Raw genomic sequence first — 57,671 nt, 5'->3', positions numbered from 1 at the left:
CGCCCTACGGTTGCTACTAGAGGATCTCCATATTCTACTGCCTTATCAATTATAGATCTAATCATTTTACTAGAACCATATAAGGCATCCTTCCTGTATCCCATAGGTGTAGTTCCTGCATGGTTTGCCTCTCCCTTTACCTTGATTGTAAATCTTCTCTGTCCTACAATATGGTGAACCACTCCTATTGATTTTTTCTCTATTTCTAAAACGCCACCTTGTTCAATATGGAGTTCAACAAAAGCTTTCAAATCCTCCCTTCCCTTATAGTCATCGTCATTAAAGTCGAAACCTAATCTATACATTTCTTCAACGAAACTTAAACCATTAGCATCTTTTAAGTTCTCAACCATTTCTTTAGTAGCACCGCCAATTATATTCTTAGAACCCCAAAATGCAAATGGAAATCGACTTCCTTCTTCCTCTGCCATGGATACAACTTCTATATTTCTTAGTGGTTGTCCAAAGTTGTCTTTTAAATATTTTAGAGCAATTATACCTCCGATTATACCAAGTTGCCCATCCAATTTCCCACCATTAACCACTGTATCTATATGGGAGCCAGTTAATATAGTTTCATCGATATAATGACTACCTTTTAATCTTCCAAATAGGTTTCCTACCTTGTCATAATATGTATCGAAACCTAGCTCTTCCATCAAATTCTTTAAACCATCTTGAGCTTCTTTCCATTCATCTGTGTATAATAATCTTGTAATTCCACCATTTCCATTTTTACCAAAACTGCTTAACCAATCTATATAATGTACTATTTCTTTTTCTAGATTTATATCCTCTATTGAAATCATTTTCCCACCTCTTAAATTTATAATATTGAATAAATCATTAGATCTTCGTTAAATTAATTATAGAGTATAAGCATGATATATTCTAAATCTTCATCGCCAATAGATTCTATTGAATGGGATTCTCCATCTTTACATATGGCAAGATCCCCAGGTTCTAATATCATCTCTTCCCCATTATCATTGTATAAAGCTTTTCCCTTTAGAATATAATATGCCTCCTGATCTCCTACATGGGTGTGATAGCCTATGGAATAACCAGGTTTTATAATCGATTTTCCATATAACCTTCCTTTGCCTAGAAAATCCTCCTCTTCAAAGAAGTTGACTACAGTTACATATCCCTTTCCACCTTTTAGTCCTTCAATTATTTCTACTTTATAATCTTTGTTTCTCCTTATCAATTCTCCTCCTCCTTTTCTTTATGAAACTTCATGAAGTTTGTTAATTATTTAACTTTATTGTACATCATTCTAAACATCATTTATGGATAAAACCAAATATTATTTTTATCCATATTGGATAAAGTTTTAACATGTTTTATATTGATATAATATAGTCAAAGTTATGTTGTGGAATACAATAGGAAAGGAGAATATATAATGAGTTACCCCAAAGATTTATTAAGTACTAGAGCCATTATTGAACACGGCAGATATGCCATTATTCCCCCTGAAGGCTTAGTTAATAATAAATTGCCTTATTTTGAAAAATGTACTACAAGTATAATTGCTTCCCCAAAACTAGGGGCTAGTTTCGTTCAGTACCTAATGAACATGGAACCGGAAGGAAAAACCACCAAGCCCTTTGGTGGAAATGGTATAGAAACCTTCGTATTCGTAAGAGAAGGTGCTTTAGATGTAATAGTTGATGGAACAAAATACGAATTGAGTAAAGGTGGTTATGTTTACTGCCCACCCCAATTAAGCATGTTATTAGAAAACAATTCGAGTTCCAGTGCAAAGCTTATTTTATATAAACAAAGATATATTCCTGTGGAAGGAATTCCAGAGCCATGGGTTGTATGTAATAATATAAATAATTTAGAAGCAAATATTTATGAGGGGATGGAAGATGTAACCCTAATAGATTTGCTTCCAACGAATATGGCCTTCGATATGAATATGCATATATTGACATTTCAACCAGGAGGTTCTCATCCATTTATTGAAACGCACGTTCAAGAACATGGAGCTTATTTGCTTTCCGGAGAAGGAATTTATAACCTTGATAATAAATGGATTCCCGTTAAGAAGGGAGATTTCATTTGGATGGGACCCTTTATCCAGCAAGCTACATATGCAGTGGGCCATGAGCCCCTTTCTTATATCTATTCTAAAGATTGCAATAGAGACCCAGAAATATAAATTAAGGTAAGGATCTTTCTTACCTTAATTTATTATCCTTAAAATCTTCAAGCCTACTTCTATTTCTAACATTTTATTCCTGTCTTCTAAGTCTAAATTGGTTATCTCCTTAATTCTATTTAGCCTATATAATACAGTTTTATAATGGACAAATAATTCCTCAGCAGTTTTAACGGCATTTAAATTGCACTTTAAATACACTTCTAAAGTGCTTATTAGTTCATTATTCTTATCCTTATCATATTCATAGAGTCTTAATAGATTAGGATGGACAAACTCTTTTAGTTTATCCTTGTTATCAAAGCTGCAAAGTAGCTTATATATGCCTAGCTCATCATAAGCAATAACTGAACCTTCACCTTGTATTTTTCTACCATACTCTATTGCGTCTAAAGCCTCTCCATAGCTTCTTTGTATTTCCATCGGATCTTCAGCCAATCCACCAATACCTACGGTAATAGATATTTGCCCTATATCAACATTTACTATTTCTTGAATTTCCTGAGTAAATCTTTTAATCCTCTTATATGTTAAGTTTAAATCTTCCGATTCATTTTTAGGCCATAGAATAGCGATACTATCTCCCCTATTATAGAATATTTGATCCTTAGTATAGTAATACGATACTCTGTCGACTATTTTCATGATTTTTTCCCTAATTAAATGGGGACCCTTGGTAATATCATTTTCATTGTCTATATATTCTTCATACTGGCTAATATAAAGTAATATAACTATAAATTGTCTTTCCAAATTCCATCCAAATATTGCACTTCTACTATAAATATTATCAATGGAGTCAAACCTACCATTTAATATATCATCCATTAAATCCCCTTTATATTTCAATCCTACCTCTGTAATAGCAATTTCCTTCAACATTTCAAATCTTAAAGCTGTAGCAGCACTTTCTAAAGCTATAAAACACATGTCTTCTATTTTATCATTCAATTCTATAATACCTATATAAGCCTTTATCTGGTCTAATACTTCAATGGGTTCTGTAATCATAAGGTATTTCGAATCTGTGTTATTAGCCATTTTTACCTCTGTATGGTAAATTGGATAGTTGTCCCTTACCAGTTGTTTTAGATTATCTACTTGAATTTCTATATCTTTATACTTTTCATCATTACAAACTATGGGATTAAATTTATTATCGAATATTATGACAGGGTTTTTAACTAATTCTTCTAATGTTTGAGCAATACTGGGTATTCCTTTCATTCGTAGGGTTATATCGGTGAATCTTTCATGACAGGCTTTATAATAATTTAATCTATTTACTTGGTCGTTGAAAATTTCAGCCATTACCGGATACATAATATCTATGTATTTTACATGACCAGGCATTTCTATTATTGGAAAATCTAATTGGTTTCCCAATTCAATTATTTCTTTCGGTATTTCTGATAGAAATCTAGATGTTTTAATAATTAAAGTAGCTGCACCCTTTTGACTTAATTTACTGACTATCTCTTTTTGTATTTCTAAATCCTTATCTATGGAATAGAAACTAGTTAATAGTAGTTCTCCCCCTCTTATCCAATTGGCTATATCTGGAGCTTCAATTATTGTAATACCTTCTACATAAATCTCTTTGTTATGGATTCTACCTGCAACAACCCTTGTGTTTTGGAAGCAAGGCATTTTATACAGATTTTCAAGTAACACACCCATATCGGGATTTCCTCCTTTTTCAGCTAACCCATTATATTTAAAATATACAACTTAACCTAATAGCAATATCCCAAACTAAATAATATCTATTAAAACATTATCACATGGTGAATTTATTATCAAATTATTTTATTATTAAATTGTATTCAAAATTTTGAAATTAAAAAGGATTCCTTTCTAAATTAGAAAGGAATCCTTTTTAATTTCCCATTATTAACTTAACTTAGCCAATGCCTCTATAAAGCCTCCTACATCTTCTTCGAACACATATCCCATGACCCCAACTCTAAATACATCCTCTTCTATTGGAGATAGTCCAGTATTTACTATTACTCCTTGTTCTTTTAGTCCCTTAACTATCGCTTTAGCTTTTCCAGGAGCATAGACAGCAGTCAAGGTTTTAGAAGCATATCTATCATCTTTAGGAAATATGTCATATCCTAATTTTCTTACTCCTTCAATAATTCGATTAGTATTATTGATATGCCTCTTATATACATTTTCTAATCCCTCCTCGAATATCATATTTAAGGCTTCTTCTACGGCGAATACATTATAAACTGCTGGAGTATTAGGAGTTTGATTTATCTTTTGAAATTCTCTTGCTTTATTTAAGTCGAAATAATACTTTGGTAATTTTGAACTTTTCGTGGCCTTCCAAGCCTTTTGGCTCAATGATATAAATGATAAGCCTGCAGGTACCATTAAAGCTTTTTGGGAACCACACAATACTACATCAATTTTCCATTCGTCCATCTTCATTTTTAAACCACCTGCTCCACTTACAGAGTCAGTTATTAATAAAGTATTCTTTGCTTCCAAGGCTTTTCCAAAGGATTCTAAATCGTTTGTTACTCCAGTCGAACTCTCATTATGTATTACGAATACCCCTTTGGTTTCTTCAGTTACATATTCCATAACTCTGTCTACATCTGCTGCCTCTCCCAGTTCGAATTCCACCCTAACAACTTTTAACTGATGAGATTCAGCCATCTTTGCAAACTGTTCACTAAAAGTTCCAATCACAGGTACTACTACCTGATCTCCTGGGGAAAAACAATTTTGAATTGCTGCTTCCATAGCTCCTGTTCCAGATGATGTAAGTATTAAAACCTCATTTTCCGTTCCAAATATTCTTTTTAAACCTTCTACCACTTTTCCATGTATCTTACAGTATTCCTCTGATCGATGAGATATACTCTTTCTATTCATTGCTTTAAGAACTTTTTCTGGAACAAAGGTTGGACCTACCATCATCACTATTTCCTTTTTCATTCTTACCCCTCCGATCTTTTACCATTGTTAAATTTCTTTTAATTTTGTTAAATATATCATATTATTATTTTACCTCAATGTCAAGTAAATGTCGAAAATTTAGCTCTAAATACTAAAAAGCTATTTCAAATTAGCTATAAGCTAATTTGAAATAGCTTTTTATAAAGATCATTTGTGGTTAATTAATAGTTTTCAGATGATTAGTAGCTTCTTCAGCTATTTGTAATACAATATTGACCCATTTCCTTTTATTTTCATCAGTAAATCTAGCTGTTGGACCAGATATGGTAATGCAGGCAATAGCATGGTCATTTAAATCGAATATTGGTGCACCTATACAACTAACACCTATTTCCCTCTCTTGATTATCAAAAGCAAATCCTTGCTTCCTTACCTCTTCTAATTCCTTAAGGAATTCCTCCTTATTGACTATCGTATTTTCGGTATATTTAATCAATTCTATTTCATCTAATATGGAATTTCTAATATCTTTTGGTTTAAAGGCCAATAATACTTTGCCTCCAGCTGTACAATGTAAAGGTGCTGTAGCTCCTATAGTTGTAAACATTTTAACCAATCTATTGCTTTCCGCTTGGGCTATATAAACTATTTGTTTATTATCCATCACCGTTAAGTTAGCTGTCTCACCTGTAAGAGCCTTTAGTTTTTCCAAATAGGGTTTTAAGACTACGGATATATGATTCTGTCCATACGCTAACATGCCAATCTGCCATAATTTTAAACTTAAACTATATTTTTTAGTAATTTCATTTTGAATTACTATATTACATTCCTTAAGGGTGTTTAATAAATGGTAGGTAGCACTTACTCCATAATTTAGTCCATTACTGATTTCGGTAACTCCTACTTCATTTTCTGAGCCAGCAATAAACTCAATTACTTCTATCGCTTTAATAACAGAAGCGATAGTTTTTTTCTCCTTTGTACTTCTATTCCTTTCCATTAACATTCCTCCAAAACTTTATAGATGTATGAACTTAAACGTTTTTTACTATAAGTAACTAAATTTTATACTTGTTAAATAATTTTAACCTTTTTAATTTGGAAAGTCAATCTATTGTTCAATAAATATAACCTTGACTAGAAAAGATTTCTAATCAAGGTTATAATCGGCCCATTATATATGTTTTTTATATAATCTATTATATCTAAGAGCATTTTCTCTTATGGCTTCTATTTCTTCTTCTGTAACCTGCCTTATTATTTTACCTGGTACCCCCATTACCAAGGAGTTTGGTGGAATAACCTTACCTTCTGGCACCAAAGCTCCAGCTCCAATAATACAATTATCTCCTATTTTAGCGTTGTTTAAAATAATTGCTCCCATTCCAATTAGGCAATTATCTCCAATTGTGCATCCATGTACGATTGCATTATGTCCCACTACAGTATAGTCCCCTATCTTAGTAGGTATATCTGTTTCTGTATGGACAGTTACATTATCTTGAATATTTGAATATTTGCCTATAGTAATATTTTCAATATCTCCTCTTAATACAGTTCCATACCATATACTTGTACCTTTACCTATGTTCACATCACCTATGACCATAGCTGTATCCGCCACAAAAGCATCTTCATGAACCTTTGGCTCTATGCCTTTAAGTTTCTTTAACATATGCTATTCTCCCTTTCACATATTTTTTCAACATGCTTGATATTATAACAAATAATTCAATATCCTTTTAACCCTTTATATTAATATAGGCCTTAATGGTTTTCATTAAGGCCCATTAGTATTTATCATAACTAATTATCTCATCTAATTCCTTTCGAGGTTTTGGGTCAGGTGATTCATCAGGATAACCTAGAGGGGTTATTGCTACTACCCTTATCTCTTTTGGAATCCCCAATACCTCTTTAACCTTATCCTCGTCATAACTACCTAACCAACAGGTACCTAATCCCTGTTCACAGGCTTCTAATATCATATAAGCTGTAGCAATAGATAGATCTACCGTATATCTGGGTTGACCACCCCTCATAATGGCTTCTGGATTGGTACCACAACTAACTATGATTATTGGAGCTTCTCCTACGAAGGGCTGTCCTATGGCTTCAGTAAGCTTCTTTCTAATTTCTAAATCTCTAACTACTATAAATTTCCAGTCCTGTCCATTTCTAGCTGAAGGAGAAAGTCTAGCAGCTTCTAAAACTCTTAACAATTTTTCCTCTTCCACAGGCTTATCCTTATATTTTCTAATACTTCTTCTGCCTTTTATTGCTGTTAAAACATTCATATATGTACCTCCTTGCCAAAATTTGTTTGTTTGATAATATTATATCAAAACCCTACTGTTTTACAAGAAGGCTCTAATTAGGAGATACATAATATATGAGGTCTTATGTTATTTATTAGTTTTATATAATTTCCCCAATTCAATAGCTAAATTTGCACCAACCAATGCATTATTATAAACCAATCTTATATTGGCTTCAAGACTTTTCCCTTCTGTAATATTCTTTACTTTATCTAACAAGAATGGAGTTACTTCCTTTCCTTTAATCCCTTTTTCTTCAGCTTCTTTCAAAGCATCTTCTATCGCTTTATTGATTAATTCATAATCCAATTCGTACTCTTCTGGTATTGGGTTTCCAATTACCACTCCTCCGTTTAATTCCAAATCCCATTTAGTCTTTATAATATTTGCCAATTCCTTTTCTTCATCTACTCTATAATCTACGCCAAAACCACTTTTTCTAGTAAAAAAGGCTGGGAATTCATCGGTTTTAAATCCTATAACTGGTACCCCAAAGGTTTCCAAATATTCAAGAGTAAGTCCTATGTCCAATATGGACTTGGCACCGGCACACACTACAGCCACATTGGTGCGGGCTAGTTCTTGTAAATCTGCAGATATGTCAAAGGTCTTTTCCGCTCCCCTATGAACTCCACCTATACCTCCTGTTACGAATACCTTAATGCCTGCTAAATTAGCTATTATCATGGTAGATGCTACTGTAGTGGCCCCATTAAGCCCTTTAGCTAAGATCAAGGGTAGATCCCTTCTACTTACCTTTATTACACCCTCTGCTTTACCCAAATACTCAATCTCTTCTTTTTCTAACCCAACTTTAATTATTCCATCTAATATGGCAATAGTAGCTGGAATAGCTCCCCTGTCCCTAATTATTCTCTCTACCTCTAGGGCAGTTTCCACATTTTTAGGATAAGGCATTCCATGAGAGATAATAGTTGATTCTAAAGCTACTACTGATCTTCCTTCCTCTAAGGCCTTCTTTACTTCTCCCTTAATATGCATAAAATTTTTAATCATAGTCTCAACTCCTTTATTCTTTTTTCAATATTTTCTATTGTTATATCTGGATTTATGGTATTTTCATTCTCCAATGTTACGATAGATGCCCCCATGGCGATTTTTATGGTTTCTTTCACTTCCAATTCATGGAAGTAGGAATAGGCTAACCCTGCCACAAAAGCATCCCCCGCTCCTGTGGCATTTACAACAGATATTTTTGGAGCTTTAATATAAATTTCATTCAATTTATCCAGATAATATACTCCCTGATCTCCTAAGGTGATGAATACCCTTTTAACTCCAATATCTATGAAGTGAGAAGCAGCTTTTTTTAAGCTCTTTTCATCATTAGTCTCGATTCCCGATAATATTTCAGCTTCTAATTTATTAGGCTTTATGGTATGGAAATAACCTAATATATCTTTCACCTTCTTGGCTTTTCTAGTGGATACCGTATCTAAAAAGAAATCCACTTTAAAATTCGATACCATATATTTTAAAACTTCCATCGGTATATTGGTGTCCACTATGCAAAGTTTGGAATTCTCTATCATATCCTTCTTGTCTTGAATAAAGGGGATATTCATTTCTTTTAGGATATCCATAGATGATAAGGCCAAGTTCATATCACCATTTTCGTCTAGTATGGCTAGATATGTAGAAGTTTGCTTATCTTTAAGGATTAGAGATTCTGACATATCTAATCCAATATCTCTACCTCTTTCCATTATCATTCTTCCAAACAAATCATCCCCTAGAACGGTTATAAGTTTAGTATCAATCCCCAATCTAGCCAAGTTTTCTCCTATATTTCTGCCAACTCCACCCAGAGTTATGGTGGCTTTTCCTGGATTGGAATCCTTAAACCTAAGCCTATCATAAGGAATACCAATAATATCTATATTGGCTCCTCCCACTATCGTAATATAAGATCTATTTCTCACAATAATCTCTCCTTAATATTTACTGCATTTCTATAGTTTTTACCCAATTATTTTTCCCATTACCAAAAATTTTAAAAAAAGAACAATTCTATATTGATTTTATTAAATTATAAAACTCTAGTGGCATTCACTAGAGTTTATGTATGGTGGAGGCGGTGGGAGTCGAACCCACGTCCGAAAATACTTCCACAGGAGTTTCTCCGAGCGCAGTCAGTATTTTGACATTCCCTCCGCTAGACTCCTACTGACAGGATTCTAGCTTCAGTAGCTTCTTACTTCCGTTCCTAGCCCGAAGCAAAGCTAGGCGCGGTTCCCCACTAAGTTGGCGCCCTATCCCAAGGCGTGGGATTCTTGGGTAGGACGAGCTGCTATAATTAAGCAGCTAATGCTAAATTATCGTCTGCGTTTATTTTTAGTGTCATTTTTTAACGTTGCTTGACCACAACGACTCGCTACTCCTGTTTCCATATCCCCGTCGAAACCTTTTCGCCCCCATATTCAATTTTGGCACATAATATTATAGCAAAGCTTATATTTTATGTCAACTCAAATAAAGTCTAGCTTGCATTTCGATCATATCTACTATCTATATTTTGCAGATGTATGCTGTTGCATTCTTCTTTCGGCATCCCTCTTAGCAATAGCTTCCCTCTTATCGTATAATTTTTTACCTTTGGCTATTGCCAATTCCACTTTAACCAGGCCTTTTTTAATATATACGGTAAGAGGTACTATGGTATAACCCTTTTGCATTATTGCTGCAGAAAGCCTTTTAATCTCCCTTTTGTGAAGTAATAGTTTTCTCTTCCTAATTGGATCTACATTATAAATATTACCTTGCTCATAAGGGCTAATATGCATATTGTAAATGAATACCTCTCCATCTTCTACAACTGCATAACTTTCCTTAACGTTAATTCTTCCTAATCTAATGGATTTTACCTCAGTTCCTTTTAAAACTATTCCAGCTTCTATGGTATCTTCAATAAAATATTCGTGCCTTGCTTTTCTATTAGTTGCTACAATTTTAACATCATCTTTTTTCATACAAATCACCACACTTATCAATCTAGACTATAGTTTATCAGCCCTCACTTGAGATGTCAATATAATTTCACAAGTACTAACATAATGCAAAATAGGTAGACACATTGGTCTACCCAATATTAGCTTAAGATACAAGCATAAAATCGACCGTCCTATTGACTAAGTCAGCTTTTATAACCTTAATCTTGACAACATCTCCCAATTTATATTTTTTCTTAGTGTTTTCACCAATAATATAGTAATTTTCATCATCAAAATAGTAATAATCATCCAACATGTTGCTAAAATGCACTAATCCTTCTACCGTATTTTCCAATTGCACATACATGCCAAAGTGGGTCAGGGATGATACTATCCCTTCGTAAACATTGCCTATTCTCTTTGACATATATTCAGCCACCTTTAAGTCCATTACTGCTCTTTCTGCTTCCTCAGCTGTCCTTTCCGTAATAGATGTATGGTCTGCTACTTTTGGTAGTACTGCTTCTAAGCGCTCCTGTTCCTTGGAAGTAAGCTTGCCTTTATAGAAGGCCTTTATAATTCTATGAATCTGTAAGTCTGGATACCTTCTAATAGGTGCTGTATAATGAGTATAATATTTGGCAGCTAAACCAAAATGAATATCAGGCTCACTGCTATATCTAGCTTTTTTAAGGGATCTAAGCAGTAGAGTATTTATTAGGGTTTCTTCTTTTTTTCCTTTGACCTCTTTAGTTATCCTTTGTAATTCCTTAGGATGAATATCCTGGCTGCCTTTTATGAAGTAGCCAAAATTATGGATAAGCCTATTGAAACTTTCGATTTTCTCCGTATCGGGCTCTTCATGGATCCTATATAAAAAAGGCATCTCTGACCAGTACATATATTCAGCAATAGTTTCATTACATACCAACATGAATTCCTCTATAATGCTATTTGCTATTCTCCTATCTTCTTTTACTATATCTACGGGAATGCCATTTTCGTCAAGTATCATCCTTGCCTCAGGAAAATCGAAGTCTATGCTACCACGCCTCTCCCTTTTTTGTCGTAATATATTAGCCAATTCTTCCATTAACCTTAAATCTCCAACTATATCATCTAAATTTTTAAAAGCCTCATCCTTACCATACTCCAGTAAATCAGAAACATCATCATATATGAGTCTTGCTTTACTCCTAATTACTCCTTCTACTACTTCGTGATTTACTACATTTCCGCTTTTATCTATTTCCATGAAAACTGATAGGGTTAACCTATCCTCATTTGGATTTAAACTACAAATGCCATTAGATAACTCCTTAGGTAACATTGGAATTACTCTATCTACAAGATAAACGCTATTTCCTCGTTTAAAGGCCTCCTTATCTAATGGCGACCTTTCTGGCACATAATGGGAAACATCTGCTATATGAACTCCTAAGTTATAGTTTTCGCCCTTTTTTTCTATAGATACTGCATCATCTAAATCCTTTGCATCTGCTCCATCTATTGTAAATGTATTTAAATCTCTTAAATCTACCCTGTTTTTTATCTCCTCTTCTGTTACCTTTTGATTAATCCTAGATGCCTGCTGTTGAACTTTTTCAGGAAACTCTTCGCATAATTTGTACTGTTTTATTATTGATAATATATCTACCCCTTTTTCACCTACATAGCCTAATACTTCAATTATCTTACCTTCTGGATTCCTCCTCTTTTCTGGCCATCTGGTAATCTCCACTACCACTTTTTGATTATCTTTCGCACCATTTATATGGTTCTTTGGAACAAACACATCATAAGCAATTCTTGAGTCATCAGGAATGACAAAACCAAAGTTCTTGCTGCTTTCAAAAGTCCCCACTATAGTTTCATTTACCCTTTCCAATATTCTAATTACTTCACCTTCATCTTTCCTATCCTGTAGGCCTTTTTTTACAATTCGTACTATTACCCTATCGCCATGTATTGCCCCATTCAATTCTTCTGCTGGAATAAATATATCTTCTCTCGTCTTATCTTCAGGAATTAAAAAGGCAAATCCTTTTTCATTACCTTCAATTCTACCCACTATTAAGTTCATCTTATGAACTAGGCCGTAGCGGTCATTCCTAGTTTTTATGATAATGCCTTCCTTCTCCATTTCATCCAATACTTTGTAAAAAGAATCCATTTCCCTCATATCTATTCCAAATTGGATGGCCAGTTCTTCTTTTAGCATTGGTTTATAAAGCTTTTCATCCATGAAGTCTATTATATTTTGTTTTATCCCCATGTTATCCTCCAATCTTTTACCTTTATAAGTAGTATTGCAGTTCTTTAGTCATTAAATACCTTTCAGGCTGTTCATTTTAGTGCCCCCTAAATGGACCTTTTTAAATAGATCTGCTTCATAAATATACATATTTTTATTTTTCTCCTCATGTACTTTAAAGGCAATATTAATCATCTCATCAATTAGCTTATTAAAAGGGTATCCTTTCTTTTCCCATAGGTAGAAAGCTATTGAGCCAGGTAATGTATTAATTTCATTTATATAAACTTCACTCTCATCCACTAAGAAATCTATCCTGGCATTTCCACTACAATCGATGGCTATAAAAGCATTTTTAGCCAATTCTTCAACTTTTTCCCTTAAAACATCTCCTATATCTGCAGGAATTATTCTCCTACTGCCTTCTTTACCCATGCCTTTCATATTGCTCCTTATATATTTGTCTTCGAAAGTTAATATCTCTTCCCAACCTAAGGGTTCCTCACAAAGGGATACTATAACATCATCATTATATCCCATTACAGCACAATTGATTTCCCTTGGATTATTAATAGCCCTTTCAATTATTATCTTTCTATCATATCTAATAGCAATTTCAATAGCATCAGTAAGCCCTTCTCTATCTTTAGCTTTAGAAATCCCTATACTTGAGCCTAAGTTAGCTGGTTTTACGAATAGGGGATAACTCAGTCTTTCTTCGATTTCATCTAAAATTTTTTCCTGATTCTCCAACCATCTAGTTCTGTAAAACCAAAGATAGTCTACTATGGGAAGACCTTGAGCTTTAAATACTTCCTTCATAAGTATTTTATCCATACCAACGGAAGACGCCAGAACTCCACCACCCACATAGGGGACATTCATTAATTCAAATACTCCTTGGATAGTCCCATCTTCACCATTGGTGCCATGAATGGTAGGAAAGATAATATCTATTTTATCCAGTACCTTTTTCCTAAACAATCCAATACTATTTGGATGAAGATATAGGTTATGGTCATCAGGGTTTAGTGAAAAGGTAACCTCTTGCAAATCCTTTAAATTGTCCTTTTTAAAATTCTCAAATTTCAATAAGCTATCGCCAGTAAACCACTTACCTTCTTTGTCAATATAGATGGGAACAACATCATATTTATCTTTATCTATATTCTCTATTACCTGCAATCCAGTAATTACTGAAACCTCATGCTCAACGCTTCTTCCACCAAAAATGATGGCTACTTTCTTTTTCACTAAATTCCCTCCTAACTACTCACTATAATTATCAGGCAAATCATTTTCGAATAATATGACATCCTTTGGCCTTGCAATTTTCTGTATTATCTTTGTAGCTTCATCTAAACTACTTACTACAAATACATTATCTTTATTATACCCAATTTCCATCAATCCCTCATATATGGGGATGGTTCTTTTTTCTCCTACTAAGATAGCAAAATCACATACCTTGCCGATATTAACCCCTAGTTCTCGATTTGCTTCTTCCTCCCTTGCACCTAGTTCCACCATACCTGGAGTTACTATTATTTTTCTCCCCTCTTTAAATTGGGAAAGCACTTCTAATGCTGCTTTAGCACCAATAGGATTAGAATTAAAGGCATCATCAATTATTGTTATTCCTGTTCCTGGATTTATTATGTTCAACCTGTGAGGAACAGGCTCTATCTTTTCTATTCCCCTCTTTATCTCCTCTAAGTTCATCCCCATAGCTATGGCTACAGAAACACCTGCCAATATATTGTATATATTGTGCTTACCCAACAATCTAGTTGTACACCTAATATTATTGCCTTTTTTGTCCTTTATGGTGAAAGTAGATCCCTTTTCAGATACTTCCACATCTTCTGCAAATATATCCAGCTTATCTACATCTTCCATCCCATATAGTATTTTTTCTTTAAAGGTTTTATCTGCCAACTTTTTAATATGTTCATCATCATAATTTAGTATTGCTATTCCATCTGTAGGTAATTCCTCTATTAATTCGAATTTAGTCTTCATTATATTTTCTAAATTTTTAAATGTTTCCAAATGAGTAGGACCTATGGAAGTAATAACTCCAATTCTTGGTTTAGTAAGTTTTGCTAATTCTTTAATATCCCCTATATTTCTAGCTCCCATTTCTGCAATAAATACTTGATGTTTTTCATTTAATTGATTATTTATTACCATACTTAAGCCCATCGGAGTATTATAGCTTTCAGGTGTATTCAATACCCTATATTTCTCCTTTAATATGGTTCCCGTTATAAACTTAGTGCTGGTTTTTCCAAAACTACCAGTTATTCCTATGACGTGAAGATTATTCATAGAGCTTATTTTTCGTTGTGCCTTACGATAAAAATGGAGATTTATCCTATCCTCCAATGGTTTGACTATTATATTTGAAAAATATAGGATCTCTGGCTGTAAATAGTAAAGAAAAGTTCCAAACAACAGCATAACGGGAAAGAATAACAATACTTCATCTATTAGCATCATATAAAGTATGTAGATCATTAATATAGCAATAATGTTTAATAGGAAATTGGTTACAAATAGTCGTTTAGCTCTATTGGTAAGTACCAAGGGCTTCTTTGCTTCTTTATCTTTTTCATTCAACGTTCTTGTCATCAAAATAATCCAAAGTACAATTTGACCAAGCCAAATTGTATTTAGTATTTTTTCATATTTAGCTAAAATTATGATTTCAATTATGAACAGTAAGGTTATAGTAGTAATTAATAGAGTATATTTTTTCAATCTTTTGCTATATACTTTTTCACTTTTTTGTAACCATCTTCTATACTGTTCTCCTTTATATCCTTCTAGTTGCATCATATGTAAAAAGAATTTAGACCTTTCAACTAAGAAGTACATCCAAATTAGCACCACAGAAATAGATATTAGCCTAACCATTCTTTCCACCCCCACAATTTCTGCTGCCCATAGTCAACGCTCTCCCTTAAACGTTAGGAACTAATTTAATAAAAAAGTCTTCAGTATAATAGCAAATCGGTTAAAATCATCTAAGTAAGAATAATGACCTGCACCCTCTAATATTACTAATCCGCTATCAGGAATCTGACTTTCCATTATCTTCCCCATATATAGTGGTGTAGCTGTATCCTTATCTCCCCATATCAATAATGTGGGTGATTTTATTTCTTTTAAAATCTCTTTAAAGTCTTCATTGACAACTCTAACTAGTATTTTTCTCATTATCCCATCTGCTTCCCTATAATCCGTTGAACCAAACCTTTTGTAGAATTTTTCTCTCTTTTCTTCCTTGTTTGCCCAGAAAAAAATGATATTATATAGAAATTTTAAAGTTTTAAAGCCATATACCTTAATATAATACTTAAGTCCTCTTTTGGGCACTAATCCAGCACTGTTTATTAACACAATCTTGTCTATAATTTCCGGATACTTGATTCCCAATAATATAGAGAGTTTTCCTCCAAAGGAATGGCCTATTAAAACTATCTTTTTAACTCCCATTTTATCTATAAATTCCTTCAAAATCCTAGCATAGTCTTCAGAACCAAAAACTTCCTTTGGTTTGTCACTTTCCCCAAAGCCAGGTAAGTCTACTGCATATACTCTAAAATAAGGTTTTAATAGGTTTATTATAGGCAAAACCGTGCTTATATTAGCACCCCAACCATGTAATACTAATATATCCTTTCCTTGTCCTTCACAAATATAATTGATTTTAATTCCATCAATTTCTACTATCATAACAATCTACCCTTTTCACACTCAATACTTCTCCTTTTATAAATATTATTAACTAACCTCATATGAATATAACAAATTCTATCATTATTTTATACCTACACATATGAGCTCTATAAGATTATACCATATCTCCCTATAGCTTTTGAATCAAAATAATACAGGACACTGTCTGTGTCCTGTAATTATAAAACTTTGTTTTTTATTCAGCCATACTTCCTGCGCCATATTTAGAAAATAGAAACATATGCTTGATAATTATAATAGAGGTGCAAATGTCAAAGCAACAACTGTCATTAGTTTTATTAATATATTCAATGAAGGTCCAGAAGTATCCTTGAATGGGTCCCCTACCGTATCTCCAACTACTGCTGCTTTATGAGCTTCACTGCCTTTACCACCATGATGTCCCTCTTCTATATATTTTTTAGCATTATCCCAAGCTCCTCCTGAGTTTGCCATGAATATAGCCATTAATACACCAGTTACTAAGGAGCCTGCTAACAGGCCACCTAAAGCTTCTGCCCCTAATAATAACCCAACTATTAGAGGCACTACCACAGCCATAACACCTGGAACAATCATTTCCCTTAAAGCTGCTTTTGTGCTTATATCAACACATGTTCCATATTCAGGGGTTGCTTTGCCTTCCATTATTCCTGGAATCTCTCTAAATTGTCTTCTAACTTCTTCGATCATGTCATTAGCAGCTTTTCCAACTGCGTCCATTGTCATAGCTGAGAATATAAATGGCAACACTCCTCCAATAAATAGACCTACTATTACAGTTGGTTTGGTTAATTCTATTCCACTTAAATTCACTGCTTGTGTATAAGATGAGAATAAGGATAAAGCAGTTAATGCTGCAGAACCTATAGCAAATCCTTTACCTACAGCTGCTGTAGTATTACCAACAGCATCCAATTTATCTGTAACTTCCCTTACTTCCTCTGGTAAATCACACATTTCAGCAATTCCGCCAGCATTATCCGATATCGGACCATAAGCATCTACTGCTATAGTCATTCCTGTTGTAGAAAGCATTCCTACTGCAGCCAAAGCAATACCATATAATCCTCCAGTAATATCTATATCACCATTTAATCCTCCACTTAAAGCCACAAAGGAAACTATAATTCCTATACATATGATTACTATAGGTATACCTGTTGACATCATACCTACAGATAATCCACCGATTATATTTGTACTTGAACCAGTTTCTGACTCCTTAGCAATCTTCTTAACTGGTTTGTAATCAGCAGAAGTATAGTATTCTGTAACTCTACCAATTATTAAACCTACAACTAGTCCGGATAAAATAGAAACAAAAGGTCTTAATGAACCTAATAATACTCTACTCAATACAAATGCTGCAATTATTGTTATTACAGAACTTACTAAGGTTCCGTTATTTAACGCTTTCTGCGGGTCTTTATCTCCTCTTACAAAATAAACTCCTATTATGGATGCTATTATACCTACTGCTGATAATGCAAACGCGTATTTTACTCCTGCTTCTCCAAAAGCTACTAATCCTAATGTAATAGCAGAAATTATAGCACCTACATAGGATTCAAACAAGTCAGCACCCATTCCTGCAACGTCTCCAACGTTATCTCCTACGTTATCAGCTATAACCGCAGGGTTTCTTGGGTCATCTTCAGGGATACCTGCTTCTACCTTACCAACTAAATCTGCTCCTACGTCAGCAGCTTTAGTATAAATACCTCCACCAACACGTGCAAATAACGCTACAGATGAAGCCCCTAAACTAAATCCAGTAACTATTGATGCATTTTCAAAAATTATGTATAATGCACCAATTCCTAATAATCCTAATCCTACTACGCTCATTCCCATTACAGAGCCACCAGAAAAGGCTATATTTAATGCTTTAGTCATGCCCTCTTCTTTCGCGGCATTTGCAGTCCTAACATTTGCTTTAGTAGCAACTTTCATTCCACTAAATCCAGCAGCTAATGAAAATATACCACCTATTACGAAGCAAACTGCCGTTTGCCAATCGATGGCAAAGGTTAATACTACAAAAAATACTGCCATAAATACGGCTACAGCCCTATATTCTCTTTTCAAAAAAGCCATTGCTCCCTCTTCTATATACGAAGCTATTTCCCTCATTCTATCGTTTCCTGGATTGGCACCTTCAACATATTTAGCTTTATACATTGCAAAAATAAGGGCTATTACACCTGTGATTGGAGCGGCTATTAGTACTAAATCCATTTAATCATACCTCCCATTATTATTAAATAATAGCTAATGCCAATGCTGATATCATAAACACAATTGCAGAAACTGTAGTTATCTTTTTAAGCATAGCTTCAAGGGTTCTAAATCTAGATTTTCCAAAAGCGTTCTGGCCTCCACCGGATAAAGTTCCCAATCCTTCAGATTTGCTTTCTTGCATTAATACGGACACGATTAACGTAATACTAGATATTAGAAATATTACTGAGAAAAAAATAGTCATCCATTGCACCTCCTACAAGATATTTAGGTATATATTATATCATTGCCATAAACAAGAATATTTTAACATAGAGACTATATAAAATCAATAGCTTTAATACTTACCACCATTAGCAAAAGAAATAGTAAGGTTAAACACCTTACTATTTCTTTATGTTATAGAATGCTTCCTTTCCTCTGTACTCACTAACTTCTCCAAGTACGTCTTCTATCCTTAATAATTGATTATATTTTGCTACCCTATCCGTTCTAGAAGGAGCTCCTGTCTTAATTTGACCTGCATTTGTAGCAACTACTAAATCTGCTATTGTAGTATCTTCTGTTTCTCCAGACCTATGGGATACTACAGCAGTATAACCATGAACTTTAGCCATTTCAATTGTGTTTAAAGTTTCAGTTAATGTACCTATTTGATTTAGCTTTATTAGTACTGAATTAGATACTCCCATTTCAATTCCTTTTTCTAGACGTTTTGTATTGGTTACAAATAAGTCGTCACCAACCAATTGGATTTTATTTCCTAATCTTTCAGTTAATTTTTTCCAACCTTCCCAATCGTCTTCAGCTAATCCATCTTCTATAGATATAATTGGATATTTTCTGACCAATTCTCCGTAATAGTCAATCATCTCATCAACATTTAGTTCTCTGCCTTCGCCTGCAAGTTTATAAATTTTCTTCTCTTCATCATATATCTCAGTAGCTGCTACATCTAGTGCTAAGTATACATCTTCTCCTGGTTTATATCCTGCTTTTTCGATAGCTTCTACTATAGTTTTTAAGGCTTCTTCATTGCTGGATAGGTTTGGAGCAAATCCTCCTTCATCGCCTACGGCAGTATTTAATCCCTTGCCCTTTAACACAGAACGTAGACTGTGGAATATTTCTGCTCCCATTCTTAATGCTTCTCTAAAGTTTACTGCTCCTACGGGCATAACCATAAATTCTTGAATATCTACATTATTGTCAGCGTGTTTTCCACCATTTAATATGTTCATCATAGGAACTGGAAGTACTTTAGCATTTACTCCACCAATATATTTATATAGTGGAATTCCTAACTCCTCAGCAGCAGCTCTTGCTACAGCAAGAGAAACTCCTAGTATAGCATTAGCTCCTAATTTACCTTTATTCTCTGTTCCATCTAATTCTATCAAAAGTTTGTCTATTCCCACTTGATCAAATACATCCATTCCAATTATTTCCTCGGCAATTATATTGTTAACATTATCAACAGCTTTCATAACACCTTTGCCTAAATATCTTTCTTTATCTCCATCTCTTAATTCCACAGCTTCAAAGGCACCAGTACTTGCACCTGATGGTACTAAAGCTCTACCATGAGCCCCAAACTCTGTCCAAACTTCCACTTCTACTGTAGGGTTTCCCCTTGAATCGAGTACTTCTCTTGCGTATACATCTGTAATCATGCTCATCTTATATACCTCCTTCTTTTATCGATGCACAATTCACGATTGATTGGGTCTAGCTCTTGGAATTTTGGTAAAAACTAAGTATCTTCTTAAAATCCCAGAAACTAGGCAATAGAAAATTGTGAACTGTGCAATATGAGTTGTAAATTGCTTAAGTTCATTGTCAATTGCTTAGTATGCAACCAACTGGTTATTTACTTTATCCATATTCATTACATTAAGTTAGGTTAAGTTATTAATTCTTAATTATAAGACTTTCGCCAGTCATTTCCTCTGGCTTTTCCAAGCCCATTAGGTCTAGTATGGTTGGTGCTATATCTGCTAATATTCCTTCTCTTAAGCTCATATTCTTATCCCCTACTAGAATCAACGGGACCATATTAGTAGTATGGGCAGTTATTGGTTTTCCATTACTCTTATCCTTCATCATTTCTGCGTTTCCATGGTCTGCGGTAATTATGGCCTTACCGCCTATTTCAAGCAACAAGTCTACTATTTCACCCAAGCAGGAATCAACAGTCTCTACCGCCTTAATTGCTGCTTCTACTACCCCTGTATGCCCAACCATATCAGGATTTGCAAAATTCAATATGATCAAATCGTACTTATCCATTTTCAACCTATTTAATACTTCATCTTTTACCTCGATAGCACTCATTTCTGGTTTTAAATCATAGGTGGCTACCTTTGGCGAAGGGATTAAAACCCTATCTTCATTCTTGTAGGGTTCCTCTCTGCCACCATTAAAGAAAAAGGTTACATGGGCATACTTTTCGGTTTCTGCTATTCTCAATTGATTAAGACTTAGGTTACTTACGTATTCACCTAATGTATTTTCTGGTTTTTCTGTTTTGAATACAACATTTACATTTTTTATAGTCTTATCATATTCTGTCATGGTCACAAAGAAAGTATCCACCCTTTTGTCCCTATTAAAACCATCAAAATCCTCATCAACTATGGCTCTTGTAATTTGACGAGCCCTGTCTGGCCTAAAGTTGAAAAATATTATTGAATCTCCATTATCTATAGTAGCCATAGGTTTCCCATTTTCTAGAATTACAGTAGGAATTACGAATTCATCATTTATACCCTCATTATAGGATTTTTCTACTGCTTCTATGGGGCAAGTATCATTCTTGCCTAATCCTAATACCATTGCATCATAGGCAAGCTTTGTCCTTTCCCATCTTTTATCCCTGTCCATTGCATAGTATCTTCCAGATACAGTTGCAATCTTTCCTACTCCAATTCTATCTATCTCTTCTTTTAATTCTGTTAAATGTTGCTTCCCAATAGTAGGAGGCACATCTCTACCATCTAAAAAGGCATGAATATATACGTCTCCAAAACCTTCTCGTTTACATAGTTCCAATAAAGCATATAGATGGGTATTATGGCTGTGGACACCTCCATCTGATACTAAGCCCATAATATGGAGCTTAGAACCGTTTTTCTTTGCATTGTCAATGGCCGATAAGAATTCTTCTTTTGCAAAGAAACTTCCATCTTCAATGGACTTGGTTATTTTGGTTAATTCTTGGTATATGATCCTACCAGAACCAATATTTAGGTGCCCCACTTCTGAATTTCCCATCTGACCTTCTGGCAATCCTACAGCTAAACCACTAGCACTTAATCTGGTATTTGGGTACTCTTTTAACAATCTATCGAAATTAGGTGTTTTAGCTAGATATATTGCATTGCCTTCATACTCATCTCCAAGCCCCCAGCCATCTAATACTATTAACATTACTGGCTTTTTATTCATATTTACATCCCCCATCTAGTAATTTACAATTTTAACAAAATCCTCTGCAATAAGACTAGCTCCTCCTACTAAAGCTCCATCTATTTCTTCCTTTGCCATAAGTTCTTTTATATTGCTGGGCTTTACACTTCCACCATATTGGATTCTGAGAACTTCCTTAATTTCTTCTTCATATTTCTCTCCTACAACTTTTCTAATAAATCCACACATATTATTAGCATCCTCGGATGAGGCAGTTTTGCCAGTGCCTATAGCCCATACAGGTTCATAGGCAATAACAACGTTTCCTATATCTTTCTTTGCAACATCTTCTAATGCCTTAAGGAGTTGCCTTTTAACTACCTCTTCTTCCTTACCTTCTTCTCTTTCTTCTAATGTTTCGCCCACACACAATATAGGTTTAATACCATGTTTTAACGCAGACTTTACTTTTTTGTTTACCGTTTCATCTGATTCACAAAAGTATTGCCTTCTCTCCGAATGCCCTATAATACAATAGTCTACTCCTATCTCCTTTAACATCAACGGAGACACTTCGCCAGTATAAGCTCCATTATCTTCCCAATGCATATTTTGAGCTGCCACTTTAATGTCCGTTCCTTTTAAAGCTTTTTTTACTTCCATTAAACTGGTAAAGGGAACTGCTACTACTTTTTCTACTTCTGCACTTAACTTACTATTTAATATAGCCTCTATCAATGCAAGGGATTCTGATATGGTATTGTTCATCTTCCAGTTCCCTGCAATTATAGGAACCCGCATTATTTTACCTCCTTATTTATCATCAATAGCATCAATTCCAGGTAATACTTTTCCTTCTAAAAATTCTAAAGAAGCTCCACCACCTGTTGAGATATGGGTAATCTTATCAGCATAACCTGCTTTTTCAACAGCTGAAGCACTATCTCCACCACCAACAATAGTTATAGCCTCTGTTTCTGCTAATGCCTTAGCTATTGCATCTGTTCCTTTCTTGAAGTTTTCCATTTCAAACACGCCCATTGGTCCATTCCAAACTACAGTCCTTGCTTCTTTAATCTCTTTTGAGAATAGTTTAACAGTCTCTTCTCCTATATCTAATCCCATCATGTTCTCTGGAATACTGTCTATTTTTACAGTCTTAAACACTGTATCATTTTTGAATTCTTCGGCTACAACTACATCCACAGGCAATAACAACTTCACTTTTTTCTCTTCTGCCTTTTTCAACAAATCTTTAGCCAAATCTACTTTATCTTCTTCTAAAATTGAAGTGCCTATTTCATAACCTTGAGCCTTTAAGAAGGTATAGGCCATTCCTCCTCCGATTAGAATGACATCTACCTTGTTCAATAAATTCTCTATAACTCCAATTTTATCAGATACTTTAGCTCCTCCCAATATAGCAACAAAAGGCCTTTCTGGATTTTCTAAAGCCTTACCCATTATGGATATTTCCTTTTCTACTAGATATCCTACTGCTGAAGGCAATTGACTCGATAAACCTACATTTGAAGTATGGGCCCTATGTGAAGTTCCAAAAGCATCATTTACATATATATCTCCAAGGGAAGCCAATTCCTTTGCGAAACTCTCCTCATTCTTTTCTTCTTCTTTTCTAAATCTGGTGTTTTCTAAAAGCACCACATCTCCATCCTTCATATTGGATACTATTTCCCCTACCTTATCGCTTACAACTTTATCTTCTTCAGCAAAAATTACTTCCTTGCCTAGTAGTTCCGATAGCCTTTTAGCAACAGGTTGCAAACTGTATTTAGGATTGGGCTCTCCTTTTGGTCGACCTAAATGGGACATCAATATTACCCTTGCTTTATTATCAATTAAATATTTTATAGTTGGTAAAGAACTTACTATCCTTCTATCATCAGTAATATTTCTATTTTCATCCATAGGAACGTTGAAATCACATCTTACCAATACCCTTTTGCCTTCTACTTGTAAATCTTCTATAGTCTTTTTATTTAACATAGTATCACTCCTTTAAGATCATTATTTAACATTTATATAAAAAGGAGTCTTCCCCATGATTAATGAATTTCTGTAATTTCACTAATCATGGGTGAAGATTTTCTACATTACTTATTTGCTACTAATTTTGCTAGGTCTACTACTCTTTTTGCATATCCCCATTCATTGTCATACCAAGCTACAACCTTAACCATATTCCCTATCACCATAGTGGATAGAGCATCTACTGTAGCTGAATGTGGATCGCCTTGATAATCTCTGGATACTAGAGGCTCTTCAGAATATGCCATTATGCCCTTTAATTCACCTTCTGCAGCCTTTTTCAATGCTGCATTAACTTCTTCTACTGTTGTTTCTCTTTCAACTTCAAATACTACATCTACTAAAGAAACTGTTGGTACAGGAACTCTAACAGCAAATCCATTTAATTTACCTTTAAGTTCTGGCAATACTAGAGCTACAGCTTTTGCTGCTCCAGTAGTAGTTGGTATCATGGATTCTGCAGCTGCTCTCGCTCTTCTTAAATCCTTATGTCTCTTATCTAGGATTCTTTGGTCATTAGTATAAGCATGTATAGTTGTCATTAAACCTTTCTTTATACCAAATTCATTTAGTATAACCTTTGCTACTGGTGCAAGGCAGTTTGTAGTACAAGATGCATTAGAAATGATATGATGGTTTTCTGGGTCATACTTATCTTCATTAACTCCCATCACTATGGTGATATCTTCATTTTTGCCAGGTGCAGTTAAAATTACCTTCTTAGCTCCTGCATCAATATGCTTTTGTAGTCCATCCCTATCTCTAAAAGCGCCTGTTGAATCAATAACTAAATCTACTCCTAATTCTTTCCAAGGAATTTCAGATGGGTCTCTGTGGGCTATTACCTTAATCTTCTTGCCATTGATAATTAATCCATCCTCCGCTACTTCCACTGTGCCATTGAATTTGCCATAAAGGGAATCGTATTTAAATAAATGGGCTATAATGTTTAAATCCCCTGATGCATTTAGTGCAACCAACTCAAAATCATTTATATTTTCTTCTGCATAAATCCTTAGGAAGTCTTTTCCCATTCTTCCAAATCCGCTTAAACCAACCTTCATTGTCATAAATATTCCTCCTTAATTATATTTATATTGTAAGCTACTAAGTAGCTTTTTTAACCAATTGAATTACCTTTCTTGCTGCCCCTTCATCGGTTACCAATGTAATATCCTTCCTTAATGAAGTAACAGCTATGATTGCCTCAGCTTTATTCTTGCCTCCAGCAACCCCTATTACCCTTTGAATTTTATAAAAATTGTCCAAAGAGATACCAACAGTTAATGATTCATATATATCATTACCTTCAATATCAAAATAATGGCCAAAGGCTTCTCCCACTGCCCCCTTTTCTATTATCTCAGAAATTAGAGTTTCAGGTAGTTGCCTTCTCCTTGCCATAACATCAGATCTGCCAATTCCAAAAATTAATATATTCATTTGGTTTATCAATTCTATTACTTCCTTAATATCTGTAACCTTTAATATGGCCTGAAAAGTCATTTCATCTAAATTATCAGGAGTATGGAGAAGTCTATAGTTTGCTTGTAATTTTTTTGCTAGCTTTGCAGCAATGCTATTTGATTGGGTCTCTACATCCTTGCCTAAGCCTCCTCTAGCTGGAATTACCAATACATTTTCTGCAACTTTTCCTTCCGGCATCTCTTCTGCTACCTGTGCCATAGTGGTTCCGCCTGTAATACCTATAATTGAATTATCTGCTATTAGTCTTCTAAGACATAAAGAAGCTGATTTTCCCATATCCTTTAACACCAAAGGATCTAAATCCGAATCTCCCGGAACTATAATTACATTGTCTAGGGCTAATAACTGTTTTAATTTTACTTCTAAATTTGTAATTCCTCTTAGTTCTCTCATTACAGCCTTTAAACTCTCTAAGGTTTTTATCCCATCTTCTGTTACATACATACCCATACTTTCTATATTCAATAATCCTAGTTCTTTTAAAATATTTACCTCAGTTCTTATAGCTCTTTCACCAATATTAAGTATCTGGGACAGCCCTCTTCTACCAATTGGCTGATTATAATAGACATGGCGCAAAATATTATATCTTATCTCTAGAATATCTGATATCTCTGGAGCTATTCCCTTTAGTAATCTAATCAAATCCATTTAAACACCTCTAAAAACAAATCACCCATAGTATATGATAAAAGGATTAAAATAATCTAGTGGGTCTTTTTTTGTCCCTAATATATGTTTTTTGTCCCGCTTGCTTCAAAAAAATAGAATATTTTTCTATACAATTATATTATAATCAAATGTTTATTAATTTTCAAGAAAAAATCAAAAAAGCCCAATAATTAGCTCTATTCAGAATGACAGTTTTTACGCCATGCTGCTTATAAAACTCTACCATCCTGAAAGATGCTAAGGGGCTCTATCAATATCTTTTTCTTATGGAAGAGGAAGGTATTCCTAATTCATCCCTATATTTAGCAACAGTCCTTCTTGAAATATTTATACCTTTCTTTTTTAAAATATCAGATATTTTCTGATCGCTATAAGGTTTTTTTGGATCTTCTCCGTCTATAATCTCTTTAATAACCGCTTTAATACTAGTTGACGATACTTCTCCTTTATTAGTAGATAGACTACTGGAAAAAAAGTACTTTAATTCAAATAATCCTCTTGGAGTCTGAACATATTTTCCACTAGTTGCTCTACTTACCGTTGACTCATGCATATTTATATCATCAGCAACTTCTTTTAATGTTAAGGGTTTTAAGGCCTTTTCACCCTTTTCAAAGAACTCCCTTTGAAATTTCAATATTGATTCTACCACATTATATATTGTAGCTCGCCTCTGTTCAATACATCTAATAATCCACATTGCAGCATTTAATTTTTCGGAAAGATATTCTTTCGCTTTTGGGTCATTGCCCTTTCTTATCAATTCTTTGTAAAAGTTATTGATGTTTAACCTAGGACCAGTTACATCATTTAAAATTATTACATATTCACCGTCAATGTATTCAATTGTCACATCGGGAGTTATATATTTTACCTGGTCAGAATTGTCAGAAAAAGCCCTCCCGGGTTTGGGCTCCAATGTCCTAATATAATCGCTAATATCCTGTACTTCCTTTAAATCTAAGTTCAATTCCTTTGCTATTTTTAATAACCTATTATGGGCTATATCTTCTAGATAATTCTCAATTATCAGTTCTATATTTGGGTTATTTAATCCACCTGCTCTTACCTGAATTAATAAACACTCCTTTAAATTTCTCGCTCCAACTCCTAAGGGTTCAAAAGTTTGTATAAAAGATAAAACGCTTTCCACTTCTTCAACTTCGACCCCTAGGACTAAAGCTACCTGTTCTATATCTACCATTAGATACCCATTATCATCAATGGCTTCTATCAGCACTTCTCCTATTCTTTTATACCTATCATCCAAATGTGATACATTTAATTGGAATAATAAATTATCCTTTAGAGAAGGTGAAAAACTGATAAAATTTTCATAGTTATATTCTTCAATATTTTTGTCCTTTTCTGGCCTATAGCTAAAGTCATCATATTTATCAATAAATTCCTTCCAATCTATTTCTTCCCCTTCACTATTTAAATCGTCTATACTCTCGAATTCTTCAATTATATTATCTGGTTCTAATAAAGGATTTTCCTCAATTTGCTGTTTTAAATATTCATTAAGTTCCTGACAATTGAATTGCAGTAGCTGTATAGCTTGTCTTAGTTCTGGAGTCATAACTAATTTCTGTACTTGTTCAAGAGCTAGGTTATAACCCAATTTCATTTAGCTCACTCCCACTATTTGATAGTATTAATAAATTTATATTATTCTGTCAATACTATTATACCAGAATATTCGCTTAGATACAAAAGCAATTAAATATCGACAAAATAAGATTAGCCCTTAAAGGGCTAACCTTATTCTTTTTCATAGGGAATACCACTGGCTTTAGGTCCTCTTGCTTCACCTACAAATCCCATTAATACGACTAAGGTAATAATGTAAGGTAGCATAGCCAACAATTGGGAAGATATGTTTAAGCTAGTACTGCCTAAGTAGACTACCAGCCCTTGTGCTGCACCAAATAACAAACAGCCCAACATAGCCCCCTGAGGTTTCCATTTCCCAAATATCATAGCTGCTAATGCTATAAAACCTTGGCCTGATATTAAAGCCGCTCTATAATTCGATATTACAGCTATGCTCATAGCTGCCCCTCCAAAACCTGCTAGCACGCCTGATAGAATTACAGCTAAATACTTTATCCTATAAACGTTGATACCAAGGGTATCTGCAGCTCTTGGATGCTCCCCAACCGAGCGTATCCTAAGTCCTAATTTAGTTTTATACAAGAAAAACCATACAGCTAAGACTAGTAATAGTGCAATATATACTGTAGCATATTGGTTGAAAATAGAATCTAATGCATCCACTATTCTCGCCATAGTTGGGTTTGTGGGAGATATAGATGAAAATAACCCATTTAATGGTCTAGGTATTTTATTGTCTAAATCTAAAGGTATAGTCATAGCTGCACCATCAAAAAATATCTTAGTTAAGAATATTGATAATCCTGGTCCTATAAAATTTATCGCAATCCCTGATACTACATGGTCTGCTGTAAAAGTTACACAGGCAATAGCATGTAGAAGAGCTAAAAGTCCGCCCGCAATTCCTGCCGCTAAAAATCCAATCCAAGGATTTTGTGTAAAATAGGCTACAGTTGCTCCTGCAAAAGCACCTATAGTCATCATACCTTCTAGGCCTATATTTACTACTCCTGCATTTTCAGATAGAACTCCACCTAAAGAGGTGTATATTAAAGGTGCTGAATACATTAAGGTAATTCCAATTATCACTCCCAAATCACTTAGCATTTTCAATTTCTACACCTCTCTTTCTACTTCTAAAAGCCGCTATAATATTTATAAGCTTTGGCATAGCTATAAACATTATGATCACGCCAATGGTTATGTTAATGACTTCTATAGGTGCTCCCATTGTTGGTTGTAACTTACTTCCACCATACTTTAAACCTCCAAATAACAAAGCTGCTGGTATACAAGCAAGTGGATTACTATTTGCTATTAAAGCTACTGCCATCCCATCGAATCCATAACCTTCCATAGTTGCTAATATGGCAGTTTCCTTGGATACCCCTAAAACTTGGGTAGCACCAGATAGGCCAGAAATGGCTCCTGCTATCATCATTGCTAAAATAGTATTTCTCTTTATATTGATACCCCCATATTCAGCTGCATCCTTATTGAAGCCTACAGCCCTTAATTGATAGCCTAAAGTGGTGTGCTTTAATATATACCATATCAATATAGCCACCAATATGGCGATAATAATTCCGAAATTCACAGGAGGATTTAAAAAGTCTTTTAAGAAGGTATTGTTTGCTAAAAAGGCCTTACCTGCATCTGAGGTTTTCCACTTCTCTAGAATTTGGATACTTGCAGTATCTAATATCCTTTCTGAAGCATCCCTATTTGGTCTTTTGAAAGGTTCCCAGAAGACCATGAAATTACTAAAATATAAGGCTATCCAGTTCAACATTATTGTCGTAATAACCTCATTGATTCCAAATTTAGATTTCAGGAAGCCTGCTATTCCACCCCATAAGGCTCCAGCTAAAATTCCAGCTAATAAGGCCACAATGGGATGAATTATTGGAGGTAGATGAAAAAAATAACCTACCAATGTGGCTACCAAACTTCCAAAAATAAACTGACCTTCAGCTCCAATATTAAACAGTCCCGTTTTGAAGGCAAATGATACAGAAATTCCCGTAAGTATAAGAGGTGTAGACCTTATTATAGTCCATGAAATATACTTAGGGTTGCTAAAAACACCCTTAAACATTATCTTATACGCTTCTATGGGATTAAAACCGGTTATTGATAGAGCAATTCCTCCTATTACCAATCCTAGTAAAATGGATATAAGGGTTATCACAAATTTATTTCCTTTCATCCTCTACACCTCCTCCAGCCATTAAGAATCCAATGGTTTTTTCATCTGCATCCTTCTCCGCTATTATATCTACTATTTGTCCATCGTAGATTACTGCTATCCTATCAGATAGATCTAAAACCTCATCTAGTTCAAAGGATATTAATAAAACAGCTTTTCCTTTATCTCTTTGTTCCACTAAATATTTATGGACAAATTCTATAGCTCCAACATCTAGCCCCCTTGTAGGCTGAACAGCTAATAACACCTCAGGATCATTAGTAATTTCCCTTGCTAAGATGACTTTTTGTTGATTCCCACCAGACAGGGCTCCTGCAGTTAGCTTATCATTTCTTGGTCTTACATCAAATTTCTCCATTAGTTCTACAGTAAACTGACTGATATTTCTATGATTTAATCTACCCTTTCTAGAGAAAGGTTCTTTATGGTAATTTTCTAATATCATATTTTCTGCCACAGTAAAGTCTAAAACTAAACCTCGTTTTTGCCTATCTTCAGGAATGTGGCTCATTCCACTCTCCATTATTTCCTTTGGTGTTAAATTTGTTATATCTTTGTCCTGTAATATTACTTTTCCACTTTCCACTTTTCTAAGACCGGTCAATGCTTCTACTAATTCCGATTGTCCATTTCCATCTACACCTGCAATTCCTAGTATCTCACCTTTGTGCAGTTTTAGCGACAGATTCTTTACGACATCTAAACCTCTATTATCCTTAACGGTAAGATCCTCTATTTCTAAGATGACATCACCTATTTCTGCAGGCTTTTTATCTACCTTAAAACTTATTTCCCTACCTACCATCATGGATGCCAACTCTTCTTCTGTCACATCATCTACTTTTACAGTACCAATTTTCTTTCCTCTTCTAATTATGGTACAGTAATCAGCAGATTGCTTTATTTCCTTTAATTTGTGAGTGATTATTATAATCGTTTTCCCTTGCTTAGTTAAATTCTTCATTATTTCAATTATTTCTTCTATTTCCTGAGGTGTGAGCACTGCTGTAGGTTCATCTAGTATAAGTATATCTGCTCCTCTGTATAGGGCTTTGAGAATTTCTACCCTTTGTTGCATTCCAACAGATATATCTTCTATTTTTGCATCAGGATCTACATACAAGCCATACTTGCTTGAGAGTTCCTCTACTTCTTTCCTAGCTTTATTGATGTCTACAACACCAAACTTCCCAATTGGTTCCATTCCTAATATTATATTTTCCACTACGGTAAAGTTGTCCACCAACATAAAATGTTGATGTACCATGCCTATTCCATTTGCAATCGCTACATTTGGGTTTGATACCTCTACTTTCTTACCATTTATAAATATCTCTCCTGAAGTAGGCTGATATAATCCGTAGAGGATATTCATCAAGGTTGTTTTTCCAGCCCCATTTTCGCCTAGTAATGCATGAATTTCTCCCTTATGGACAACTAAATCTATATTGTCGTTTGCGACAAAATCTCCGAACTTTTTAGTTATATTTTTCATTTCGATAACCTTGGTATTATAGTCAATATTGTTCACAGGGCTCCTCCTATCTAATCTAGTATTAAACAGCTCAGACCTATTGCCTGAGCTGCTTAAACTTTTTTATTTTAATGAATCTATAAATTCTTTGTAGGTTGCTTCATTATATGGAACTACTATTTCTCCATCGATGATCTTTTGCTTTAATTCTTCAACTGCATCTAATATCTCCTGTGGTACGTGTTTATTTGATGAAGGTGCAATATCTACTGCTCCACCATCGGCTAAACCATAAGTAATAGTTTGTCCACCTGGGAACTTGCCTTCCACTAAATCTTTTACAACATTATAAACACCAACATCTACACGTTTCATAGCAGAGGTTAATACATTGTCTGGGGCTAGATAATTTTGATCTCTGTCTACTCCTATAGCCCATTTACCTTGCTCTTTAGCAGCCTCGATTACTCCTGTTCCAACATCTCCAGCAGCATGGAATACTATATCTGCACCTTGTTGGTACATCTGCTGAGCAATAGCCTTACCCTTAGCTACATCGGAGAAAGATTCAGCATATTGATTAAGCACTTCTATTTCCTTTCCTAACTCATGTGCTGCATACTGTACTCCAGCTTGATATCCATAATCGAATCCCCAAATTATGTCTCCTGCTATACCTCCAACGAAACCTACTTTATTAGTTTCTGTCATCCTTCCAGCAATATATCCTACTAGGAAGGAGGGTTGTTCTGCCTTAAACATAACACCTACTACGTTATCTGGAGTATTATCTCCAAAGGAGTGGTCTACAATTGCATATTTTTGATCTGGATTAGCTGTAGCAGCATCTAATACAGCATCTGCTAATTTAAAGCCTATACCCCAAATGAGATCGTTTCCAGCATCTAGAAGAGTTTCAAAGTTAGGCGCAAAATCAGCATCTTGTTGAGATTCTTGGTAAGAAACTTCAATTCCTAGTTCTTCTTGGGCTCTTTGCAAACCTTCCCATGCTGATTGGTTAAAGGATTGGTCATGAACTCCACCTTCATCTGTTACCATAGCTATTCTTATTGGTTCGCTTGCTGGTGTATTCTCAGCTTCACCTTGATCTTCTGTTTCTGTTGGCCCTTCTACTTCTGAAGGCGTGTCAGAACTTGAACACCCAACAACAGTAAAAACTAAAATCCCTATTAGCAGTAAAGCTAATAATCTTTTTTTCAATTTTAACTCCCCCTTTTTTGTAATAGCTTAAATATTTTATATCCTCATATATAGGTTATTTAAATATAAAATACCCTATACATGGGACAAAAAATAGATTTTATATTTAATAGCTGCTAACATAAATATTATATAATAATAAACTGTTTTTATCAATGTATAAAGCATATAATAAAAATTAAGAAACTCCAAGAACTTGGAGTCTTGGAGTTTCTAGCAAGGATTAGAATTATCCGCTACATAACCTGCTTTAGACAATATTTCAATGGCCTTTGCCAGTTTTTCCTCATTTACCATTACAATGGGGCCTGTACAACCCATTCCAGATTCTGCATAGATGCCTTCTTTCCATAGAACTCTTACAGCATCTTCTAAATCCATTATATCTATACCGGAAATAGTTCCTGTCACAGTTTCTGCTGGTGGTGCTACTATTTCCTCATCTTCATCTGCAGCTCTCTTAGTATCCTTAGTTAATCCCTTTAATATCTCCTTCAATCCTGCTTTATTAGCCTTTTCAAATTCTTCTTTAACTATTTTCTTTAAATTGCCTTTAATTAATCGTGCACCATAACTAATAGCATTGGCAACTACAGGGATTCCTGATGCTCTTGAAAGGATTAATATTACTCTTTCATATCCTTCACCAATTCCTGGACCATAGCCATAGCCTAAGGATTCATAGCTTCCACCAGTTGTATAGGATGAAAATACTTTCATCAATATATTTCCAGTTAATGTGTCGGTAACCATTACATCTGGTACTCCAGCTAGTAAATCATTACCTCTCATTACACATCCACCATCGGATCTCATGGACTCAGTTAAATTGATTTCATAGCCGTTATTGATCAATTCTTTAAAGGCTCTTTCAACTTGTCTTGCACCATCTACATTTAATATTCCAACAGTTGGATTTTTAACCCCCATAGCCTTTGCTGCTATTATACCACTAATCCCATTTATAACCATAGCCTCGACCCTATGAGGTGATGAGGTCCCTGTAGTAGTTGCAATGGTCATCTCCTTACCCTTACCTGGAGTTATCACCCTACCTACAGTAGAAACTCCTATTGGGAAACTATAGTGCATTGTAACACAAGCATCCAGATCGCCACTATCCAACATTTCTTCCATTATCTTGTAGCCTTCATCTTCCGAATCAACTACAACTTGAGTTAATTTTGAATCAACCTTTGGTCCAATTAATACTACCTCTATGGATGGATCCCTTTCTTGAGCTATTTCTGCACCTTTAACCAAATTATCTACACCATGTTCACTTCCCAAGGTAGTTAAACCAACTCTTACCTTCTCACCAAATTGACCAGTTTCAACTGCATCTGCAATATCGGAAAATACTTTTCCAATCATTTGTTTAATATTCTTTTCCGCCATTTTATCACCTCTAATTCTGAAGTAGATGAGAAGCAAAATCTCTCATAGCTTCAGCTACAAGTTTTCTAACTTCCTCTTCAGAGATACCTTTTTCTTCTTCTGCCTTGCCTGGATTCCTTTCCATTACTATAGATACTCCATCAAATAAATTAGTCATTCTTCCTAAGAATAGACTACCCTTTCCAACGATCATGGCTCTATTTATTTTGCCTTCCAACATATCTTCTCTAGCAAATCCTACATAAGGTACTCCTGATGGAATATGCCCTTGTGTTGGTGCCCAACCTTCCATTCCATGTTCTAGAATGAAATCATTTATTTGTGCTCTTTCAATATCTTTTCTCATTACACCCAATGCACCTATCATCTTGTAGTTTGCATTTGGCACGTCTCCAGCTCCTGCCGGCTTAGTTACATCTGGATTTTGCATCTCAACAGAATATCTATCTATATCAGTTATCTTTAAGTTACCCTTTTCTAATGGTGCAGTAACTAAAGCACTCATTACTGCTTGCGGTGAAGAACCTGTACCAACAGTATGTCTTCCTATTAAGTCAGTTCTTAAAATTGGATTTACACCATCGTTTTCCGATACAAGAACTGCAAAGCCACCAATTACATCTTCAAGGATTGGCATGTCCTTCTCTACGTGGCTCTTTCCATTCATACCTAACTTAGCAGTAGAACCACCAGCTATAACAACTACATTCTTGAAAGCCCCAGACTTAACTAAAGAAGAAGCTACTATCAAAGCATGAGTTGGAGCCGCACAGAATCCTCTAGTATCTGAACCAGTTGCATTTTTGAATCCAACTAATTCAGCTATAGATTTAGCAAAGTTTCCTCCACCCCTTTGATTCATATCTCCACAAGCTTCTTCTGAACACTCTATAACATACTCTACATCATCAGGATTGAAATCATTTTTAGCAATTAGGTTTAATCCAGCTAAAATTGCAGAAGCTTTAGATACTAGATTTTCAAATATAACATGTGCACTTAGATTTTCATCAACATCATGGGCCCTCTTTACACAGCCTACAGTCTTACCACCTGTAATTAGAGGTTCTGCACCTTGTTCATTTATTAACTTTTCAATTTCCTCTAGCTCATCTCCAGTTTTAAGTCTGGATATTAAATCTTCTCTACCCTTTAGTATTGGATGAACTTCAAATTTTGCCTTCACTTCTTCAGTGAACTCCTTAGTTAACTTAACTAAATCGAACACATCTGCTATTTTAATAAGTCCAACAAACTCATCTTCAGGCATTATTTCTCCATATCTACCAAATCTTTCTGCATCTTTTAATGGATTTTGATACCAAGGTTGAGGGTGGTTTCTTAAATCGTCTGGTCTATAGTTTCCTATATAAACTTGGTTTGGTAAATAGTTTACAGCTTCTTCAAAACTACGTAAATGGTTTGGTAACTTTTTTAGATATTCGGAATCTGGGTTTATAACTCTTTCTGTAGTTTGGGTAGTTCCATTATGGATAACCATATCTTCAGCATGAACTAAAATATAACTAGTTCCTTTTACTACAGGATAATTCATATTTACACCTCCAAAAATTATATCATATTTATTTTTATACTTAAAATGGGTGATTTTCATCACCCATTTTAAGTTTTATATACTAATCTTCAAATACTGTTTGACCATCTACTTCGGTTGTTAAAGCCTTTAATGCTTTTTCAACTAAAGCTCTTCTTAGAGCCTTTTCTTCTTTAGGATCTAAGCTTGGATTTCCTAGTGGGTGAGGTATAGCAATCGTTGGTACAATCCTATTAGCCCCTACAGTAAGTGAAATTGGCACTACAGTACACATGTGAACTACAGGTATTCCTGCTCTTTCTATTTCTTTTACCATCGTTGCACCGCAACGTGTACAGGTACCTCAGGTGGAAGTTAGTATAACTGCGTCCACTCCGTCTTCCTTTAATTCCTTACCAATTTCCTCAGCAAACTTTTTAGCATTTGCTACTGCAGTACCATTACCTACAGTAGTATAGAAGTATCTGTGAAGTTTGCCGATCTTTCCTTCTTTTTCCATTTCTCTTAGTACATCTACTGGAATAACCCTGTCTGCATCTTCATTTGCATAAACTGGGTCATATCCACCGTGAGCTGTTTCATGAGTACTGCTGGTTAAATTATCAAATTCTGCTATATCATATTTGCCATATTTGGAGGCTGATGAGGATTCAATGTGATCAGGATTTCCTTTTGGTACTATACCACCAGATGTTACTATAGCAATAGTAGCCTTTGTTATATCCTTAACTGCAGGATTTGGGTCAACCCTGTCAAAGTCTGGCATTGGGAATTCAGTAACGAACTCTTCTCCTCTAAGTTTCTTGAGTAACATCTCAACTGCTCTTTGAGAACCCCTCTTATCGGTAAAGTAATTCTTCCTAATTCCTCTTGGTATATAACCTTCTTCTTCAGGAGTACTTACTTCCTCACCTTTAGCTAATTTCAATGCCAATGGGACCATTTTCTTAACAGCATCCCTCATTCCTGCAGCAGAGTTCTTGGTTGATACTATATATACGTTCTTCTTGAACATATCTGCTCCAGGGTTTTCAACATACATTCCAGTTAAAGAAGGGATTCCTAGTTCATTTTGTACTGCATCTGCAATTGTACCACAGGCCACTCCATATCTTCCAGCATTAAAAGCTGGTCCAGCTATGAATAGGTCTGGTTCATATTTCTTAACCATCTCTAGTATTTCAGCTTTTGCTTCTTCAACATTTTCGTTGAAATAGCTGTCACCACAGATGACAGTTGCAACTATTTCAGCCTCTCCTTTAAATCCTGTATTTATAGCCATACCTGGTCCAACAATTTCTTCTCTAATTTCTGGCTTAATATCTGCTTTTTCTTCGCCGCCAATTCCAGCAAAGAATTGATTTATATAATGAACAACTTTAATTTTAGCCATTAATTTCCCCCCTCTCTTTTTTTCATCGGGAACTAGTCATTGTATTTACCGTATTCTTCTCTTATACCTTTTACTTCCTCGACTATTTCATCAACATTTAGAACCATTTCCATCATACCAATTTGTTCATCGTAAACAGCTGGGTCTACTGATTCTTTGAATTCTGGTTCTACAGCATGATATACTCTAAGTCCTAACTGGACTCCTGCCAATGGACCTGCAAAAGTTGGGTCTCCTGCAGTTACTGTTTCAGCTGCTAATCCAGCTGCTTCAGCTTCTGCTCCACCTATTAATACGATTATATTTTCTGGGCCGTATTTTTCAGCCAAATCTTTAACCCTCTTTTGATTTTCTAGGTCCATTGCTCCTGCGGCAGTTCAGACAAAGCACTCAGTAGATGAGAACACTACTTCAGCTTCTGTAGTCTTAACACACTCTTCGATGGCTGGTCCTGGTATGCCATCTCTATCACCAATGATGATGACTTTCTTACTAGCATCAAATAGTGACATTTCTACACATCCTTTCTTTTATTATTTTGATTTATATTAATATCCTCTTGCTGACATCTTGTTAAATCCTATTTCATTTGTTGCGCCTGTAATAGCTTGTAGTTCAACTAATATTGAACCATCTTCTCTAAGGCTTCCATCAAAACCTCCAGCAATAATATCTACATATTCTAATGAACCAATTATTTTATCCATTGGAGGCAATTCTATAAGTTCATTAGCATTTCCTCCAGTTACTACTGCATTTGCTGATGGATGAGCATCTGCTAATGATTGGCTAGCACCGTCTCTACCTGCATATTCGTCAGTAATAATAACTGTTTTGATGCCTTTTTCTTCAATCTTTCTACAGTTCATAATTAAGTCAGTATCTGGGTTTCCAAATCCTTCTTGTGAGATTATAACACCATCTAAACCTAGATACTCAGCTAATTTAGCTGTCCAGTTTGATGACCTTTCCTTATCAGCTAGGTACACATTTTCATTGGTGATTATAACTCCTACGAAGTTAAGCTCTTTACCATGAACTGCTAATAAGTCGTGAATAACTGGATTGTTCATTTGATGGTAAGTTGTATTCTTGTCGCATGCAGATACACAGTTACCACTTACGATTGCACCGTCCATAATTTCAGTTGGGTACATTATGGTTGGTACTATTTGCTTAGCATCTACCCCATATACATAGGTATCATGAAGTAACCCTTGCGTTTGAAGCATTTGAACATATCCTATCTTTGGAAGATCTGGATATTTCCTAATGCTTTCTAATAGAGTATCTACTTCATATACTTCTACTTCATCCGGAGTAAGGTTTCTAGCTGCTTCAGCAAGATAAGCTGCTGCTTTAAAGCCTGCTAATCTTACAGCTCTTTCATGGTCGTGTTGCTTTAATCCATCAACAGGTTCGCATTTTAATACTACATTCACAGTTTTTGAGAATGGAGTATATTCTGCTCCTGGTCCTGTCATGTCTACAATACCTTCTTGGAAACCTACTATCTTCCCAGTAGTCATAACTGTACAACCTTTTAGTACATGGGTCTTTCCACTTCCTACCACATCAACCTTGGATAGTATTCCTGGGAAAACTCCTCCTGGTCCTTCTACCTTAACTCTTGGTTCAACTACATCCTTAACAGGAGTAATTCTTACACTTTCACCTGGTCTTGCAATGTCCACGTCTACCTCTTTTAGGTGCTCGTCTTCCTTAATTAGTGCAATTAATTCTTCTTTATTTACATATAGCACCCCATTTTCAACTTTGGTTTCATTACCAAATTGAGCATCTTTAATAAACACATGGCCTAATTCAAGACGCATATAGTTCACCTCCCCTTATTATTGGAACATCTATTTTAACTCTGGGGAAAAGCCCAGAATTAAAATCAATTAAACATACTTTTTAACCATTTCTTCTACAGCAGTTGCTGTTGCTTCAGCTTCAGCTAATCTTTCTACTTCTTCTCCATCCTTATAGATAACAATAGCTGGTAATCCCATTACTTTTTGCTTTATTGCTAGTCTCCTTGCTTTTGTAATGTCTAATGAACAGAATTTGACCTTATCACCATACTTTTCTGCCATTTCTTCAATATGAGGCATTAAAGCTTTACAAGGTTCACAAGTTGGTCCCCAATAATCCACTAATACTGGTCCTTCTGCCTTTAAAACCTCTTCTTCAAAGTTATCTCTAGTTAACTCTACCATAAGTATCCCTCCTAAAATGTTTTTTAATCATTAAAAGTTTCATTTATATATTTTTCAGCCTGAACAGCTGCTATTGCTCCATCGGCAGTTGCTGTAACAACTTGTCTTAATGATTTTACCCTAACATCGCCTGCAGCAAAAACTCCTGGGATATTAGTTCTCATTTCTTCATCAGTTACTATATAACCATCTTTCATTTCTACTTTGCCTTCAAATAGATCAGTAGCTGGTATAAATCCAATGAATGGGAATATTCCAAAAGTTCCATCCTCTTCATCCGCAAATATTTCCTTAATTTCTCCAGTTTTTACATTTCTAACAACCATGGACTCAACAATTCCATCGCCTTTTATTTCTTCTACTACAGTATCCCACATGAATTCTATCTTATCATTATTAAAGGCCTTTTCTTGGATGGATTTTGCAGCTCTTAATTCATCTCTCCTGTGGATTATTGTAACTTTTCTAGCAAACTTAGTTAAGTACATTCCCTCTTCTACCGCAGTATCTCCTCCACCAACTACATAAACTTCCATATCTTCAAAGAAGGCCGCATCACATGTAGCACAATAAGAAACTCCTCTACCTGTCAATTCTTTTTCTCCAGGACAGCCTATTGGTCTTGGATTTGCTCCTGTTGCAATTATTACGGTTTTAGCTTGATACTCGCCCTTTTCTCCTTTTATTACTTTAATATTGCCTTCTAATTCTACCTCTTTAATTGTGTCAATAACCCTTTCAGCTCCAAATTCATCTACCTGTTCCACCATTCTAGCTATAAGGGTTGGCCCAGTGGCATTTTCAATGGAGCCGGGGTAATTTGCTACTTCTGCAGTTTTAGCTATTTGTCCCCCCGCCTTTTCCTTTTCCACTATCAAAGTCTTTAGCCTAGATCTAGAAGCATATAATCCAGCAGCCAAACCTGCAGGACCCGCTCCTATTACAACAACATCATAAATCATAGTTTTTTCCTCCTTTAATAATTATAATAATCCTTTACTTAAATTTAGTTAAAATAATCCGGGACTGCTAATTGATAATACTTCTATCATGACTTGCATCTTGAAAAGTTAGATTCCCACTTTAGCTATGTAATCCCCCATCTATTCTGCAGAAAGGCAATTTATGAGAAATACTTCTATTAAAAAGATAATAAAATATTTTCCATAAGGCAAGATTTGTTTATTAAAACTCATACATTAATTAGTTTACCCTAAATTACATTGATTTAAAACATAAAAAAACAGAATAGAAGGAAACACTAGCTGCCCTCTACTCTGTCAAAAACCTGAGAGTTTCTCCATTAATAATGGATTGCTCCTTCGGTGCTTATCGCTTTTCAGAGTTTCGTCAAAGTACGGTTCTTTTGCCTGAGATCGTCATCATAAAATGGCAAGTTTTATGACTTAATCCTTCGGCGCCAAAATAATTTTGGTCTCTCCCGCACTTTTCATCCGATATCCTTATTTTGTTGTTTTTTTCACATTCCATGGCTATTATATTATAATTTTTTTATAAAGACAATACTTTTTATAAAAAAATTTAATGTTTAAATTTTTTTAATTTTTTAACTCATCCAATACGTATAAGGCTATATTTGACGAATGGTCCGAAACTCTCTCAAAATTGCTCAACAAATCCAAAAACACTGCTCCAGAACTTGGTAAACATAAATGTTTATTTAATCTTTGTATATGACCTTCCCTATATTCTTTTTCCAAAGCGTCAATTTCTTCTTCTATCTTAAGCACATCCCTTGCCTTGTCTAAATCCGCATCCTTCAAAGCCTCTAAAGATTTAATAAACACTTCTTGACCTTTAGATGAAATAACTTTGAAATCTCCGATAGCATCTTCTGAAAAATCCAACTCATCATCTATTGCTGTTTGAGCTAATTCTGCAATGTTATCTGCGTGGTCTCCCACTCTTTCTATATCATTTATAACGTTTATCAATATACTCACCTGGGCATGCTGTGCTTCTGTTAATGGAGCATTAGAAAGTTCTACTAGATACTCAACTATGTCGCTTTCTAATCTATTAATAATTTTTTCTTGATTAAACACTTCCTGAGTTAATTTTTCATCCTTATTCAAAAATGCATTTGTAGCTGTTTTTAAATTGTCTGCTACTATTTTGCCCATTCGAAGAACTTCTTTAGTTGCTTGCCCTAAAGCAATTGAAGGAGTCTCAATTATTCTTGAATCCAAAAACTTTAATCCTGCCTCAGTTACCTCTTCCACATCTCCAGGAACTATTTTCATTGCTGCTTTTACCAATAAGTTAGAAAAAGGAAGCTGGATAACTACATTTATAAGATTAAACAATGTATGGGCATTAGCAATTTGTCTTTTAATATCGTATGGGGAAATTTTTAATACTAAATATTGTATAGGATTCTTAAGTATAGTGACGAATATGATAGTACCAATTAAATTGAACAAAAAATGTAGAACCGCAGCTCTTTTAGCAGTCTTATTAGCTCCTATACTGGAAATTAATGCTGTAGTTGTAGTTCCTATATTATCTCCAAATAGTATGGGAAAAGCTATATTTATATTTATAAGCCTTTGGGAAGCTAGCGCCTGCAACAATCCTATAGAAGCACTACTGCTTTGCAAAATAGTTGTTAATCCTAAACCAACTAATATTCCCAAAAATGGATCTTCTAATCTAATCATTATATTCGTAAATACAGGATTGTCAGCTAATGGTTTCAGCCCACTGCCCATCATATCCATGCCTATGAAAAGAATCCCAAAACCTATCAATATTTCAGCAATACTCTTTGTCCTTTTTTTCGATGCTACTAACCAAGTTCCAACTCCTGCAGCCACGGCTAATGGTGCAAAATCCGTTAAGTTAAATGCGATTAATTGGGCCGTCACAGTAGTACCTATGTTAGCACCAAAAATTACCCCAACAGCCTGGTGCAAAGTCATAAGGCCTGCATTAACAAAACCTATTACCATTACTGTAGTAGCACTACTACTTTGAATTATCATAGTAACTATAGTGCCTACCAAAACGCCCATTAGCCTATTATTAGTCAGTATCTCAATCAATCTCTTTAATCTTTCTCCTGCAGCTTTTTGTAAGCCTACACCCATTATATTCATACCATATAAAAAAAGTCCTAACCCACCTAATACTGGTAACGCTATATCCATCTGTATCCTCCTACCTAAGTAGATTTTATTATAATACTAACCCATCAGAAAGCCAACAATCATCTAATGAAACCATGATTCTTCCATGATGTTATTCTAACTGTGGGAAATCTAACTGCCTTAATGCCTCAAATAAAATGATATTTACAGAATTGGCTAAATTAAGTGACCTTTTTATGCCCAATTTCATCGGAATCCTAATAGTTTTATCCCAGTTTCCATCTAAAATTTCTGCCTGAAGACCTTTTGTCTCTTTCCCAAAAACGATAAATGAGTTCTCTGGATATTTAACTTCCGTATATTTATGTAATCCTTTTGTAGTAGCATAAAAGAAAACTTCATTTTTGTATTTGTTTTTAAGCTCAAAAAAGTTGTCATAGTAATGAATCTCTACTAAATTCCAATAATCTAATCCTGCTCTTTTTAAATGTTTATCCTCTACAGAAAACCCTAAAGGCTTAACTAGGTGAAGTGTTGTGTTTGTTAAAGCACATGTTCTAGCAATATTCCCAGTATTCTGTGGTATTTCAGGTTCAACAAGAACTATATTTAAGGTCATACTATAACTCTCCTCTACAATTGATTTATCACATATTTTTCTATCGCCTTCGCCACTCCATCTTCATCATTAGTATCTGTAATTATATCCACATAATCCTTAATATCTACAGTTCCATTTTTCATACCAATTGCCAGCCCTGCAACCTTAAACATGGAAATATCATTTTCATTATCTCCTATAGCCACTACCTCTGATGCAGCTATATTCAATTCTTTTATCAAGTATTCTAATGCAGTCCCCTTTGACACTCCTTCACTCATCACTTCGATATTGTTATACCAAGAACTAGATATGCTGATTCCTTTTATTTGTTTTAGTTTTTCCCTAAAATTTAAAAGCTTATCCCCACTCTCATCTATAAACACAAATTTATAAATAGTTGGTCTATTGTGTTCTAAAATATCCATAGGGTTTTTAAATATTTCTATCTCTATGCCCTGTTTTACCCAATCTTTTTCATAATATTTATAATAGTCAAAACTTTCACTTCCACATTTCCTTAAATAGAATGTATATTTGTCATAAAAATAATAATAAATACTGTTTCTTTCTGCTAACTCAACTATTTCTTTTGCAGTATTTACATCCATCGAATTCTCATATATAAAATCTTGTCCCTTTAAACAATAAATTAAAGCACCATTACAAGCAATAACATGATTATTCAACCCTAGGTTTCTGCTAAAATATAAAGCTGAACTTAAAATTCTCCCAGTAGATAAAACAATATGAATTCCCTTTTTCTTAGCTCTTAATAAAGCATTTCTATTCTTATAAGAAACCTTCCTTTCACTATTAAGAAGCGTCCCATCCATATCTATGGCTATTAATTTATACTTCATCTGATTTCCTCCTATTCTGTAGCCAAATTTAATATACCATAAAAAAATAATTAGTCAATAAAAAATTTTATTGACTAATTAAATTCAAATTATCCCTTTCTAACTTTAATAATCTTTCCTTCATTGCAATTCCAGCTCCAAATCCCACTAAACCTCCATTAGAACCCATCACCCTATGACAAGGGACTACTATGAGAATAGGATTCTTATTCAATGCACCTCCAACAGCCCTATATCCTTTCGGGTTGCCAATCTTTATGGCTAAGTCCCTATAACTTATCGTTTCTCCATAAGGGATATTTAACAGCTCAAACCACACTCTTTTCTGGAATTCCGTTCCCTGTAGGTCTAGAGGAAGAGAAAACTTTTTCAATCTCCCTTTTGAATATTCTATTATCTCTTCATGATAATGATGCTCATCTCTATCTACTTTAATTGCTTGTCCATATTTATTATTTATGTGCTGAATGATGCTTTCCATATCCTCTGCCAACGAGAGATTTACTATACCCTTTTCAGAAAAAAATATAACTAATCTTCCTAATTCCGTATCAAAATCATAGTATTTTATGAGTTTCTTATAACTATTCATTCCTAGTTAACCTCCATTGTTCCCTAACCATCTTCTCTAACATGGGACTAGATTTAATATCAGGATTAGAAATAACTCCATTAAACCATTTGAACGCTTCCTCTTTATTGCCAAGCCTTCTATTTATTTCTCCCAACAAATAAGCTAGTTTTATTTCATCCCTTTTAGCTCCTTTAGCATTTACTAATGATTCATTGTAATAGCTGTATTCATATAAATCTTTAGTAATTGATAAAAATCGTATCTCTTCTTGATCACCTTTAATCCTGTAAAGCCATGCTATGCTATGTGCTAAAGTACCTAATTCAACTTTATCATAATCTAATACTTGTCCAATATAAAAAGCTAATTTATAAACAACTATTGCATCGTCAATGGATCTTTCTCCCCCATAACTCCTTTTGCTCCATTTAGAAGCTACTTCTTCCAGTAATATCTTTTTATCTCTTGCGGAAACAGAATCAAATCTACTTTCTGTTGCAGCATAACCACAGTTAGGGCAAAGAAATACATTATAAATAAGAGGATTCTCACCCTCATAATAGGAGAGTAGGTCCTCATCTCTCTTAATTAATTTTAATCGGGAAATTCTAACCTTCTTAGTTGCAAACTCCTCATTACAAACAGGACATTCCAATTTCTTATCATATAATAACTCATTTAATTCTGTCACAATAATTCCTCCTTTATTGTCCATTGCTTCCATCCATTTCTATATCATCTATCCTGTTATTCAATTCATCTTCCAAATTGTTAGATGTTTCAACAACATCTTTACCGACCTTATAAATAAAATTTTTTGGCCTATAAAAGTCTTTACTAATTAGTTCTCTGCTCACAGTTTTGCCATTTTTGATTATAGACTTATAGGTATTAACCTTATATCCTTTTCTTCCTGCTTGAACCAAAATCCTACTACCAGGCTCTAACGTCTCATCTAATATAAGCTCTTCATTTGCAGGAATAGTCTCTATTATTTCTGATTCAATTTTTACAGTATAATCTTTCGATCGCTTATCTCCATATATATAGAAATATAGTTGATTTCCTACCATTTTCGAATCAATGTATATAGGAAAATCAAAATCATTCCTAAATTTCAAATCCAAAAATCCATAAGCTACCGCTGCATCCTGCCCAAACTTTACATAAGTTGCTGGTATGGAATGGGGCGATCTTTCCAAAATAGTCACATCTGCCAATAATAAGGCATTATACAATGTTGTAGAGGTCTGACATACCCCTCCTCCTACATCAGGTGTAAACTCACCATTTAAAATTACATTTGCTTCTTTATATCCAAACTTCTTATCTCTAGGACCTGTAGTATCGTTAAAAGATAAGCTCTCTCCAGGCATTAATAGTTTCCCTTTTAGGGCCGTAGCAGATATCCTAATATTTTCAATCCTATTCTGACTACTCCCCTTAAAAGAAGTAGAGTATTCTCCAATAACTCCATTGATTCTACTCAATAGGCTTTTGGTAACTTTAGGAAGAATATTTTCTACGGGTATTTCTATAGTATCTAATCGGTCAATATTATCATTTATAGCCTTGCTTAATTTCTCCTTATCTACAACTCTACCCACTACCTCATTTGTAATAGATATATTACCATTATTAAAATGAAATTCTGCATCCTTTGCATCACTATCTATTTCTTCACTAATGGTGTCTACAATATGGTTTATTCTATTTTTATCTATATTTGAATCCAATGGAATTACAATCCCATTTTTTTTCACATAGATTATATCCTTTATCCTTTTAAATATGCTACCTTCTCTACCTACAGAATAAGCTTCATTTATAGCCTTTTCATAATCAGAATATAACCCTAATTCATCTAAGCTATAGACATACTCCTTATCTGCATATATGAGCTTCATACTTCTGTCCTTTAGCTCTTTTTCATGATTTTCCTTAATATAATTTAGTCCTTCTTCTTTGGTCATAAGGGATAAATCATATTTTTCAACCCTTACTCCCTGATATATTAAGTTGGTATTTAAAATTTTAAAATATCCATAAAAGCCTAAGCCTATGATTGAAGCTATTACAATAGATAAAAACATGAATGCAATTTTAATCTTTCTATTAGATCTTTCCATATTTGGCCTCCAAATCTATATATTATTCATTATTAAATATATGTACTACTTGATAATAGAATACTATTTGCTCCAATAAATTTCTATTTCATCTCCATCTTTGAGGGGGGCCATATATTCGGCATCTTTACCATTAATCCTAAGAATTAAATTACCTCTTGGTCTCGATAAATCGAAATCTATATAATCAAAAATATCCACAAAGATAAATTTATCCTTATTGTGGTTTATTACCATTTCTTTCCCATTAACATATAATATTATCTTCTTACTTCTCCTTATTACTATTTCATCCCCCTTATTCAAAGGGGTTTTTAGGTCTGCTTCTTCTCCATTTATAAGGATATTAGATACGAAAGAAATTTCATCTGTATCCTTTAGCAATTCTTCCAAGTTTTCTATCTTAATGATTTCTATCCTATCACCTTCTTCTAAAATAGGATTATTTTTTACAATATTTCCATTAATTCTAATTTCCTTTACTAAATTATATTGTTTCCCATTAATAGTAACCTTTTCTTCTAAAGAAACACACTGGGATAAAAATGGTTTTGGCTTCTCTCCTTGGGTTGCTTCAACTATCCTTACCACATCCCCATCATACAACGGAGTATTTAAGTTGCCAATAATATCATTTACATATATTTTGGCTTCAACTCCATCTTCACCCAATAAAACCCTTCTTTCTCCATTGACAAAGTAGACAAAATTATCTCCTAATTTAGGAATCAATTTTCTAGGGTTATATCCAGTAAGAACTAGTATATCGGAAACTTTAATTCTTTCAGCATTAAATAATCTAACCTCTTCTCCATTAAATGTTATTTCTATAAAATTCTTGTATTTTCTAGTAATGCTCTCTAGAGCTATTCCAATTGGAGTAATAATATCTGGACCCTTCAAGTTAGAATCCAAATTTTCTAAGTTTTCAATAAAGCTAGTATCCCTAATGGATACCCTTTCTTTGGGTAGTCCCAATTTTTCCGCTATACATTCCCTCAAGCCTGGCATTTGACTACTACCACCAATAAGGAATACTGCACTAGGAGCTTTTCCATTGAACTCGATAATTTTTTCAACTATCTCATTAGCTATATCCTCTATAGTTTCATATATACTAGCAACTATTTCCCTAGTAGTCAATTTATGCTTAACCCCTACTACATCTAAAAACTCATGTTCTTCTTGAGAATTAAGTTTAATTTTCAATTTTTCGCTTGTACTAAAATCTAATAAGTATTTTTTTGATATGGCCTCAGTTATCTCATCCCCTGCTTTAGAGGTCATAGCATAAGCAATTATCTTCCCATCTTTTGTTATGGCAATATCCGAAGTGCCTGCACCAATGTCTACTAAGGCTAAATTTAATAACCTTAATTCCTCTTTGATAGCTACACTTAATGCTGCAATAGGCTCCAAAGTTATATTACCCACTTCAAGACCAGATTTGGATATGACAGTATATAGGCCTTCTACCACCATTTGAGGTAAAAAAGTAGCCAAAATTTCTACTCCTATTTTATCCCCTCTATGACCTTCTAATTTATTCATCGTATTATCATTTAAGTAGTAATTAATCACCGTATACCCGATATTATAGTATTTAAATCTATTTTGCTCCTCATTATCGTTAATTATCTCTTGTGCTTTTTGAACCGCTTCTAGTTCTAAAACCTCCACAATATTCCTTTTGATTTCTACGTTATTTCCTAATTCTTTATCTACCCTCACTTTACAAGTCTTCAGAGATCTACCAGCAGCTGCAATGGACACCTTCTTTAAGCTGATATCTAATTTCCTTTCCAAATCTGACTTTATCTCCTTTACCAACTCCGTAACCCCATCTATATCGTGAATCTGTCCATCATACATATGCCTCTTTTTATGTTCTCGAATTGAATGAGCTAGTATTTTAAACTTCTCTTCATTTGTATAAACACCTGCAATACCAATTACAGTTCTAGTACCTATATCTAAAGAAAAAAATAGTTCTTCTCTTAATTTATCTAACTGTTCCATAATAACAGCCCTTTCCTTATTTATTAACTTCTTCTTTATAATAGATGCAATAATCGGTTAATGGACATTTTTGACATAGAGGCTTTCTCGCCTTACAAATTCTGCGACCATGAAATATCAGCAGATGATGTGCTTTAGACCACATAGATTTATCAATATTATTCATTAAATCCTTTTCCGTTTCCAGCACATTGTCGCTATCTGCCAATCCAATTCTATTGGATACCCTAAAAACATGGGTATCTACTGCTATGGCAGGTATTGAAAAAGCATTGCTTAAAACCACATTAGCAGTCTTCCGACCAACTCCAGGTAGAGTCATTAATTCCTCTATCGTATTAGGCACCTGCCCATTGAACTTTTCAATTAGCAATCTGCAGGTAGATAGAATATTTTTACTTTTAGTTTTATAAAATCCACAACTTCTAATCCTTTCACCTAACTCCTCGTCAGTTAACTTTAAATAATCTTCAGGTGTTTTTAGTTCCTTAAATAGCTTTTCAGTAGTCCTATTTACTTGCACATCTGTGCATTGGGCTGAAAGAATTGTTGCAATTAACAGTTCAAAAGGATTTGAATAGTTTAACTCTGCCTTCGCATCAGGATACAGCTCCATTAGTATGTCGATGACTTTCTTAATTTTTTCTTTAGCTAATATATTCTTCATCAAATCACCTACAATATTTCTATATTGTAATCTATTATCTCCACCCTACTATCTCCATCAATAAACTTTAGTACATTGGAAATAGTTTGATTGGCGTGATTTGCATCATTAGTCACACATGCAAATCCTATCATCGATGTCTTCCAACTATCATTTAATCCCACTTCTGCTATTGATACATTGAATCTAGATTGAATCCTGCCCATTAAACTTTTTACAATGTGTCTTTTTTCTTTGAGTGAGTTGGACTCAAATAGCATTAACTTTATTGAACAAGTTCCCACAATCATAAATCCACCTCGATGCTATATTCCCTTTAATATATTTTATAACTGTGTACCCTTTATTTCAATCTAAAAGAATTTATAGTTATGGATAGGATAAAAAAAGAGGATTGAATCCTCTTTTTTTATCCTAAAATATTCATTTCCTTTCCAACCTTTTCAAATACTTCTACAGCCCTATCAAGCTGTTCTTTAGTGTGGCCTGCAGTTACCATACATCTTACCCTGCCTGTTCCTCTTGGTACAGTTGGGAATACTATAGGTGAAACGAAAACTCCATTTTCTAATAATTTTCTGCTGAATTCCATGGTTTTAGCTTCATCCCCTATTATAACAGGTGTAATAGGAGTTTCGCTATTACCTGTATTAAATCCTAATGTTCCAAGTTTTTGCTTGAAATGTCTAGCATTATCCCATAGCTTATCAGTGTATTCCGTAGATTCCATTAGCATCTTTATTGCTTCGATTATAGCTCCTACAGCAGCAGGTGGTAATGAGGTACTGAATAAAACAGGTCTTGCCCTATGATTTAACCATTCGTACATAGTTCTGGAACCTGCCACATATCCTCCTACTACTCCTATGGCTTTTGATAAGGTCCCAATTGTAAAGTCTACTCTTCCATGTAATCCAAAGTGGTCTACAGTCCCTCTTCCACTTTCACCTAAAACTCCTGAACCATGGGCATCATCTACATAGGTCATAGCCTCATATTTTTCAGCTAATTCTACTATTTCTGGCAATTTAGCAATGTCTCCATCCATGCTAAATACTCCATCGGTAATAATAAGTACGTTTCTATATTTATCTCTATTTTCTTTCAGCAACTTTTCTAAGTGGTCTAAGTCAGAATGTTTAAATATCATCTTATCGGCCTTACTTAATCTGGTACCATCTATTATGGAAGCATGATTTAATTCATCAGATAAAATTAAATCTCCAGCTTCTGTTATAGCTTGTATAGTTCCAGCATTACAATTAAATCCAGACTGATAGATGAAAACTGCTTCTTCTCGCTTGAACTCTGCTAATAATGCTTCAAGTTCCTCATGAATGGACATGTTCCCAACTATAGTCCTTACAGCACCTGCTCCAGCACCGTATTTTTCAACTGCTTCGATGGCTGCTCTTTTTAACCTTGGATGGTTTGCAAATCCAAGATAATTATTGGAAGAAAGGTTGATTACCTTCTTTCCATTTAAAATTACCTCTGCTTCATTTGCTCCCTCTAAAACTGGTAATTTTCTATATACTCCCTCTTTTTTAAGCTCTTCTATCTTTTCCTTCAAAAAGCTTAGTTCATGAACATTAGACAACGTTATCCCTCCTAAAACATGTTTTAAATTATTGTCACAGGTATAGTATAACACAAATTTTTCGTCGGTCTACAAGTTTGTTAAAAAATTATTTAATAAGTTTCTCATTTTTTTCTTTGTATCCTCATCATTTTCAATTCTGATTCTCTTTTCAATCACCGCCTTCCCATAATTACAATCTAGTTTTTGAATAGCCCAAGCTGCACATTCCCTAATCATGGGGTTTGGATCTTTTAATAAAGGCTCTAATAGTTTGATATTCCCTTTATCCTTCATATTTGCTAAAGCAATTATTCCATTTCTCTTCAGAATGTTTTTTCCTCTCCAGCTGCCTGCCATATCCCCATATCTTGCTTTAAATTGTTTATTTGATATGCATAATAGCTCTTCTATATTAATATATCCCATAGTAGTCCAAGGTATAAATTCTTCATGGTAAGATTTTTTCACTCCATTGTTCTTAGGACAGACCTTTTGACACGTGTCACAACCATAAATTTTTACTCCCATCTTATCCCTTAATTCATAGGGAATCCAATTTTTTGTTTGAGTTAAATAGGATATGCATTTTTTAGGATTAACTCTATATGGCCTCTCTAAAGCTTTAGTAGGACAATAATCAATACATAGACTACAGTTTCCACATTTGCTTTCCTTTTTACTATGTTCAACATCTAACTCCAAATTCGTCAACATATACCCTATAAATATAAAAGAACCATATTCATCATTTATTATTGAACAATTCTTTCCATAGTATCCTATACCAGCCCTATTTGCCAATTCCCTATCGATTAAGGGACCAGTATCTACATAATATTTATACTCAAAATCCTTAATTCTTTTAATCTCCGCTATTAATTGTTCAAATTTATCCTTTAAAACCCTATGGTAATCTAGTCCCCAACTAGATTTAGAAAGGATTCCTTTCAAATCATAATCTGGATTTTCGTTATAATCAACATTATAAGATAAACCTATTACGATTATGGTTTTACATGCAGGAAAAATTAACTTAGGGTTAATCCTCTTTTTCAAATCCTTTTCTTCAAATTCGGTTTCCATACTTTTTCTTTGCCTTAAAACAAGATAATCCTCTAAATCAAATAAAGGTTCACAATCCGTGAATCCTATTAAATCTATATTTAACGCTTTGGACTTATCAACTATAAATTGCTTTAAATTCATAGTTTACACCTGTTTCCTTCTAATAATCTAATTTAATTATATTATACCACTCCAGTACAAAAGATACTATATTAGCACTATAACTAAGGAGTTAATTATTTATAATAAAAATCATTTAATTCCTACTAAATTAGTAGGATTTTTTTAAAAACTGTGGTATACTATTGTGAGAACGGGTATCATTTAATAATAATTATTGATGTAAAGGAGAATATTTATGAGAAAGAATATACTAAATATAAAAGATTTGAAAGTCCAAATAGATGAAAAAGAAATACTGAAAGGGTTGAATCTTCAAATAAACGCAGGAGAAATCCATATTATAATGGGCCCTAATGGAAGTGGAAAATCCACGTTAGCCTATACCTTGATGGGTCATCCTAAATATGATATTACCAATGGTGAGATTATATTTGACGATGAGCTTATTAATGAACTTAGAGCTGATGAAAGAGCTAAGAAAGGAATTTTTTTATCCTTCCAATACCCAGAAGAAATTCCAGGGGTAACAGTGGAAGAATTTTTGCGAACAGCCAAAACTTCTGTAACTGGTAAATTTCAAGGAGTAATGGCTTTTAAAAAAGTGCTAAAAGAGAAGATGAAAGAATTGGAAATAGCTGAAGAATATGCAGCAAGATATTTAAACCAAGGTTTTTCTGGCGGAGAAAAGAAGAAAAACGAAATACTTCAGATGGCAGTCTTAGAACCTAAATTAGCCGTATTAGATGAAACAGATTCAGGCCTTGATGTAGATGCCATAAGAATAGTAGCTGAAGGGGTTAAACGGATGCACAATGATAAAAGGTCTATTCTAGTAATAACCCACTATAACAAATTATTAGAATATTTAAATCCTCATTATGTTCATATCCTATTAGATGGAAGAATAGTTAAAACTGGCGGAATAGATTTGGCAAATGAAATCGATGAAAAGGGATATGAACATATTAGGTCAATATATTCTTACCAATAGAGGTGAATGATATGGAAAAAAGAAAAACTTACGTAGAAGATATCGACAGAGGTATTTATGATATTAAAAATAAATTTTCTTATAGATATAAAGCAGATAAGGGATTGACTCCAGAAATAATAATTGAAATTTCTAAGGAAAAGAATGAACCTGAATGGATGACAGAGTTCAGACTGAAATCCCTAGAAATATATAATAGTAAACCTCTGCCTACTTGGGGTGCCGATTTGTCAGATCTTGATATGGATAATATAGTTACCTATGTAAGACCTAATGCAAATTTAGTAAATAATTGGGACAAAGTCCCAGAAGATATAAAGAAAACTTTTGAAGCCTTAGGAATCCCTCAAGCAGAAAGGGAAGCTTTAGCTGGTGTAGGAGCTCAATATGATTCGGAAGTTGTCTATCACAATATTAAACAGGAACTAATAGAACAAGGAGTTATATATACAGATATGGAGACTGCTCTACATGAATATGAGAATGTGGTGAAAGAACATTTCATGAAACTAGTTACACCTAATGACCATAAATTTGCTGCTTTGCATGGAGCAGTTTGGTCTGGTGGCTCCTTCGTTTATGTCCCTGAAGGGGTTAAGGTAGATATTCCTCTACAATCTTATTTTAGATTAAACGCACCAGGAGCAGGCCAATTTGAACATACTTTAATAATCGTAGGTAAGGGAGCAAGTCTCCACTTCATAGAAGGATGTTCCGCACCCTTATACAGGGTAACAAATCTGCATGCTGGCTGTGTAGAACTATTCGTAAGGGAAAATGCTAAATTAAGATATAGTACCATAGAAAACTGGTCTAGAAATATGTATAACTTGAACACTAAGAGGGCACTGGTAGATAAAAACGGAACCATAGAATGGGTTTCCGGATCCTTTGGCTCTAAAGTTACCATGCTATATCCTATGAGCATATTAAGGGGAGAAGGTGCTAGATCTGAGTTTACAGGGATTACCTTTGCTTCCTCTGGACAATATTTGGATACGGGTACCAAAGTAGTTCATGCTGCACCTTATACTACATCTAGTATTAATTCAAAATCCATTTCAAAAAATGGAGGCCATGCTTTTTACCGAGGATTGCTTAAAGTAGCTCCAAATGCGTATGGATGTAAATCTACAGTTTCCTGCGAATCTTTGATGCTAGATAATGAATCTGCATCCGACACGGTACCGGTGATAGAGTTATACAATGACGATATAGATATTGGCCATGAAGCTAAAATCGGAAGGATTAGCGATGAAGCCATATTTTATTTAATGAGTAGGGGAATAGCCGAAGAAGAAGCCAAGGCCATGATAGTTAGAGGATTTGTAGAACCTATTACAAAAGAACTTCCCTTAGAATATGCCGTTGAATTGAATAACTTAATTAATATGGAGCTAGAAGGCTCTATCGGATAGGTGGGGTGAGATGAAAATGATAAATAGTAAAGTTCGTTCAATTAATGTTGTAGACTATAAAAAAGATTATATAAAATTTGATACTAAGCTTCCGGAAGGAGTAATACTTGAAAAAATCAATAAGAGTAAAAATGAAATCGTAATGGATTATCTAATAGTCAAGGAATTTGAGAAAACTAAAAATGAGTTTACTCCCTTTATTGAAGAATCCTATAATACTGGGATAGTATACTATATCCCAAGGAACATAAAAATAGATAAACCAATTAAAATAGAATTTAATATGGATGAGGAAAACCCAGTTGTTATAAATCAAAACATCATAGTAGCTGAAGAAGGAAGTGAAACTACTATCATAATGGATTATACTTCCTGTGGTGAAGTTGAAGCTTTCCATAAGGGAATTACCAAAATATTTGCCAAGGAAAATGCAAAAATAAACATAATTAAGATTCAAAGGATGAACGATAAATCTCAAAGCTCTGATTACAATATTGCCTATATAAAAAGCAATGGAAAGATCAATTGGATTACTGTTGAATTAGGAAGTTGTATTGCTAATTCCAATTATTCTAACTATTTAGAAGGTGAAGCCAGTAAAGCTTACCTTTCATCCATTTATTTAGGTAATGGAAATAAAAAGATGGATTTAGAATACTCAATGATCCATGAAGGCCCTATGAGTATAAGCAATATTGAATCAAAAGGGGTGCTTATGAACCATGCTAAGAAGATGTTTAAAGGCAATTTAGACTTTAAAAAAGGTGCCCGACTTTCTAAAGGCAAAGAAGAAGAGTATGTAATATTATTAGACCCTACTGTAAAATCTGAATCAATCCCTGCTTTATTGTGTCACGAAGATGATGTAGAAGGAGAACATGCAGCTAGTGCAGGGCAAATTAACGAAAACAAGTTATTTTACCTTATGAGCAGAGGTTTAGAAGAAAAAGAAGCCAAAAAATTAATAGTAGAAGCCTCTTTTAAACCAATAATAGATAGAATTCCCTTTGAAGACTACCAGAAAATAGTATTAGATGAAGTTGAGAGGAGACTCATAGATGGCAAAAATTAATCCAGAAATTATTAAAAAAGATTTTCCCGTATTTAGACAGGATATTGAAGGAAAGAGATTAATATACTTGGATAATGGGGCTACCACTCAAAAGCCACTTCAAGTTATTGAAGCTATGGCTGAATACAATAGACTATCCCATGGTAATCCTCACAGGGGAGCTCATAAATTAAGTATAGAGGCAACAAAAGCTTATGATTCAGCGAAAGAAAAGATTAAAGAATTTATAAATGCTAAATCTACAGAAGAAATTGTATTCACCAGAAACACAACAGAGTCCTTAAATCTAATTGCCTATTCCTATGGGAAGAAATTTATAAGTGAAGGAAATGAGATAGTACTGACAATATCAGAACATCATAGCAATATACTCCCATGGCAAAGAGTAGTAAAGGAAAATAAAGGGGTACTAAAATACATGTATTTAAATGATGAAGGTAGGCTTACTTTAGACGAAATCAAGAATAAGATTACCAATAAGACTAAGCTAGTAAGCATAGGTTATATGTCTAACGTTCTAGGTACAATTCATCCAATAGAGGAAATAATAGATTACGCCCACAAAATGGGGGCGGTAGTAGTAATAGATGGAGCCCAAAGCGCCCCTCATCTTAAAATAGATGTCCAAAAGTTGGATGCAGACTTCTTCGTTTTCTCAGCCCATAAGATGCTTGGCCCAATGGGGATTGGTGTATTGTATGGGAAAAAGGAAATATTGGAAAGTATGCCTCCATTTTTAATGGGAGGCGATATGATTGAATACGTCTACAAACAAGAGGCCACCTTTGCTCCCCTACCCTACAAGTTTGAAGCAGGAACACAAAATGTAGAGGGTGCTGTAGGACTTAAGGCTGCAATTGAGTATTTGGAAAAGGTCGGATTGAATAATATAGAAGAACACGAGAAGATGTTAACGGAATATGCTTTAAATAAGATGTTAAAATTACCTTATATAGACATACAAGGCCCAAAAGATTTAGAAATGAGAGGTGGATTAATTTCTTTCACTGTTGATGGCGTCCACCCCCATGATGTTTCAACTATATTGGATTCCTATGGAATAGCTATTAGGGCAGGTCATCACTGTGCTCAGCCTCTCATGAGATTTTTAGATGTTCCTGCTACCTCTAGGATTAGCTTTTATTTATATAATACTAAGGATGATATAGACCAATTTATTGAGGGAGTTAAAAATGTAAGGAAGTGGTTTGGCTATGGATCTTAATTCAATATATTCCCAGCTAATTATGGAACATAGTAGGAGTGGACATAATAAAAAACATCTAATAAATCCGGATATAACAGAAAAAGGCCATAACCCAAGCTGTGGAGATGATATTACTTTGGAATTAAAGCTTAATGGAAATATAATAGAGGATGCTTCCTTTACAGGAGTAGGTTGCGCCATATCACAAGCATCTACTTCCATGATGATCGACTTAATAAAAGGTGTTAACATAGAAGAAGCCCTAAGTTTAGTGGAAATATTCTTAGGAATGATAAAAAAGGAAGTAACCGATGAAGAAGAATTGGAAAAATTAGAAGATGCTGTAGTCCTTAAAAATATTTCCAACATGCCTGCTAGGGTAAAATGTGCAGTTTTAGCTTGGCATACATTGAGGGAAGCTCTTTCAGGTTTATAAAAATAAATGCTATTCCCTTTAATTGATATGGGAATAGCATTATTTTTTTAGAACAGTGGACAGGGTCTTAACTTAGCTACAAATTAAAAATAGAAATAACGTATAAACAATGCCCATATTAAATATATTCGAGGCAATTGATAGGACATATTTATAAAGATAAGATTGGACTTTAATAATTGTGGAGACTGTAATAAATTTTGTGCTTTAAGTAAGTTTGATTACTCTGATCTGACAAGAAAATTTAGATTAAATTTAGATAATAATTTTTCAAATTTGATACTTTAGTTTTAGTTTGCCAAAATTATAGGGAAATATACATAAATTCTTATAATTTTGGCAATAATTTTAAACATGGAGAAATGTGTTCATTTTTTTAGTTAGGTGGTTTCTAGGTAAATAATGGCCTAGGCCATTATTTACCTAGAAACCACCTGTTAAATCCTATTCCCCAAGTTTTTCTATAGATTTAGGGTGCATTGTTTCAATTTTAAAGATATTGTTC

The 57,671-nt window shown here is 34.3% G+C and carries 51 protein-coding genes, 1 other RNA gene and 1 riboswitch (1 of these 53 running past the window's edge); of the genes, 6 read left to right on the top strand and 46 right to left on the bottom strand.

Annotation, left to right across the window (positions count from 1 at the left end; genetic code table 11):
• Together allC and BLV68_RS09530 are read right to left on the bottom strand one after the other, a co-directional pair.
• Positions 1 to 809, bottom strand: the 5' portion of a protein-coding gene (gene allC, locus BLV68_RS09535) for an allantoate deiminase (RefSeq protein ID WP_093753214.1). The gene continues 433 nt to the left of window position 1, outside the view; 809 of the gene's 1,242 nt are visible here — the first part of the coding sequence; its start codon is at positions 807 to 809; its stop codon lies beyond the left edge, outside the window.
• A 53-nt stretch (positions 810 to 862) separates the two neighbouring features.
• Positions 863 to 1,210 carry a cupin domain-containing protein gene (locus BLV68_RS09530; protein ID WP_093753212.1) on the bottom strand — a complete coding sequence of 116 codons (348 nt, stop codon included), beginning with the start codon at positions 1,208 to 1,210 and terminating at the stop codon, positions 863 to 865.
• 198 nt (positions 1,211 to 1,408) lie between these two features.
• On the opposite strand from BLV68_RS09530, the gene allE reads away from it, so the two are divergent.
• On the top strand, positions 1,409 to 2,173 hold the full coding sequence (gene allE / locus BLV68_RS09525; protein WP_093753210.1) for a (S)-ureidoglycine aminohydrolase: 765 nt from the start codon (positions 1,409 to 1,411) through the stop codon (positions 2,171 to 2,173).
• A gap of 24 nt (positions 2,174 to 2,197) precedes the next feature.
• On the opposite strand, the gene BLV68_RS09520 is transcribed toward allE, so the two are convergent.
• The 44 genes from BLV68_RS09520 to queG form a co-directional block, all read right to left on the bottom strand.
• Positions 2,198 to 3,853, bottom strand: coding sequence for a PucR family transcriptional regulator (locus BLV68_RS09520; protein WP_093753208.1), 1,656 nt, complete (start codon positions 3,851 to 3,853; stop codon positions 2,198 to 2,200).
• Positions 3,854 to 4,066: 213 nt separating this feature from the next.
• Complete coding sequence (locus BLV68_RS09515) at positions 4,067 to 5,128, bottom strand: pyridoxal-phosphate-dependent aminotransferase family protein (protein ID WP_093753206.1); 1,062 nt, start codon at positions 5,126 to 5,128, stop codon at positions 4,067 to 4,069.
• Positions 5,129 to 5,306: 178 nt separating this feature from the next.
• Positions 5,307 to 6,092 (bottom strand): IclR family transcriptional regulator, encoded by a 786-nt coding sequence (locus tag BLV68_RS09510; protein ID WP_159428670.1) that lies wholly within the window; start codon positions 6,090 to 6,092, stop codon positions 5,307 to 5,309.
• A gap of 174 nt (positions 6,093 to 6,266) precedes the next feature.
• Positions 6,267 to 6,767: a gamma carbonic anhydrase family protein gene (locus BLV68_RS09505; protein WP_093753202.1), complete on the bottom strand. Its 501-nt coding sequence runs from the start codon at positions 6,765 to 6,767 to the stop codon at positions 6,267 to 6,269.
• 115 nt (positions 6,768 to 6,882) lie between these two features.
• Positions 6,883 to 7,389: a nitroreductase family protein gene (locus tag BLV68_RS09500; protein WP_093753200.1), complete on the bottom strand. Its 507-nt coding sequence runs from the start codon at positions 7,387 to 7,389 to the stop codon at positions 6,883 to 6,885.
• A gap of 108 nt (positions 7,390 to 7,497) precedes the next feature.
• On the bottom strand, positions 7,498 to 8,427 hold the full coding sequence (locus tag BLV68_RS09495; RefSeq protein WP_093753198.1) for a pseudouridine-5'-phosphate glycosidase: 930 nt from the start codon (positions 8,425 to 8,427) through the stop codon (positions 7,498 to 7,500).
• Complete coding sequence (locus tag BLV68_RS09490; protein WP_159428669.1) at positions 8,424 to 9,353, bottom strand: carbohydrate kinase family protein; 930 nt, start codon at positions 9,351 to 9,353, stop codon at positions 8,424 to 8,426. The genes BLV68_RS09495 and BLV68_RS09490 overlap by 4 nt, the downstream gene beginning before the upstream one ends.
• Positions 9,354 to 9,497: 144 nt before the next feature.
• Positions 9,498 to 9,847, bottom strand: a transfer-messenger RNA (tmRNA) gene (gene ssrA, locus BLV68_RS09485).
• A gap of 88 nt (positions 9,848 to 9,935) precedes the next feature.
• On the bottom strand, positions 9,936 to 10,400 hold the full coding sequence (gene smpB / locus BLV68_RS09480) for an SsrA-binding protein SmpB (protein ID WP_093753194.1): 465 nt from the start codon (positions 10,398 to 10,400) through the stop codon (positions 9,936 to 9,938).
• Between the two features lie 124 nt (positions 10,401 to 10,524).
• Entirely contained in the window at positions 10,525 to 12,636 is a 2,112-nt protein-coding gene (rnr, locus tag BLV68_RS09475; RefSeq protein WP_093753192.1) for a ribonuclease R, read from the bottom strand.
• Positions 12,637 to 12,687: 51 nt separating this feature from the next.
• Entirely contained in the window at positions 12,688 to 13,869 is a 1,182-nt protein-coding gene (locus tag BLV68_RS09470) for a D-alanine--D-alanine ligase family protein (RefSeq protein ID WP_093753190.1), read from the bottom strand.
• A gap of 15 nt (positions 13,870 to 13,884) precedes the next feature.
• Entirely contained in the window at positions 13,885 to 15,534 is a 1,650-nt protein-coding gene (locus BLV68_RS09465) for a UDP-N-acetylmuramoyl-tripeptide--D-alanyl-D-alanine ligase (protein WP_093753188.1), read from the bottom strand.
• A gap of 60 nt (positions 15,535 to 15,594) precedes the next feature.
• Entirely contained in the window at positions 15,595 to 16,356 is a 762-nt protein-coding gene (locus BLV68_RS09460) for an alpha/beta fold hydrolase (RefSeq protein WP_093753186.1), read from the bottom strand.
• A gap of 255 nt (positions 16,357 to 16,611) precedes the next feature.
• The gene (locus BLV68_RS09455) at positions 16,612 to 18,600 is read right to left on the bottom strand and encodes a sodium-translocating pyrophosphatase (protein WP_093753184.1); all 1,989 of its coding nucleotides are present in this window, start codon (positions 18,598 to 18,600) and stop codon (positions 16,612 to 16,614) included.
• Positions 18,601 to 18,622: 22 nt separating this feature from the next.
• A complete protein-coding gene (secG, locus tag BLV68_RS09450) occupies positions 18,623 to 18,847 on the bottom strand; it encodes a preprotein translocase subunit SecG (RefSeq protein ID WP_093753182.1) in 225 nt (74 codons plus the stop codon).
• A 142-nt stretch (positions 18,848 to 18,989) separates the two neighbouring features.
• Positions 18,990 to 20,282 (bottom strand): phosphopyruvate hydratase, encoded by a 1,293-nt coding sequence (eno, locus tag BLV68_RS09445; protein WP_093753180.1) that lies wholly within the window; start codon positions 20,280 to 20,282, stop codon positions 18,990 to 18,992.
• Positions 20,283 to 20,514: 232 nt separating this feature from the next.
• Entirely contained in the window at positions 20,515 to 22,050 is a 1,536-nt protein-coding gene (gene gpmI, locus BLV68_RS09440) for a 2,3-bisphosphoglycerate-independent phosphoglycerate mutase (protein ID WP_093753178.1), read from the bottom strand.
• A gap of 15 nt (positions 22,051 to 22,065) precedes the next feature.
• Positions 22,066 to 22,812, bottom strand: coding sequence for a triose-phosphate isomerase (gene tpiA / locus BLV68_RS09435; RefSeq protein WP_093753176.1), 747 nt, complete (start codon positions 22,810 to 22,812; stop codon positions 22,066 to 22,068).
• A 12-nt stretch (positions 22,813 to 22,824) separates the two neighbouring features.
• Positions 22,825 to 24,018, bottom strand: a complete 1,194-nt coding sequence (locus tag BLV68_RS09430; RefSeq protein ID WP_093753174.1) for a phosphoglycerate kinase — start codon at positions 24,016 to 24,018, stop codon at positions 22,825 to 22,827.
• Positions 24,019 to 24,125: 107 nt separating this feature from the next.
• Complete coding sequence (gene gap, locus BLV68_RS09425) at positions 24,126 to 25,130, bottom strand: type I glyceraldehyde-3-phosphate dehydrogenase (protein WP_093753172.1); 1,005 nt, start codon at positions 25,128 to 25,130, stop codon at positions 24,126 to 24,128.
• Between the two features lie 37 nt (positions 25,131 to 25,167).
• Positions 25,168 to 26,199 (bottom strand): sugar-binding transcriptional regulator, encoded by a 1,032-nt coding sequence (locus BLV68_RS09420; protein ID WP_093753170.1) that lies wholly within the window; start codon positions 26,197 to 26,199, stop codon positions 25,168 to 25,170.
• A 271-nt stretch (positions 26,200 to 26,470) separates the two neighbouring features.
• The gene (gene rpoN, locus BLV68_RS09415) at positions 26,471 to 27,850 is read right to left on the bottom strand and encodes an RNA polymerase factor sigma-54 (protein WP_093753168.1); all 1,380 of its coding nucleotides are present in this window, start codon (positions 27,848 to 27,850) and stop codon (positions 26,471 to 26,473) included.
• Positions 27,851 to 27,984: 134 nt separating this feature from the next.
• Positions 27,985 to 28,944 carry an ABC transporter permease gene (locus BLV68_RS09410; protein WP_093753338.1) on the bottom strand — a complete coding sequence of 320 codons (960 nt, stop codon included), beginning with the start codon at positions 28,942 to 28,944 and terminating at the stop codon, positions 27,985 to 27,987.
• The gene (locus tag BLV68_RS09405; protein ID WP_093753166.1) at positions 28,934 to 30,046 is read right to left on the bottom strand and encodes an ABC transporter permease; all 1,113 of its coding nucleotides are present in this window, start codon (positions 30,044 to 30,046) and stop codon (positions 28,934 to 28,936) included. Before BLV68_RS09405 ends, BLV68_RS09410 begins: the two co-directional genes overlap by 11 nt.
• Complete coding sequence (locus BLV68_RS09400; protein ID WP_093753340.1) at positions 30,033 to 31,541, bottom strand: ABC transporter ATP-binding protein; 1,509 nt, start codon at positions 31,539 to 31,541, stop codon at positions 30,033 to 30,035. The genes BLV68_RS09405 and BLV68_RS09400 overlap by 14 nt, the downstream gene beginning before the upstream one ends.
• 102 nt (positions 31,542 to 31,643) lie before the next feature.
• On the bottom strand, positions 31,644 to 32,741 hold the full coding sequence (locus BLV68_RS09395) for a BMP family lipoprotein (protein ID WP_200773738.1): 1,098 nt from the start codon (positions 32,739 to 32,741) through the stop codon (positions 31,644 to 31,646).
• A 213-nt stretch (positions 32,742 to 32,954) separates the two neighbouring features.
• Positions 32,955 to 34,139, bottom strand: a complete 1,185-nt coding sequence (gene grdD, locus BLV68_RS09390) for a glycine/sarcosine/betaine reductase complex component C subunit alpha (RefSeq protein WP_093753164.1) — start codon at positions 34,137 to 34,139, stop codon at positions 32,955 to 32,957.
• Between the two features lie 10 nt (positions 34,140 to 34,149).
• On the bottom strand, positions 34,150 to 35,694 hold the full coding sequence (gene grdC, locus BLV68_RS09385) for a glycine/sarcosine/betaine reductase complex component C subunit beta (RefSeq protein WP_093753162.1): 1,545 nt from the start codon (positions 35,692 to 35,694) through the stop codon (positions 34,150 to 34,152).
• A gap of 82 nt (positions 35,695 to 35,776) precedes the next feature.
• Positions 35,777 to 37,087 carry a glycine reductase complex selenoprotein B gene (gene grdB, locus BLV68_RS09380; RefSeq protein WP_093753160.1) on the bottom strand — a complete coding sequence of 437 codons (1,311 nt, stop codon included), beginning with the start codon at positions 37,085 to 37,087 and terminating at the stop codon, positions 35,777 to 35,779.
• Positions 37,088 to 37,119: 32 nt separating this feature from the next.
• On the bottom strand, positions 37,120 to 37,599 hold the full coding sequence (gene grdA, locus BLV68_RS09375; protein WP_093753158.1) for a glycine/sarcosine/betaine reductase complex selenoprotein A: 480 nt from the start codon (positions 37,597 to 37,599) through the stop codon (positions 37,120 to 37,122).
• A gap of 36 nt (positions 37,600 to 37,635) precedes the next feature.
• Positions 37,636 to 38,922: a glycine/sarcosine/betaine reductase component B subunit gene (locus BLV68_RS09370; RefSeq protein ID WP_093753156.1), complete on the bottom strand. Its 1,287-nt coding sequence runs from the start codon at positions 38,920 to 38,922 to the stop codon at positions 37,636 to 37,638.
• A gap of 69 nt (positions 38,923 to 38,991) precedes the next feature.
• The gene (gene trxA / locus BLV68_RS09365; RefSeq protein ID WP_093753154.1) at positions 38,992 to 39,309 is read right to left on the bottom strand and encodes a thioredoxin TrxA; all 318 of its coding nucleotides are present in this window, start codon (positions 39,307 to 39,309) and stop codon (positions 38,992 to 38,994) included.
• Between the two features lie 23 nt (positions 39,310 to 39,332).
• A complete protein-coding gene (trxB, locus tag BLV68_RS09360) occupies positions 39,333 to 40,271 on the bottom strand; it encodes a thioredoxin-disulfide reductase (RefSeq protein WP_093753152.1) in 939 nt (312 codons plus the stop codon).
• Between the two features lie 386 nt (positions 40,272 to 40,657).
• A riboswitch (glycine riboswitch) is annotated at positions 40,658 to 40,763 on the bottom strand.
• A 105-nt stretch (positions 40,764 to 40,868) separates the two neighbouring features.
• Entirely contained in the window at positions 40,869 to 42,479 is a 1,611-nt protein-coding gene (locus BLV68_RS09355; protein ID WP_093753150.1) for a Na/Pi cotransporter family protein, read from the bottom strand.
• 91 nt (positions 42,480 to 42,570) lie between these two features.
• The gene (locus BLV68_RS09350; RefSeq protein WP_093753148.1) at positions 42,571 to 43,038 is read right to left on the bottom strand and encodes a tRNA (cytidine(34)-2'-O)-methyltransferase; all 468 of its coding nucleotides are present in this window, start codon (positions 43,036 to 43,038) and stop codon (positions 42,571 to 42,573) included.
• A gap of 14 nt (positions 43,039 to 43,052) precedes the next feature.
• Positions 43,053 to 43,883 (bottom strand): Cof-type HAD-IIB family hydrolase, encoded by an 831-nt coding sequence (locus BLV68_RS09345; RefSeq protein ID WP_093753146.1) that lies wholly within the window; start codon positions 43,881 to 43,883, stop codon positions 43,053 to 43,055.
• A 67-nt stretch (positions 43,884 to 43,950) separates the two neighbouring features.
• The gene (locus BLV68_RS09340) at positions 43,951 to 44,475 is read right to left on the bottom strand and encodes a methylated-DNA--[protein]-cysteine S-methyltransferase (RefSeq protein WP_093753144.1); all 525 of its coding nucleotides are present in this window, start codon (positions 44,473 to 44,475) and stop codon (positions 43,951 to 43,953) included.
• Complete coding sequence (locus tag BLV68_RS09335; protein ID WP_093753334.1) at positions 44,468 to 45,148, bottom strand: DUF2225 domain-containing protein; 681 nt, start codon at positions 45,146 to 45,148, stop codon at positions 44,468 to 44,470. Before BLV68_RS09335 ends, BLV68_RS09340 begins: the two co-directional genes overlap by 8 nt.
• A gap of 13 nt (positions 45,149 to 45,161) precedes the next feature.
• Positions 45,162 to 46,586, bottom strand: coding sequence for a VanW family protein (locus BLV68_RS09330; RefSeq protein ID WP_093753142.1), 1,425 nt, complete (start codon positions 46,584 to 46,586; stop codon positions 45,162 to 45,164).
• 63 nt (positions 46,587 to 46,649) lie between these two features.
• The gene (locus tag BLV68_RS09325) at positions 46,650 to 48,605 is read right to left on the bottom strand and encodes a cell division protein FtsA (protein WP_093753140.1); all 1,956 of its coding nucleotides are present in this window, start codon (positions 48,603 to 48,605) and stop codon (positions 46,650 to 46,652) included.
• A gap of 16 nt (positions 48,606 to 48,621) precedes the next feature.
• Complete coding sequence (gene nth / locus BLV68_RS09320) at positions 48,622 to 49,272, bottom strand: endonuclease III (RefSeq protein WP_093753138.1); 651 nt, start codon at positions 49,270 to 49,272, stop codon at positions 48,622 to 48,624.
• 8 nt (positions 49,273 to 49,280) lie between these two features.
• Positions 49,281 to 49,562 carry a DUF503 domain-containing protein gene (locus BLV68_RS09315; RefSeq protein ID WP_093753136.1) on the bottom strand — a complete coding sequence of 94 codons (282 nt, stop codon included), beginning with the start codon at positions 49,560 to 49,562 and terminating at the stop codon, positions 49,281 to 49,283.
• A 119-nt stretch (positions 49,563 to 49,681) separates the two neighbouring features.
• The gene (locus BLV68_RS09310; protein WP_093753134.1) at positions 49,682 to 50,872 is read right to left on the bottom strand and encodes a glycine C-acetyltransferase; all 1,191 of its coding nucleotides are present in this window, start codon (positions 50,870 to 50,872) and stop codon (positions 49,682 to 49,684) included.
• Between the two features lie 69 nt (positions 50,873 to 50,941).
• Positions 50,942 to 52,060, bottom strand: coding sequence for a tRNA epoxyqueuosine(34) reductase QueG (gene queG / locus BLV68_RS09305; RefSeq protein WP_093753132.1), 1,119 nt, complete (start codon positions 52,058 to 52,060; stop codon positions 50,942 to 50,944).
• 217 nt (positions 52,061 to 52,277) lie between these two features.
• On the opposite strand from queG, the gene sufC reads away from it, so the two are divergent.
• The 5 genes from sufC to sufU are packed head-to-tail and all read left to right on the top strand — an operon-like array spanning position 52,278 to position 57,166.
• On the top strand, positions 52,278 to 53,033 hold the full coding sequence (sufC, locus tag BLV68_RS09300; protein WP_093753130.1) for a Fe-S cluster assembly ATPase SufC: 756 nt from the start codon (positions 52,278 to 52,280) through the stop codon (positions 53,031 to 53,033).
• Between the two features lie 11 nt (positions 53,034 to 53,044).
• Positions 53,045 to 54,451 (top strand): Fe-S cluster assembly protein SufB, encoded by a 1,407-nt coding sequence (gene sufB, locus BLV68_RS09295; RefSeq protein WP_093753128.1) that lies wholly within the window; start codon positions 53,045 to 53,047, stop codon positions 54,449 to 54,451.
• Positions 54,452 to 54,461: 10 nt separating this feature from the next.
• On the top strand, positions 54,462 to 55,523 hold the full coding sequence (gene sufD / locus BLV68_RS09290) for a Fe-S cluster assembly protein SufD (RefSeq protein WP_093753126.1): 1,062 nt from the start codon (positions 54,462 to 54,464) through the stop codon (positions 55,521 to 55,523).
• Positions 55,510 to 56,748 carry a cysteine desulfurase gene (locus BLV68_RS09285; protein ID WP_093753124.1) on the top strand — a complete coding sequence of 413 codons (1,239 nt, stop codon included), beginning with the start codon at positions 55,510 to 55,512 and terminating at the stop codon, positions 56,746 to 56,748. The genes sufD and BLV68_RS09285 overlap by 14 nt, the downstream gene beginning before the upstream one ends.
• Positions 56,738 to 57,166, top strand: coding sequence for a Fe-S cluster assembly sulfur transfer protein SufU (gene sufU, locus BLV68_RS09280; protein WP_093753122.1), 429 nt, complete (start codon positions 56,738 to 56,740; stop codon positions 57,164 to 57,166). The genes BLV68_RS09285 and sufU overlap by 11 nt, the downstream gene beginning before the upstream one ends.
• Positions 57,167 to 57,671 lie beyond the last annotated feature (505 nt).

The organism is Tepidimicrobium xylanilyticum (assembly GCF_900106765.1).
Taxonomy (GTDB): Bacteria; Bacillota; Clostridia; order Tissierellales; family Tepidimicrobiaceae; genus Tepidimicrobium; species Tepidimicrobium xylanilyticum.
Note: the sequence above shows the minus strand (reverse complement) of the source record. Positions and strands in the feature narration are given on the sequence as shown.

Bases quoted from the DNA above. Each gene is read 5' to 3' on its own strand.
- gap (WP_093753172.1), bottom strand. From the start codon at position 25,130: ATGACAATGAAGGTTGGTTTAAGCGGATTTGGAAGAATGGGAAAAGAC.
- BLV68_RS09455 (WP_093753184.1), bottom strand. From the start codon at position 18,600: ATGGATTTAGTACTAATAGCCGCTCCAATCACAGGTGTAATAGCCCTT.
- BLV68_RS09420 (WP_093753170.1), bottom strand. From the start codon at position 26,199: ATGGATTTGATTAGATTACTAAAGGGAATAGCTCCAGAGATATCAGAT.
- BLV68_RS09400 (WP_093753340.1), bottom strand. From the start codon at position 31,541: ATGAAAAATATAACTAAAAAGTTCGGAGATTTTGTCGCAAACGACAAT.
- BLV68_RS09345 (WP_093753146.1), bottom strand. From the start codon at position 43,883: ATGAAGTATAAATTAATAGCCATAGATATGGATGGGACGCTTCTTAAT.
- queG (WP_093753132.1), bottom strand. From the start codon at position 52,060: ATGAATTTAAAGCAATTTATAGTTGATAAGTCCAAAGCGTTAAATATA.
- grdD (WP_093753164.1), bottom strand. From the start codon at position 34,139: ATGGCGGAAAAGAATATTAAACAAATGATTGGAAAAGTATTTTCCGAT.
- BLV68_RS09350 (WP_093753148.1), bottom strand. From the start codon at position 43,038: ATGACCTTAAATATAGTTCTTGTTGAACCTGAAATACCACAGAATACT.
- nth (WP_093753138.1), bottom strand. From the start codon at position 49,272: ATGAAGAATATATTAGCTAAAGAAAAAATTAAGAAAGTCATCGACATA.
- rnr (WP_093753192.1), bottom strand. From the start codon at position 12,636: ATGGGGATAAAACAAAATATAATAGACTTCATGGATGAAAAGCTTTAT.
- sufU (WP_093753122.1), top strand. From the start codon at position 56,738: ATGGATCTTAATTCAATATATTCCCAGCTAATTATGGAACATAGTAGG.
- BLV68_RS09330 (WP_093753142.1), bottom strand. From the start codon at position 46,586: ATGGAAAGATCTAATAGAAAGATTAAAATTGCATTCATGTTTTTATCT.
- sufB (WP_093753128.1), top strand. From the start codon at position 53,045: ATGGAAAAAAGAAAAACTTACGTAGAAGATATCGACAGAGGTATTTAT.
- trxA (WP_093753154.1), bottom strand. From the start codon at position 39,309: ATGGTAGAGTTAACTAGAGATAACTTTGAAGAAGAGGTTTTAAAGGCA.
- tpiA (WP_093753176.1), bottom strand. From the start codon at position 22,812: ATGCGGGTTCCTATAATTGCAGGGAACTGGAAGATGAACAATACCATA.
- rpoN (WP_093753168.1), bottom strand. From the start codon at position 27,850: ATGAAATTGGGTTATAACCTAGCTCTTGAACAAGTACAGAAATTAGTT.
- BLV68_RS09510 (WP_159428670.1), bottom strand. From the start codon at position 6,092: ATGGAAAGGAATAGAAGTACAAAGGAGAAAAAAACTATCGCTTCTGTT.
- BLV68_RS09355 (WP_093753150.1), bottom strand. From the start codon at position 42,479: ATGGATATAGCGTTACCAGTATTAGGTGGGTTAGGACTTTTTTTATAT.
- grdC (WP_093753162.1), bottom strand. From the start codon at position 35,694: ATGAATTATCCTGTAGTAAAAGGAACTAGTTATATTTTAGTTCATGCT.
- sufD (WP_093753126.1), top strand. From the start codon at position 54,462: ATGAAAATGATAAATAGTAAAGTTCGTTCAATTAATGTTGTAGACTAT.
- trxB (WP_093753152.1), bottom strand. From the start codon at position 40,271: ATGATTTATGATGTTGTTGTAATAGGAGCGGGTCCTGCAGGTTTGGCT.
- BLV68_RS09495 (WP_093753198.1), bottom strand. From the start codon at position 8,427: ATGATTAAAAATTTTATGCATATTAAGGGAGAAGTAAAGAAGGCCTTA.
- BLV68_RS09520 (WP_093753208.1), bottom strand. From the start codon at position 3,853: ATGGGTGTGTTACTTGAAAATCTGTATAAAATGCCTTGCTTCCAAAAC.
- allE (WP_093753210.1), top strand. From the start codon at position 1,409: ATGAGTTACCCCAAAGATTTATTAAGTACTAGAGCCATTATTGAACAC.
- BLV68_RS09505 (WP_093753202.1), bottom strand. From the start codon at position 6,767: ATGTTAAAGAAACTTAAAGGCATAGAGCCAAAGGTTCATGAAGATGCT.
- BLV68_RS09325 (WP_093753140.1), bottom strand. From the start codon at position 48,605: ATGGAACAGTTAGATAAATTAAGAGAAGAACTATTTTTTTCTTTAGAT.
- gpmI (WP_093753178.1), bottom strand. From the start codon at position 22,050: ATGAATAAAAAGCCAGTAATGTTAATAGTATTAGATGGCTGGGGGCTT.
- sufC (WP_093753130.1), top strand. From the start codon at position 52,278: ATGAGAAAGAATATACTAAATATAAAAGATTTGAAAGTCCAAATAGAT.
- BLV68_RS09285 (WP_093753124.1), top strand. From the start codon at position 55,510: ATGGCAAAAATTAATCCAGAAATTATTAAAAAAGATTTTCCCGTATTT.
- BLV68_RS09465 (WP_093753188.1), bottom strand. From the start codon at position 15,534: ATGGTTAGGCTAATATCTATTTCTGTGGTGCTAATTTGGATGTACTTC.
- BLV68_RS09340 (WP_093753144.1), bottom strand. From the start codon at position 44,475: ATGAATAGTTATAAGAAACTCATAAAATACTATGATTTTGATACGGAA.
- eno (WP_093753180.1), bottom strand. From the start codon at position 20,282: ATGAGCATGATTACAGATGTATACGCAAGAGAAGTACTCGATTCAAGG.
- secG (WP_093753182.1), bottom strand. From the start codon at position 18,847: ATGACTATTTTTTTCTCAGTAATATTTCTAATATCTAGTATTACGTTA.
- BLV68_RS09460 (WP_093753186.1), bottom strand. From the start codon at position 16,356: ATGATAGTAGAAATTGATGGAATTAAAATCAATTATATTTGTGAAGGA.
- BLV68_RS09410 (WP_093753338.1), bottom strand. From the start codon at position 28,944: ATGCTAAGTGATTTGGGAGTGATAATTGGAATTACCTTAATGTATTCA.
- BLV68_RS09370 (WP_093753156.1), bottom strand. From the start codon at position 38,922: ATGCGTCTTGAATTAGGCCATGTGTTTATTAAAGATGCTCAATTTGGT.
- BLV68_RS09315 (WP_093753136.1), bottom strand. From the start codon at position 49,562: ATGATTGTGGGAACTTGTTCAATAAAGTTAATGCTATTTGAGTCCAAC.
- smpB (WP_093753194.1), bottom strand. From the start codon at position 10,400: ATGAAAAAAGATGATGTTAAAATTGTAGCAACTAATAGAAAAGCAAGG.
- BLV68_RS09515 (WP_093753206.1), bottom strand. From the start codon at position 5,128: ATGAAAAAGGAAATAGTGATGATGGTAGGTCCAACCTTTGTTCCAGAA.
- BLV68_RS09405 (WP_093753166.1), bottom strand. From the start codon at position 30,046: ATGAAAGGAAATAAATTTGTGATAACCCTTATATCCATTTTACTAGGA.
- BLV68_RS09430 (WP_093753174.1), bottom strand. From the start codon at position 24,018: ATGTTAAATAAAAAGACTATAGAAGATTTACAAGTAGAAGGCAAAAGG.
- BLV68_RS09500 (WP_093753200.1), bottom strand. From the start codon at position 7,389: ATGAATGTTTTAACAGCAATAAAAGGCAGAAGAAGTATTAGAAAATAT.